Below are 57,671 nucleotides of genomic sequence, written 5' to 3' on the forward strand. Positions count from 1 at the left end.
GACAGCGTAGGGGGGCGGTTCAGCGATATCAAGGGACACTGGGCTCAGGCAACGATTGCAAAAGCATATGAGAAAAAGTTGATTTCCGGCTATCAGGATGGCACATTCCGTCCGAACGCTAAGATCACTCGCGGGGAATATGCTGCAATACTAGCTCGCGCGACCAGAATCGAGAATGCTCGGGGGCAGGAACAGGCTTCCTTCTCTGATCTTCAAGGACACTGGTCTGAGATGGCTGTCCGCCAGTTGGTGGGACAGGGCTTTATTGACGCTGGTGATTATGCCAGCGGTTTTAAACCCAATACGGAACTGACGCGATATGAAATGATGAAGTGGATTGCGAACGGACTACGTAAGTCGGACAGCAGTTTTCAGAATGCTTTTAATGATACGAAAAACACTCTACTGCCTACACCCGAAGTAAATCGCGGAACGATCCGCGATGAGCAGATTCCGTACCTCGCCCTAGTGCGCGGAACAGGCATTGTCGGTGGATTTCAAGACGGTACGTTAAAACCGGCAGATACGACAACTCGGGCAGAGGTTTCCGCTATTCTGCTTCGCTACATGGACGTGGAGGGAACAGATGCTTCCAAGTACAGCGACCTGAACGAGATGCGGGAAGTAGGCACGACAGGTACGAATTTAACGACGATTAGTAATTATAAGTATGGATCTGGCTCTGTCATGATTTCAGATCTATCAGAAGCTGATATTAGCCTTAGTAACAAGTCTGGAGTATTACAAATTCATCGTTTTATCGTTGTGGATGCGACTCAAAGTAAACCAGAAGGAATTTATGCTAAGCTTTTTATGCCTGAAAAGTATGCAAGTGGTTCGTATAGGACTTTTGTAGATATTTCCTTCAAATCTAATTTAGAAAGTTCTAATTTGATCACATTCAATAGGGGGTTATCTGATTCACTAATACAGTTTAATCGTCTCAATTTGGATGTGGCTAAGAAACAAGGTATTAATACAATACCTATGGACTCGGGACAATTATTAAAGAAGGGTATTAAAAAAAGAATTTGGGTTACTTCAACTCTGAGAAACACATCGTGGTCTTATTCTCTGAAAACAGATCAGATAGGTGAATTTAGAATTCAAAGGTAGTTCAGTAGGATGGTGAGTAGGTTGTAATGAGAAAAGTAATATGTTCTTGTGTAGCTATATTATTTGGAGTGTTGACCTTACAACTCACAGCGTTAATATTGACGTCAAACATAGTAAACGCTGTTGTAAGTGAGTATGGCCCTAAAAAAATGAAGAGCCCTCAGTATGTAACCATACTAGCTACCCCTACGGTGGGAAATCCGGGAGTGTATTGGTACCAAGAGAATAGTGGGAAATTTAGAGCTGATCATTCAGGAGGACCAACCTATGCAAATAATGCAGGAAGTTGCTCAAATCCATTTCCTGCAGCTACAGAGGTTCCCGATAGTGTAGATTTTAGTAATTGGCCACCAACAGACTGGCCTGATTACAATTCTATAAGAATTGATACTAATAAAGTTAAAAACATACGTATTCATGATGTTAAATATCAAGGAAGAGCAGATCAAAATTCATATACTGGTATAGGTGATATTAGACCTCCGTTCACATCAACTATTGTTGCTATCAGGACAATCACTGGAGGATATCATGTACCAACGGAGCAAAAACCTTTTGATAATGGTGGTAGAACAACTGCTGGATGTCCGAAGTATAATGTTGCCTACTTCACCCCTATGGACATCATTTGGGAAGGTGATTTAGAAGAAGAAAAAGAAATTGACGTTACACCTGATACTAACCTCACCATTGGTCAAACCAAACAGATGGTAGCCAAAGTAAAGACCAAAGGCTATGGCTCCACAACGTGGAGTGAGGGGGTCGATGTATCTGGCAGAGAGACGGAGATTAAATGGTTTTCTTCGGACGAAGCGGTGGCGAGCATTGAACTAAAGACAGGTATGTTAAAAGCAGAAAGCCCTGGGACGGTTACGGTACGTGCAATCTGGAACAATGGTACATATCTTATTTCGGATACAGCTACCGTTACCGTAACGTCCGAACCGGGATTGGTCGTGAACCTGCCGAATGCCTGTAAATCTACGATAACACCACTGCAGGCGGAAGCGGTTCTTACCAAATCAGATCGAAGTATTCATAAATTGACGGTACATCCCAAATTGACGTGGAGCAGCTCGAACGCTGCTGTGGCGACAATCGGTGCCGATGGTAAAATTACAACAAAGGGCATTGTAGGTACTACGATCATAAAAGCTCATTTCCTGGATACCACCCAGCGTATAGATGAGCAGGCTGAACAAGAGCTTGAGGTCAAGGATTGCTCCAATGGCGAAGATGGAGGAGGCACGGGCGGTGAAGATCCAGGTAACGATCCTGCGAATGCCTGTCCGGTGAGCATCAGTCCACCAAGTCGAGGCGCAGTACTTGAAGCTAAAGTGATGGACCCTTCGGTTCAAGGGATGCTAAGAGCAGACATTCGTGGTGCCGAGAAGTTTGATGTCACGCGTGGAATCCCAACGTCGGAAGATCTTTATGCAAATGTTCTCGCCAAGGGGTATTTGTTCCAGCACCGATGGGTGAACATGACGGGCACAGTGACCTATGATGTTAAAGTCAAGAAGACGTATCATAAAACGTGGACAATACCAGGACGTCCTTCTCGCGGTGAGGGGGATCCAGGCACACAACCAGAGCTCAAAGAACGTGATGTGCCAGGTGATCGATCGATGCGAGTAACAAGGGGATATAGTTACTGGCAGATTGATAACCTGGAGGTCTACAAATTAAATGAAGCCAAAGTGGCTAACTATGCGCTTGGTGGTTACGGAGGTATGGTTACACTGACACCGAATTCGTACATACCTCCAACCTTACAATCCATCACGGATAATGCTGTGCAGAGCCATGTCAAACCCTCACCATGTCGTGAGATTGATCTGGGTACCCAAACTGTCGAGGGGGGGGCCACTGAACCGCCTATGCCGATGGAAACTTCACTTTTTCAAGCAGAAGCAGAAGCGGTGGTTCAGGAGAATACGGTTAACAATGACAAAGTGGTTTTTAATGGTGCGACTATTATGAATAATAGCCCAGCCCAGAAGGAAGCCCCCAGACCTGGCATGGTTCCGCAGCCTCATATGATCGGGGATGATGTGTTATATCAGAATAGATTAACCATCCAGAACACACTGATGAACAGAGCAGATCAGCCGAGTACGGGTGAAATATTCTACGGATTATTGCCTGAGAACGTAAACGGTGGACAAAATCAGCGGTTTTCAATTCCCGGAATCAATCCGGTCACGGTACATACACCAGTGGTCAACTATGCTTGGGTTTCGGATGATCAGCCCCATAATCAGAAAACGAAACCAGATCCTGTGCGGGCGGCGTTAATTCTGGAACGTCCGTTTATGGTTCGTATCCCTACGTCAGGACAACATCTAGATGAAGTACGTTATCCTGGTTACGGAAATCGCGATTACGGGAAGTATTTTCGCAGTAAACAGGTGCGTTTCCCGTTCGATGTTTACACGGATCGCAAAAGCAGCTTTATTCCAGCCAAAACCTGGGTAGATATTCCCGTTAATCAAATGGATACTGCCTTTGTGCTTCCTGTCTGGATTGATGAAGGCACGTATCAGATTGAGTTCCGCAACATTGCAGAGAATGCACCCATGCATTTCACAGAACAACCCGATGCGAATACGGACTTGGCACATCATGTCGCTGCGGATACGGTAGCTGTGGAGGTCATTGGGCGATTGTATGATTTTCGAATCACAGATGTCGCGGACTATCATTGGGAGAAGGTGTTTCGTCAACGACCAGGAAGTCCCGAGCCCACGGGAGTTAACTACTGGACAGGAACAAACGAAATTGATGGAGATCCAAGGGGCAACTTGGCTCCGTTTGTTTTGCCAATCCGCCCAGGCAGCCACCCTATGCAGGGATTTCGCAATGTTGCTGTGAAGACAGGCTATCACTTTAAGTTTGATGTGAAGACTAAAGGGAATATGTTTGGCAAACAGGATGGTATCCGAATCACACCAACCTTCTTTTATATCCCTAAAGACGGAAGCGAAAGGCAGGAAGTGGAGTTGTACTACCACCGGGGGCAGCAACAGCTTATCCGTATTGGATCTGTACAGGATGTTGAAAAGCGTTATGTTGTGCTGAATGCAAGGCTACGAAACGTGCCTGGAATGGAACTCGGTGATACAGCACGTTATGAGTACACCCATGAATGGACACCAGAAGATAGACAGTTGTATACGCTGGAACAGGCGATGGTTCGGTTCGTGACCCAGACGTCACATCGTCAAACTTGGACAGGCAGGTATGATTGGATGATTCTCCCTTCACAGATTCGTACACTCATAGGTCCCAAAACAGACCTTCCTTCCGGGGTAGATATAGATCGGGCGAATGCCGCCATACAGCGCTGGTACGGAGAATATAGTCTGCCAGCGGACGTATATGCTGTTCCCAAAGGCACGAATTTGGAGCGTCTGGCCCGAGAAAATTTGCTAGATGACAAGACTCCTATATTCCTGCAAGATGGATACATCGTAGTGAACTTTAATCTGGAAACGTTACAAAATGGCAATACACTCGCGCCTCATCTGCAATATATGCATGCCCCATTAATGAATCAATGGAAACTGGAAGGTTTTAACGGGAGTCCAGTGGATGAACAGGGGATAAGATGGCCGATGAGAGATGGAGATGTGGTGTGGTATCATGCAGATCAATCCAGCCGTGATGATTTTCAAGCTCAGGTACCTCATTAAAGAAAAGACGGGTTTGAGATAAAAGTGGAAGCTTTATATACGAAGTAGCCGTGATGTGAGTCTGCGTCACGGCTGCTTCTTTTTTGCATAAGCAGATTATGCTTGATCCCATGAACGGGTATAAAGAGTAAGGAGCACTTTCCTGTTATTCATTCCACACTTCGCTCTACATTCCGTATTACATGCCTAACATACTACGCTCACCGAGAGGGGAATTGATATGATTGACGATGTTCAGCAACAGCAAATCGCTCCGAAAACAGATATAGCTTTGATTACGAGTACATATGAAGGGGGGGATCTGGGTGTTACCATTCAACCGAATCTGTATTCTTTCAAGGTTTGGTCTCCAACTGCGGTTCAAATGGAACTTCTTCTGTACCCACCCCTCACAGGTGGAAACCCCGATGACATCCCGAGCGCGTTGAAGCAAAGCATTATGCCAATGCATTCCGGTGAACAGGATGTGTGGATTTTGAAAGTGGAAGGCAATTTACGAGGTTATCGCTATATGTTCAAACCAACGTTTGACGATGGAACTTCAACGATCGCGGTTGATCCTTACGCGCGAGCCGTAACCATGAACGGAGAAATGGGCGTTATTGTGGACATGCGGGAGACTCACCCTGAGGGCTGGGAGCAGGATGAACGTCCCGAATTGAATCACCCCACGGATGCTGTTCTGTATGAGTTACATGTTCGGGATTTCTCCATTCATGCTTCTTCCGGGATTGCGAACAAAGGAAAGTATCTGGCTTTCACGGAGACCGGGCTTCGAGATGAAGCAGGCAATACGCTTGGGATCGATCATTTGGTTGAGCTAGGGGTTACGCATGTACACCTATTGCCTGTATTTGATTTTGCTACGGTAGACGAGTCGAATGTAGATGATGATCTTAAGGATGCTTCTAACTATAATTGGGGTTACGATCCGCTGCATTACAATGTTCCGGAGGGCTCGTATGCATCACGCGCAGATGAACCTGAAACGCGAATTCGTGAATTCAAGTCCATGGTTCTTGCACTTCATCGTAAAGGGATAGGTGTCATTATGGATGTAGTGTACAACCACACGTTTGATACAGCGGAGAGTTCATTTGAAAAGCTGGTTCCCGGGTATTATTATCGTCAGAATGCCGATGGAACGTACAGTAACGGTTCAGGCACAGGCAATGAAGTGGCAACGGAACGAGCTATGGTTCGCAAATTTACCATCGATTCGGTGAGGTTCTGGGCAGAGGAATATCATGTGGACGGTTTTCGTTTTGATCTGATGGGGCTGATTGATGTTACGACGATGAAACAGCTCGCATCCGAGCTTCATACTGAGGTATCCCCTTCCATCTTGTTATACGGCGAACCTTGGGGAGCAATGGAATCCCCTTTAGGTGATGAGATGACCTTGAAGGGAACACAGCGCGAAGCAGGCTTTGCAGTGTTTAACGATAATTTTCGTGGTGTTATTAAAGGAGACAGTGATGGGGATGGCAAAGGTTTTGCAACAGGTGAAGAGGGAAAAGAAGCGGAGTTATGGACTGGTGTGCAAGGGTCTATTCATGATTTTACGCAAGGTCCCGCTGAGACCATTAATTATGTAACCGTGCATGACAATCTTAATCTGTGGGATAAGGTGGCGCGTACGCAAGGGTTACAAGATAAACTAGGCTTTCTGACGTATGATGAGGATGGGAGTATCCGGGGATTCAACAATGTAGAAGAGGCTGTGCGACAAGCAAATCCTTATCTTCAGATCGATCCAGCGCATGTGCTCGGAAACGAAACGGTTAGACGCTGCCTTCTTGCAAACGGTATTGTACTGACGTCACAAGGTGTTCCGCTGATTGCGGCAGGAGATGAATTGCTGCGAAGCAAATACGGAGATGCTAACAGCCATGAGACTGGAGACGTGGTCAACGCTATTCATTGGGATCAGAAGCAACGATTTAAGCCGGTATTTGACTATTACCGCGGTTTGATTCGCTTGCGGCGGGAGCATCCTGCTTTTCGCCTGCGTACAAGCGAAGCGATTGAGCAGCATGTTCGACTTTTACAAAAAGGAAAAGGGTTGTTGTCATTCGAGCTGCAGGGTGCGGCTGTGGGCGATTCATGGCATCGGATTATCGTGATCTATAATGCGACCAAAGAATCTCATAGGATCTCTATCCCTTCAGGAACATGGGGAGTGGTTGTTGAAGATGGACAGGCTGGTGTGAATACGCTTCGCACTATCGAGTTCACGGAGAAAATGGAGGGCAGCAATAACATCCACGATCAGAGCACTCAACATAGCAAGAAGAGCATCAAGAATGGCTCAGACTATCAAGAGAGTAGCAACAATCAAGAGAGTAACATAAATCAAGTACAGGTCAACATGTTATCCATGACCGTATTGTTTTCGCAGTCTTCTTGAAAAGAGTCAAGCTTGTACAACGATAATAAAATGCCTGCTTTTTTGTAACAACAGTGCGGGAGCCATAACGATATATTTCAGTTAAAAAGTAATATAGTAGAACACTCTCTTGATATCAAAAAGAGGGTGTTTTTTTTGATTTCACAGGTACATAAGCTGTCAACCATACCGCTTGTTTACATATGATAGATGAAAGCGATTGCTCATCAATTGTTTCGAACGAACCGATATGTTGAGTACAGACAACCCCGGGTTGACAAAAGGCGTCCCACTTCGTAACATCGGGACAATACGAAATTAAAGGATATAAAGGCGGTGAGAACGATGCCGGAATGGACTTCTTTTTGTTATGAAGGCAACGATCTTGGCTTAACTTATACCAGTGTTGCGAGTACGTTCAAAGTATGGGCGCCTACAGCACAGCTGGTCCATATATTAATTTTTGAAAATGAGGGAGAGTATAACGATCTTGGCGAGGTAACCTATCATGAGGATGGCCAGGCATTTGAGATGACACGTGACCCTGACGGGATCTGGGAGCTGAATCTTTCGGGCGACTGGGCAGGACACTTTTATATGTATCGCATCGTTCATCATGATCAACGGGTAGAAATAGCAGCGGACCCTTATGCCAGAGCTGTTACAGCCAATGGGCAGCGGACGGCGATCATTGATCTGAATTTGACTCATCCAGAGGGATGGGATCAAGATGTAAAGCCCGCCTTTGTGCACCCGGTTGATGCGATTATCTATGAACTGCACGTACGAGATTTCTCTTCCGATCCTCAGGTCGAACTTCCTTACAAAGGAAAGTATATGGCTTTTACGGCTACTGGGCTTACCGATGAGGCAGGCAACCGAATTGGCGTCGATCATTTGGTCGAACTGGGGATTACCCATGTACATCTGTTGCCCGTGGCCGATTACCAGACGGTAAATGAACTCGCCGCAGCGAACACCGATCCAATGGCCAAAGTACCCTATAACTGGGGCTATGATCCTCAACACTATAATGTACCAGAGGGTTCCTATTCGACGGATCCACGAGATCCTGCTGTTCGCATTCGGGAGTTTAAATCGATGATTCAGTCGCTACACCAGCAAGGTATCCGTGTTGTGCTTGATGTCGTCTACAATCATACGTACAGTGTGGAAAAAGGCCCTTTTGAGCGAATCGTGCCAGGTTACTTCTATCGTTATTATGAAGATGGTACACTCAGCAACGGTTCAGGTGTAGGGAATGAACTGGCAACAGAACGTCCTATGGTACGAAAATATATCCTGGATTCCTTACGCTATTGGGCAGAGGAATATCATATTGACGGATTCCGGTTTGATCTGATGGCACTGATTGATCTGGACACGATGAGCGAGCTTACCCGTCAGTTAAAAGAAGAGATAGATCCCACCTTTCTGATTTATGGAGAGCCGTGGATGGGAGGCGACTCGCCGCTGGGTCGTCAAACCCTTAAGGGAACACAGAGAGGCATAGGGTTTGCTGTATTCAATGATCATTTTCGCAGTGCGATTAAAGGGGACAGTGACGGTAGAAGTAGAGGATTCATCACGGGTGCCGGAGGCATGGAATATGAAATAGGCAAAGGTGTGGCCGGAGCACTGGATGACTTCACCTCTTCCCCTGCCGAAACCGTTAATTATGTGACCGCTCATGATAATCTGAATCTTTGGGATAAAATAGCTACCTCGCTCCAGCTTCGACATGATCTGGGCTTTCCTGTATGGAAAGACGGTCAGCCTGTCGAGGGGGGCAGTGCCGAGTCGGCGGTTAAGGCTTCAGATCCGTATCGATACGTCGATGAAGCAGATGTACTGCATAATGAAATGGTTCGCCGTTCCCTTCTTGCATCTGGCATCCTGCTTACTTCACAAGGGATACCATTTCTTCATGCCGGTGATGAGATGTTAAGATCCAAGGCTGGAGATCATAACAGTTATCGAAGCGGTGATGCGGTAAATACGATCACATGGGCCAATAAAGCCCGATTCAGACCTGTATTTGACTATTATCGTGGGCTGATTCACTTGCGGCGCACCCATCCGGCGTTCCGTATGAGTGAGGCTGAACAGGTTCGGAGACATCTTCGCTTCATTCGAAGGGATGGTAACGTTGTTGCGTATATGCTCGAACATGGAGCGAACGAAGATTCATGGCATCGGATTATGATTATTTATAACGGCTCGGATGAACCTCAGACCATACATTTAGATGAGGGTGAATGGAAGGTTGTTGTGAATCATCATACCGCTGGAACTGACGTGGTCGAGACTGTCACGAGCGAGGTTCAGGTGGAACGTTGGTCGCTTATGGTTCTGTACGACAAGGAGCTCACTACCCAGTCAGAACCGGCTGCACTGGAAATCGCTCTTCCGCGCAGGGTATTTGCTCCACAGGAAACTTCTCTGCTACGAGCAACGGTGAGGGATCATATCGGCAATGTATTGGAAAATGTACCTGTAGAATGGAACTCTTCTGATCCAGACACTGTTCGTATAGAAAAAGATGGCACTATTCGTACGTTGAGTCGAGGGGTAGTGTCAATTACAGCAAGCGTCGGTTCGATCGCAACGTCTTGTACCGTTCAGGTCGATATCCGCTACGCTGAACGAATCGAAATCATAGGTGAACCTGTGCTATATACAACTCGAATCAATCGCTTTCGTGCGCTGGTTCTGGATCAGTATGGGCAGCCCCTTACAGATGCTCATATCCGCTGGAGTTCCTCTCATTCGGATGTGGCTGCTGTAAGCCAAGCGGGAATTGTGAGGGCGCTGACTTCAGGGAAATCAATGATCATCGCAGAAGTAGGAACCATACGGGCGGCATATGCGGTTACGGTTCACAGATATCTGTCACGAACCGTGACCATCTGTTACGAGCGAGCTGATGGCTGTTATGATGGCTGGGATGTTTGGGTATGGGGAACGGGTATGGAGGACGGAGCCATCCGCTTGGAGCGGGCAGGCCATGTTGCAGAAGCTCGGTTCCGCGTAGCTCCTGGTCTGCATCATGTGGGTTTTGTCATCAGGCTGAATGAGTGGGAGGCCAAGGACACTTGCGGAGATCGCTATGTGGATATCATACCTGAGGATGGTGATGTGCAGATTATGGTGCAAAGTGGATCAGACGAAATGCAGATTGTGCGAGAAAATCCTGAAAAGGATGGTCTGAATAGCGCATGATGTTTGCTGTTCTGTACGTTTTGAACAGGAAATTCATTTCATCACTCCAAGTATCACTAATCTTACAGTCGGAAGCAATTCCGGCTGTTTTCTTATGCCCCAAAGTATATATAATTACAAAAAAAGGATAAAAATCTCCAGCTTTATGTTTTAGATACTGGATCATTGGGGTAAATATAGATATGGCCCAACATATGGCCTCAGAAAAAAGACCGTTTCGGTCTATGAGAGAAGCTGCAGAGCTTGCCAACAAAACCAAAGTAGGGATCCCTTGAAGGAGGATGTTCAACCATGAAATCCAACGGAAAAATGGCTCAACTTACAGCAACGCCAAGAACTGAAAAGAAAGGTGCAGCACTGCGCCTGTTAAGACAAGGTGGACGAGTTCCTGCCGTAGTATACGGACCGGGACAAGAAGGTGCCGCCATACATGTGGATGAAAAAGAAATGCTGAAAGTGGCTCGTACAGGCCGCTCAGAGATGTTTAACCTTAATGTGGAGGGCGGAAAAACCGTTCCAGTACTGATCAAGGATCAACAGGAACGTAATGGACGTCTGTTGCATGTTGACTTTTTGCAAATTTCGAAAAACAAACCGATTAGCGTTAGCGTATCGATTGACTTCCAAGGTACTGCCGCTGGTTCCAAAGCAGGCGGTGTATTCCAGACACAAGAAACGCAACTGGAGGTCGAAGGTTTGCCAGCAGATCTGCCGACTTCGATCGAAGTTGACGTCAGTGGTCTGGAAATTGGCGACCGCTTGACAGCAGGCGATATTAAACTGGATAAAGGTTTGACGCTCGTGACCTCACCAGATTCTATCGTTGCTTCGGTTATGCCACCGCAAGCTGTTGAGGAAGAACCAACCGCTTCTGCTGATGAAGCGGCACCAGAAGCAGAAGAAGGTCAATCTGCAGAAGAATAAGCAAACGCTGGAATTTAAAAAATTCCTCTTAAATGATTGATGTCCAAGCTCAGTTCACATCTTGTGGACTGGGCTTTTTCGTATGAAGATTTTATTCAAAGAAAAACATTCGGCTAGCTCATCATGGCAAGTCGATGATTGGAAATAACTGAACTATTGGATTTAAGGGTCGCGTTTGTGGTACAACGTGAAGATAGATGAAATCGAAAAGAAAGCAGGTTTGCCCTATGTTTGACCCCACTATATATGATAATTTAAAAGTAGCTTTCGAGAATTACCTCTATGACCTGGACAATCTGGATGAGAGCATTCACATTACCTATCGCAGGGATCAATTAGAAATGGCAAGCATGTCCCGGGAATTCACCTTGCAGTTCTGCCTGAGAGATCATACTGCTGTGACTGCTGAAGTGGTATTGAAAAGTTCGCTGCAGGCCATAGCCGCAGAGATTCTGGAGACCCCAGGCAGCCATCCCGGCTGTGAACTAGAGCTTCGCTTTGCGTGGGTAACCAAAGAACTGGAGCCACGTTGTCACGACGTCCAGTCGATCATGCAGGAAAATTGGCCCGATCAGCGGATAGTTCAGCATATCCACTATCTTTTTGGAGAAGCTCCGGTATCATTTAACGTTTCTGCCAATATATATTTCGGAAGGCATGTGGATGAGGAACAAATGCATGATATTCCAGTGTTATGTGATTGCATGGTTCACGTGCTGAACAAGTTAAAAGAAATAAACTAATAAAAATATGACAAATAGAACTTTTTGAAGCCTTGTCTCGTTTGGAGATCAGGGCTTTTTTTGTATTTTTTTTAGATATTTGTATAGGCTTTCAGGCTTAGGAAAATTAGATTTTGGGTTATTAATTTACGCAAGCAAGTAAGAGAATGTATATTTAGAGAGGGGAAAAGTGCAATTGGACTATAAATAAAAGGTGAAATTGCGAAAAATCAATTGGGACTAAAGATTTAGATATGAACTAAAGGAACTAGTTTTCCTTGCCGATAAAATATCGAAGGGGAGAAACTACATGACAGAGAAATTAATTCGTCTGCTGCGTATACTTCAGGCTATACAAGCTAATCCCGGAATCTCTGCAAAGGAATTGGCGCTGAAATGTGGTACAACGGTGCGCACAATCTACCGCGATCTCCGGATTTTGGACAGGGTTGCTCCCATAATGAACGAAGGATATGGAAAGGGTTATCGATTTATCGGTGAGTTTGCCATGTATCCTTTGGATTTTACCAAACAGGAAGCTATGCTTTTCTGTATGCTTCCGGCCTTAGTCGATACTACAAAATTACCTGCTGAATTTGACTCAGCATATGATAAGGTAATATCGGCACATACTAAACTAAAAACAAGGAACAGTGAAATTGTGGAAAATATTGCAGGAATTATTCGGATGGGGATACCTGCTTACCGTGAAGAGGGAAAGGATCCAAACTTGTTAATCCCCATTATCGAAGCGATTTTGGATGGACGGACGATTCAAGCGCAATATCATACGCTCACCAATAACGAGATTACGGTTAGGCAAATAGACCCTTATTATCTCGTACCGCGTGATCAGCGTTTTTATCTGATTGGGTACTGTCATCTACAGCAAAAAGTTCGATTGTTTCGCATTAGCCGCTTCCTGGATGTGATACGAACCAATGCTCCATTTGATATGGGCGACTTCAATATAACTCAGTATATGAAGAATACTTGGTCTGTTGACCGAGGGGACGAGCATATTCATTTTAAGGTAAGATTCTCCGAAAAGGTGGCCCCTTACATAAAAGAAGAAGAGATGTTTGTTCGTCCGCGAATGACAGATCTTATGGATGGTGGTTTGTTATTTGAAGTAACACTGAATAGCAGTCGTGAATTTTTGCAATGGTTATATCAGTTCGGTGCTGAGGCTGAAGTACTTGAACCTCGCGAGTACCGGAGAGAAATTCGCAAACAACTTTTGGAATGGTTGGAGCACTATAAAGATGAAGAGGCTTTATAGCCGTACGCCAAGGAATATCTGTAAAAAGGAGCAATCGTATGAGTAACAAAATTTTTGCCGCTTTGATGGGCATGGAAAACTATCATGGAGCAGAGGCTCTGCATGTGGGGGATACACTGTATCTTGTAAAGGACCCGGATAATCGCTTGGATCATCAAGCCATTAAAGTGGTTATCCCCCCAATAGGGGAAGTGGGTTATATCGTAAACCATGCTGCCACAGTACCTCATGGATGCTGGACTGGGGCGGGATTCTACGATGCCTTCTACCAACAAACTTGTGCAAAAGTGAGATTTATGATGAAGGATATGGTCATTATTGAACTGATCGAAATCATGTATGTACCTGTATCTCAGATGGACACTTTTATTACGGAATGGCAGTTCCGTGAGAAAGCTTGATCAAGAAAAAGGCTCATGAACGGATGAGCCTTGTGTAAGCTGCCTCCAAATAGAGAGCGGTTCTTGACCAATTAAAATGAGAAATTGCTGTTTCGCGGCCGCTTTTTCCCATGGATTGTACAAGATCAGGTCGGGTAGCCAGATGATGTAAGGATGAAGCGAACTGCTTAGGTTGCTTATACTCTGATATCAAGTATCCGTTCATTCCCGAATGGATAATCTCCCGGATACCCCCATTATCCGAAGCGATGACAGGAATGCCGGAGGCCATAGCTTCTACATTCACCAGGCCAAAGGCCTCGTGTTTCTGTGAAGGACAGACCAGGCAGTCGACACTTCGATAGAGCTGGTCAATCTGTTCATGATTCATCTGCCCCAAAAAGGCAGCCTGTACGTTATATTTTTGTGTCAGTTTACGTAATGAGCGCACATATTTTGGAGGACCCTTGCCTGCAACGACCAGCTGGATAGGTACTTGCTTTTGTGTTAGAGCAATAGCACGAATAAGAATATCGACTCCTTTGCCAGGGATGGCTCTGCCTGCATACAGGACTGTGAAACGTTCAGTGATTCCAAACTTTTCACGCAAGTGAAGCCGCTCTTCATTGCTCGCAACGGGGCGGAAGCGATCAAGATCTGTACCTAGTGGAACGACATTCAATCGTTTCGTTACGGCAGGGAAACGGCGGCTGATTCTACGCTTCAATGATTGGCTATTCACGGCAATACAATCCGCTTTTTTCAGCATAGACAGTTTCCTAGGTCCGGGCTCAGCGAAGGTAAGTGAGTGGAGATAGAGGACAACAGGTGTTTGCGGAAAGGCTTGTTTAATGGCAGCCATGCTGTAAGGTCTGTTATCCACTTGAATAACATCAACATCGAGTGTATGGAGTAAACGAATAACTGACCGGGTATAATCTACAACACTGGGTGCAGCGATTCGCTGAATCGTTATCTGCCCGATCTGCTGAAGCGACGGCAAACCTTTTATTTGACGGCTTATAACAATTACCTGATGACGGCGGGCAAGTTCATGTGCGATCCCTAATATACAGATTTCCACGGAACCATTCCCTGGCAGAGGTAACTTCTCTGGTGCAACCAGAACGATTTTCATGAATCCAATCCTCCTTGTCCGACATTGTTGATGACACATTTCATGCATTGTATGTGAGAGATGGATATTTGGCTCCTGTGAGACGTATATTGGATGATCACAAAGACAGGGAATATAATACAGCCTGGCTGGATGCAAATTGATACTGCTTTTGTGATATACTGTACAGGGTTCAACTAGCGTGTATTGCATAGAAGCAGGAGGAAGATGATGTTACGTTCAATGCTGGGTCGTTTCCGGCTAATGTTATGGTTACAGGGGATTTCATATGTTTTGCTATTGTTCGTTGCGTTTCCCCTTCGGGATGCAGGAGTTATGCCTCAAGCGGTGACTTGGTTCGGGAACTTGTATGGTTTTCTGTTTCTGATGCATCTCTTGTTCATGGTATCTTTATATACGACTCAGAAATGGCGTTTGCGCCGTCCCATTGCGCTATTCTTCATTTCGTTCATACCACTGGGCAATATGATTTATGATTTTTTTGTTTTTCGAAAATTGTCCCTTAACATCGAAAATAAAGCTTGACTTTATTTTATGTTATGAAATATGATGTAAACAGGTTATTCACCGGTTTCAACTAAAACTACATATTCCTGTTAAAGGGGAGTAGCTTTTACAGTAAAGTCGTCAATTCGGGATTACATCCCCGGCTTTATTGGCAGCAATTTGTTGTTAGCGAGACCTTTACCAAGTTTTTATGCTCGGTAAAGGTCTCTTTTTGTGGTTATAAAAGGATCTTTACCAGCAATGGTAAAGATCCTTTTTTTTGTACATCATAAGCATATTAAGGAGGAGTCAATGTTGGATGCAGCACTGTTATTAGAATACGGGTGGGTACTTTTAGTCCTTGTTGTCCTTGAAGGGTTACTGGCAGCAGACAATGCCCTGGTACTCGCAATTATGGTAAAACATTTACCTGAGGAAAAGCGTAAAAAAGCATTGTTTTATGGTTTGATGGGGGCTTTTGTTTTCCGTCTCGGGTCGTTATTCCTCATCTCATTCCTCGTGGATGTGTGGCAGGTTCAAGCGATCGGGGCATTGTACCTCCTGTACATTTCGATAAATCATATCGTTAAAAAGATATTGAGTGGTCGAAATAAAACAGACGAAGCAGCCGACGATGCACCAAAAAAACCAAAGAAACAATCCGGATTCTGGATGACCGTATTTAAGGTTGAAGTCGCAGATATTGCTTTTGCAGTAGATTCTATCCTAGCGGCTGTTGCTTTGGCGGTTGCATTGCCACCAAGCGGCTTGCCGCCAATTGGCGGCTTGGATGGTGGACAGTTCATTGTCATCTTCCTCGGCGGTTTTATCGGGCTTGTTATCATGCGTTTTGCAGCATCGTTTTTCGTGAAATTGCTTCATTCCCGTCCGGGTCTTGAAGTTGCTGCTTTTGTAATTGTAGGTTGGGTAGGGGTTAAACTGTCCGTAATTACACTGGCTCACCCTTCCTTGGGTGTACTGGATGAGCATTTCCCGGAAAATAAAATATGGAAAATCGGTTTTTATGTTGTGTTGATCACGATTGCGGTATGTGGATGGTTCCTTTCATCCAAAGTGCATGAGAAGGAAGATGAGAATCCTGTGGAAGAATTGCAAGAGCAGGCTAAACTCTAAGGTCATGAGAGTGTCGTTTGTCTGACGATATGACAGAAGCAGCGGTGAATAACCTAATAAAATGATAAAAAACAGGAGGCTGTCCCCGGACAACCCCCTGTTTTTTATCATTTGCTAGAACATAAGAGTGCATTTATTCCCAAGAAAAGGGTTGACATTTGAAAAGATGTGCCATTAATATATACATATCAATAATGAAGGGAGGCCGAGAGACATGACGTTAGGTTATGAATTGAATCAAGGACGCAGAAGCATGAACACAATTGTATATCCAGCTCATCGTCTTTTTGGCCTCATACGGTCGACATAAAACAACGGGCATATTGTTTATAGAGTACAGTGTGTAGTGCTATAGGCAATGTGTGTTCTTCGCGGTATCCAGCGATGGATGACAGGCGCAAATCCATTTGTGCTGTTATCCGTTATTGTCATGTAGTAGAAGCCATGGACGATCAGTCCATGGCTTTTTTATGTATTTTTTATAAAACAACACGCAGCAAACTACATTTGCTGAACGGAACAGGAAGGATTACACTTATTTATGAATAACGAAATGAACAATTTTGGAAATTTTAGTAACATGACCGAGAGTTATCGCCATCAATTGAAATTACCAGCGGGAGAGCTCACCGTATATGCGGCACAGCGATTATTCTCTTCTCTCGACTACAAAGTATTTGAGATGGCTAACAATAATTTGCAAATTCCAGACATTTCTTATATGGGTTATACCCCGGACGTGCATGTCGGTGTAGGAACATGTATTGGAACGACGGCAGTCTGGGAGGCACAGAGTGGATATGTATCACCTTCCATCGTGGGCAGTGATATCGGCTGTGGCATGCGAGTGCATCTGACCAATCTGCATAAAGATGATCTGAAAGAGGTAAAGCTGCGCCGAAAATTGGTTAAAGCGATCGAAAAGGTCTTGCCAATGGAAGCCAGCCAGCGAGGCCATTTCTCCGATATAAGGTTAGAGCACATTGTGAAAAAGGGACTACACGGACTGCCGAAAAAATATATTCCAGACAGCTATACACCGAAAAAATCGACCTCACTGACGCATGTGGAGAGCAGTAAATTTACGTATGACGAGAATGTGCTGAATCTTGTTCCAGATATGACTTGGCATCGTTCGCATCGTCAACTTGGTACGCTGGGTGGAGGGAATCATTTTGCCGAGATTCAGGCGATTGAGATTGCTGAGGAAAATCGCGAAGTGGCTGAGGCTTGGGGGCTTTATGATGGACAGATTGCTGTTATGATTCACTCTGGTTCCCGCGCTTGGGGCGGATATGTCAGTCAGACAAGTTCAGCAGCGATTGCCAAAGTCATGCAGCGGCTCGGCCTTGGAACTTCCGATCCCAGATTGGTATTTGCCCCGCTGGAGCATGCGGAAGGTCGGCATTACGTCAACATGATGTATTCCGCTTTGAATTATGCCGTAGTGAATCGCCACCTCATCGCTTATGCAATCCGGGAAGCATTCCGGGATGTATTTGGGTCAAAATGTGAATTTCGTACGCTGTATGACCTGATGCATAACTATGCTTGGGAGGAATCCCATGCAGAGCGTGGTTCGGTATTTGTACACCGGAAAGGGGCAACGCGGGCATTGCCTGCAGGCCACCAGGATAATCCAAAACCTTACATGGCTACAGGCCATCCGGCTCTGATTCCTGGCTCGATGGGGACGGCCTCATATATCATGGTCGGTCAGCCAGAAGGAGCAGACAACTATTATTCGATATGTCATGGTGCGGGCCGTGTACGGTCACGTACTGCAACGAAACGTTTGGTGACGGTTGAAGATTTTGCAACAGCTCTTGGTGTAGGAACGGCGGACGAAATCGTTGTAAACCAGCGATCCTTGGAATCCATTATTGATGAATCACCTCAGGCGTATAAAAACGTTGATGAAATTATAGATAGTGTTACCGGCGCCGGACTGGCTCAAGTGGTAGCCAAATGTAAACCGCTTGCCGCGGTAAAGGGAGCGAAATGATGAACGATAACGAGAAACAGACGAATCCAATGAACGAAACAAAAGCCATCTACTCCTACGACGAACAGCATGATACACGTATCCGCGTTGAAGGGTACGCGGTCTATTCGAGACTGATTCGCGGAATTGGTGAGGCGCTTCTGAAGCGTTACGGCGTTGAATACAAGTTGTATTCAAGTTCTGATCCGAACAACGAATATTGGGAACTGCTAAGGGAAGACTTGCAGAATGGAAGTGACGAGGTCGAACTTGTTGCTCGTATCTTTGAGGATCTGGAGCTCCAAACGCTACATTACGATGATGATGGAGATGTGCCAACATACGGTGTACACTATTCCATCCGCAACAATGTATTTGCCTATCCCAAATGGGGCGTAGCTTTGGTACGGGTGCCTTTTTTCCGGGAGAACGGGATCTACAGTGAAGATTTTGTGTTCGCTGTAGGGGATGAAGAGATGAAGCATTTCCTGGGAAGTGTAAGGGAACGCGAACGTCAGCAAAATATGAAAAAAGTAACGGTTTACACGGATGCCCGCAATGGCAGTGACCGTCATGTAGAGTCCATAACTCGTTCGGTGAGCCGAGAAGATGTGGTTCTCTCCGCACAGATCAAACAGGATATTTTCCGCTCGCTCGATCAGTTCTTTGAAGCGGATCGTTCCTTTTACCGGGACTATGATATCCCCTACAAACGCGGTATTCTGCTCTATGGGCATCCAGGGAACGGAAAAACAACGCTGGTAAAATCGATAGCGGGCAGTATTCCTGGCCCAGCTGCGTACTGGCAAATTACCGAATATACGAATAGCGAGTCTGTGCGTGAAGTGTTTGATGCAGCCAAACGACTGGCACCGATGGTGCTGATCATTGAAGATATCGACTCAATGCCGGATGAAGTTCGTTCCTTTTTCCTGAATACGCTGGATGGTGCGACGTCCAAAGAAGGGATCTTTTTGATCGGCACGACAAATTATCCGGAAAAAATCGATCCAGGTCTCATGAACCGAGCCGGACGATTCGACCGGGCCTATGAGATTCCGCTGCCTGATGAAGCTTTGCGCCTGCAATATTTGCGGCAACGCGGATTTAGCGTGTTTGCAGGTGAAGAAGGAACGATCGAAGCGGCACGTTTGACCGATACGTTCTCGCTTGCACAACTCGGCGAATTGTATGTCAGTGCTGCGCTGGAATGGCATCAAAACGGGCAAACCGATATTGTTCAGGTCATTCAGTCCATGCGGGGAGAACTGGACAAAAGTCACAAACATAACTGGCTTGCACAACCGGGCAAAGGTCGGGCTGGATTTTTTTGATCTGGTTGATGTATTCTGATTTTTTGATCTCATACGCTGACAGGATAACATTCTGATGAACTGTAAAGTTCAAAGCATTTATGGTTCTGAGCCATAAATATAAATTCACCTTCACTGGGTATACTAACCTTGTCTCTGGTAACATACAATGACTTTCGGGAGGTACATATCGCAGCCATGTGCTGATGAGATGCCGGAAACGGAACACGGCCTGTTTGTCACCCTTAGGGAGCGCCTGTTAGCAGAGAAGGAAGCATTCTGGACAATGGTAATATGCAACAATTTTTATGCCAGTTGTTTAAATGTCTTCGGAGCGGTTAATAGTAGTCAGACGCAACAAAAACTTTAAAATAGAGGTGAATGATATGGGTTGGTTATGGTCATTAATTATCGGTGGTATCATTGGTTGGCTGGCAGGTCTGATTGTTGGTCGTGACATCCCAGGTGGTATTATCGGTAATATCGTTGCTGGTTTTATCGGTGGATGGTTAGGCGGAGTCATTCTTGGAGACATGGGTCCTGAGATGGGCGGATTCCACATTGTACCGGCATTGATTGGTGCGATTGTGCTTGTAGCGATTGTCAGCTTGATCTTCCGTTCGATGGGACGCAGCCGCGGGTAAACTAGAGCGAGCGATGTTCCTGGTTAAGAAGTTATGGTGTAGCTGAAAGCTGTATGATGAACCATATGGATATGAATGCTTCCAAGCGAAGCTGAATGAAGAGGTTGATGAAGAGCCATTGCGGTGGCTTTCCATCAACCTCTTGTTGTTTTACAATGTAGGAATGAATGCATGTCTGAGTTAATGCGTTCAAGTTATTGTTTTGAATCTGAGGAGTTGAATGGAATGGAAAAAGCAACGTTTGCTGGCGGATGTTTCTGGTGTATGGTTACCCCGTTTGAGGAACAACCAGGCATCCACGGTATCGTATCAGGTTATACAGGTGGTCATGTCGAAAATCCGACCTATGAGCAGGTGAAGACAGGGGAGACAGGGCACGTGGAAGTCGTGGAGATTACATTTGATCCCGATGTATTCCCTTACGAGCGCTTATTAGAATTATACTGGCCTCAGATTGATCCCACGGATGACGGAGGACAGTTCCAGGATCGAGGATCGCAGTATCGTACCGCCATCTTTGTACACAATGAACGCCAGCGGCAGCTTGCCGAGCAATCCAAACAGGAACTTGCGGCCAGCGGACGATTCAATCAGCCCATCGTGACCGAGATTCGGGATGCTGTAATCTTTTACCCTGCAGAGGACTATCATCAGGACTATCACAAGAAAAACGAAAAACATTACAAGGAAGACCGCGCGCTGTCCGGAAGGGACGAATTCATTAACGAGAACTGGAAATAAAAGAAGCCGGAAAGCACCGCGAGGAGCTGTTCCGGCTTTTTTTGACTAAAGCCATGTCAGGTAAGGGTTACAGTAATTATTTAGCTGACGACGACTTAAGCGTATATTTGGAGAGGACTTCGCCCTTCATTGAATAGATCACATCATTCATATAAGTGGAGATACTTTCTAATGAAGGAACAGCAGTACTAACGGTGTACACATGCACATCTTCCAATGTCTGTGGATCCAGAATATATCCTGTTTTAGCAAAATCAAGCTGGTATTGCCCGTCTTGTGTTCGGTCAACATGCATGAGCACAGGCTGAGCATCCTTGAACATACGCTCCGTCACTTTGCCTTTCATCGTGTATAGCTCAAGCTTTGAGCCAGTGAGCAAGGTGTACCCATTACCCGCTGTTTGAATATATGCATCTCCAGCGATTGCACGCCCCCATGCAAGCTTGCCATCCGAACCAAATCCCATCAAGCGATTGCCGGTGGTTTCGAAGTTGGCACGCATCAGAACAGAACCATCATCCAGAATGGCCAGCGCTTCACCGCCGCCATCCCCTTGTGTATTGGCATCAGCCGGGAATTGATAGAAGGACAGCCGGTTTAACGAGGTGTCGTAGATTTCAATTTTGGGATTGGCAGCCGGTTGCCAGAAGTTACCCGACTTGACCTGTTTGCTCGCATCGACGACAATTCTTCCCTGAGCTGCTTTGAGCACAGTGCCTGCAATTGTTTTTTCGTTCAACAGCTTCCCTTTTTTGTCATAAAGAGAGAGGGTAGAACGCACAGAGCCATTGGCTTGTACCCCTTGGCTTGCAGCGACCAGTAGATTATCGTTATCCATGAGTGAGATCGTTGCTGACGAATTTACGTTTTTAACCCAGTTGGTCTTGCCGGATGTATTAAACGAATATAATTTCTTGCTTATATCCGAATACTCCATATACACGTAAGCTGTACCGTTGCTTGCATATACCGAGTTGGAGTAAGTTGTATAAGGGCCGCTTTTCTCATGGAAAATAGTGCTCCACTTGAGCTGTCCTGTTTTGGCATCCAGTGCTTGAAGTGAATCGAGCTGCCAGTCCAGCGTTGTTTTGCTGCTTGTTTTGGTTACGGGCTGAGAAGTGTGTACATATACCAAATTTTTGGAAGGTACAGCGTAAATGTTCTTGATCATGACGTCTTTCTCCGTATTAGCCTCATTTAACATGAGAGAGGAGGAAGTCCATGACGGTTTAGGCAAGGATTCCGTGGACGCTGCCGCGTATCCTGCAGTTGTATTCATGTTCAAGAGAAGCATTCCACTGAGCAAAAGAACAGCCCAGGTTGTAGACTTGCGTTTACGATTCGTATAAGTAGTATGCAAGGGATAAACCACCTTTCGTATGCGGTCAAATTAACACCGATTGTAGAATTCTACCATTGATTTCTAGTGGAATTCAACCGAACACGCTGTAACCTTTTTTCACCATGAATGTGATAACGCGATGTTAAAAGAGGTCAAACAGTTACAGGGAATTCATCTTCTTTAGATGATCATTGAAGTTTGATATATTTAGGGCTGTGACAAGAGAAATACGAAGTAACGACGACGAGGAGTAATGAAATGAATTGGAGTGAAAACATCACCTTATGGGTTATCACGGGCATTGTCCTGTTGTTGTTGCTAACCTGGATGACTCGGCGGATCATTTATCGTGGGCAACGAATACGAAGTGAGGCGAATCCCCAGAAAATCACGATCAAGGATATCGATAAAATGGAGGATGGATCAGAGTTTGAGTTATATCTCTACAATTTGTTCGAGCGCCTCGGTTATGAGGAGGTTCACAAAACGACGAGCAGCCGGGATTTCGGTGCAGACCTCGTGTTTGTGGACAGGCTGGGCAGACGCACGGTGGTACAGGCCAAACGTTACGGTGCCAATCATCCTGTTGGTCTTAGCGCGGTGCAAGAGATTTATACCTCCATTCGTTATTACGAGGCGGATCGATCCATTGTACTGACTTCTGCCCGATACACGGAGGCTTGCCGCACGCTGGCTGCGGTGAATGAGGTGAAATTGCTGGATCGAGAGGATTTGATCGAGCTGATTGCCCTGTTTAAGTCGCGAAGGCTGGACGAAGCGATGGAACTGATCGAAGAGCATGACCACGAACCCATTGAGACATGGCAGTCTCGGCGCAAGCGTAGTTGATGTCAGACGAGCCGGAGGAACTTGAGGGCAAGGATGGAGACAGCATATATAGCAGTAGACAATCCCCGGATTGGAAGAAGGTGATAAACTGGTCTTCTACAAATGTCTACATTGTTGGATATAGGAAATGTACGTAATAACAACGAAGATCTGATAAGGCGTGTAAATTAATTTTGGAAAATGGAAAGGCGATACCTTAAAAGGTGTCGCTTATTTGGATTTGTAACTAAATTTACATTCTCTCTTATGTATAGGTAAAAAATGTGAATATCTAACAACCATAAAATTAAATTTGTTTAATGTCAGAAGGTGTTTACCATAAAAATCTATCTATAATATTGAAAAATATGGTATTGTTGTACTAGAAATTAGAAGGGGAGTAGACCTAATGAACTATATCGTTTTTTTGTTGATTATATTTGCAATTATTGTGTTGTCTTTAGCGATACTCATCTTGTGGAGAAAACAGAATCCTCCGATTAAATTGGACACAGAGCATTACGATCTACGAGATATTACAATAGATGATATTGATAGGATGGAAGACGGGTCCGGTTTCGAAATGTACTTATATAGATTATTAATTGAGCTAGGTTATTCTGGAGTCTACAAGACTATGGGGAGTCGTGACTTTGGAGCTGACGTCGTATTTACTGATTCGGATGGAGTTAGAAATGTTATTCAAGCTAAAAGATACGCGATAGAAAATCCGGTAGGGATCAGTGCTGTTCAAGAAGTCTTCTCTTGTATGAGATACTACAAGGCTAAAAAAGCGGTGGTCATTGCAACTACCAGATTTACAGATTCATGTGAGACGCTTGCTGGTATCAATTACGTGAAATTGATTGATCGAACAGACTTAGTCAGCATAATTGAGGCCTTCAGAGCCGGTGATATATTTGCGGCTCGGAAAATAATCGAAACGGAACCCAGAAGGATACTTGAATCTTGGTCAGAGGCAAATTCAACTGAGCTGCATGAGGTTCGTAAAGATTACAGGGCAGAGAAGTATGTAAAGAAAGTAATGAGTAAATGAGATTGTATTTTTTGAAAAGAAGAGGAGGAAGGAAGTTGGGGAGATTTATTCTATCTAGAAACCAGAGTACATAACAACATGCTATTACATAATCACGATAAGTGAGGGATCTATTGTATTAAACTAATAGACTGGGAATGTTAGACCCCGACTTGTCCTAAGCTTTTAGCTAAGGCGGGAATCCTGAGAGGGGAAGAACGAGCGCTCTATAATCGCAAATCATTTAGCAAGCTGCAAAAAAGATGAAGATGAGGGGAAAAACACAATGAGATTAAGCCAACGCAACAAGAAAAATAGGTCTAATCAAGGGATCAACCGGAGAGCGGGACGCAGGCGGGTAGCCTGTCTGCTCGCTACAGTTCTGGCTCTAACGATCGTTGTTCCGACTTATCCAGCAGAACACGCATCGGCGGCCACAACTACGATGGTCTCACAAGGAGGCTTTACGCAGGATCAACTCGACGGATTGGCGTATCTGAACGAGATTCGGGCGAAGGTAGGCGTAGGCCCTTTGGAGCTTGACGCAAGATTGTCTCAGGCGTCTCAAGCACACGCAGCGTATTACAATACCACTCAGTTCAAAGGAAGGACGGCTCATGAGGAGGGGCCTGGCACACCAGGATTTACCGGAGTGAGAGCAGGAGACCGGGGGAAGGCAGCTGGATGGCCAAATACAATGGTTGCTGAAGTCATGGCTTTTAATATGGCAACAACACGTCAAGCGATTGATGGCTGGCTAAGCACCGCGTATCATCGCCAGATTATATTGGATGAGGAGTACACATCGGTCGGCATTGGATTACAGAATGGTACTGCTGTCATGAATCCAGCCTCTATGAAGTTACAGAGGGATAGTACGGAAGCCAGAGTATATCCGTACAACGGAATGAAAGGAGCGGACGTTGGTTTCTACGGATTTGAGAATCCGAATCCTCTTGTTGCCTTCGGTGTTGAACACTCGGGGGGCATCATCTCTGCTTCAGCTGGCTTTGCCATCGATTCGTTCGAGGCCAGCATCTTGGATGCGCAAGGAAAGGATGTTCCATATTACAGCGAACTGCATGGTAATACGGTGTTCTTGTATCCCAAGGATGTGCTGGACGGGTACAGCGTCTATACAGTGAAGTTTGATTATACGCTGTATAAGGAGTCGCAGCGACGAAGCAAAACCTGGTCGTTTACGACGGGAAAAGGGAACACGATGAAGGGTTTATCTGCGCAGTACGACGAATTGGTGTTGAATTCAGGAAGTAAGTTGCCGATGCAGATCACGGCCTCTTACGACGATGGGACATTCGCAACGCCAAAAACGGCGATTACATACTCTAGCAGTTCCCCTACGGGTCTGAAAGTCTCGCCGGATGGTATTCTTGAAGGAATTAAGCCTGGCAGTTATAAAATAACGCTCAGCTCCGGTGAGGTGCAGGGAACGGTACCGGTACGGGTATTCGAACGCCTCAAGAGCAAGAGTTATCCATCAACTGATCCGGCGAAGATTAAAGATATCGCAGGACGTGCCGACCAATCAGCAATTGAGTGGGCCCTTCGTTCAGGTATCGTTGGAGCGGACGCAAACGGTAAATTCCGGCCAGAAGATTCTGTGAGTGAAGCGCAGTTCCTCATCATGTTGCTACGCACCTATAAAATTGATGACGAATCGTACGCTTCCAAGAAAAAGAAACACTGGGCGGAAGGTGCCTACAACGTGGCTAAGGCTCGCAACCTGTTGCTGTTTAGTTCAGGTCCGGGCAAAAGTGAATTTCGGGATAAGCCAATTAACCGTTATCGTGCAGCTGGTCTGATCGCATCAATGGACGGTGTGAATTTCGATTTTCCTTATGCAGTGAACTATGTACTGGCTCATAATTACATGCGCGGAACCCAAGGAAATCAGAGTAGTATGTTCGGTTCCAACGATATCGTGACTCGGGCCCAGGCAGCGGTGATCTTGATGCATTTGCAGTCCAATATGAAGCAATTGGTTGGCGCACCGAAGTTGGTGACTTCCGAGGAAAAGCAAGCTGAACATCTATTTCCGGAAGTGTATATTAAACCGGCACTTGGTAGCAAAACGTTGATTGTTGAATTCGGCACGGACGGCAGGCTCTTGGTGGAAGGGAAATTCACGGATCAGGCGAGCAAGCAATTGGAGATTCAGATCGATCAACATCTGGATAACGTGCAAACTGGGAAGTTGCTGGAGAAAATTCCAGTGCAGATGGATTCATCGGGTCACTTTTCTATTGCGTCCACGGGAATATATAGCGATGGTATCCTAAATGTATTTCTAAGGACACCAGAAGCAATTTATGCCATTAATGTAAAAAGAGGCTCAATGAACGCATCGGATTATTCAAGATAAGACCTAATGACGTCATGTTGTTGCTATTGATATCAGGCTGGAAAATTTTTTCCTAATGGTTTGCTCACTGCCCCCTCCCTGCTGGATATACGGTCGAAATGTTATCTAAAAATGGTGAGGGCCGCAAGACAATTATTGATGACTGCTAATGGGACAGCTATGTTACAAGCGAGAGAAGATATTAAGGCTCATATTTTACATGTTTGAAGATGCGCGTAAACAGGGAGCTCGTCTATAGCGGGCTCTTTTATTTGCCTAACTAAATTAACCCAATCAAACGTGAGATGATCTCATGGCTATGTTGCAACGGGTAAAGGGCTATCCTATAAATCATGTGCCACACAAGTTCCGGCGTTAGAACTTTTTTTGACTGGCTCAAAAATGTAGATAGCATTGCTCTGCAGTCTAATGTCCGAAATGTGGCAGACAGATTTGATCGCTTCTTCAAGAAAAAGAATAGGTTTCATCTTTCAAAATTCGTAAGAATCCAATTCAAAGCTAAACAACAAGGCATATCAACGAATCTTGTCATTGAAAGAAACGAAATCAAACTTCCTAGTACGGATGTATAAATGAGTTCAGACTGGCTGCACCTTCACTTGCATCGCTGCACATGATATATTGAACGTAGTTCAACTGAAGGAGTGTGTTCATGAATATGGCACGTACACAGACACAAAAAGCATTACGCAAAGCAGAACGGTCCGGACAATGGACTCCCGAGCAAAGCCGCAGAATGAATGGAGATTATGGGGCATTATCGCAGCATGTTCGCCTGACACCAACCAAGCAGGAAAAATTACAAAAGGTCAAACACAAGAAGCAGATCATCCAGGATGGTGGTGCTTCTTTTTATTTTGTCTTGAAGCAGAGTAGGTCAGGAAAACGTGATGAGTGAATGGATGAATGAATGCGTGCGTGGATGGATGACGTATGAAAAATAAAAAAGGAGAAGCAATGAAGCTCCTCCCTGAATGCAAAACAAGATTAAACTTTATGACTGAACGAGGTGGGGTACTTCCACGTTTGGATCCACATCGGCCTCATAATCCACGCCATCAGTTTCGAAACCAAACAGTTGGAAGAACTCGCGGCGGTAACCTTCAAGATCGGACAGGTCATAGATATTCTCGCTCGTAAGATCGTTCCAGATCTTCGCCACTTCCTCCTGCACGTCTGCTCTCATCTCCCAATCATCGATGCGAATGCGCCCTTGCTCATCTGTCGGCACTTCACCGCCAGCGTACAGACGATCCGCAAACAGCCGTTGCAACTGTTCGATACATCCTTCATGCAGTCCTTTTTCCTTCATCACTTTGTACAATGCGGAAATATACAGTGGCACGACTGGAATGGCCGAGCTGGATTGGGTAACCAGTGCTTTGGCTACAGTAACGTAAGCACGTCCACCTGTTGCGCTCAGACGCTCATGCATTTTGCGCGCTGTTGCTTCCAGATGATCTTTCGCTTGACCAATGGAGCCTTCACGATAAATGGCATGTGTTAGCTCAGGGCCGATGTAAGAGAAGGCAATCGTTGTTGCATTGTCTGCAAGTACGCCGCCTTGCTTTAGTGCATCCATCCACAGCTCCCAGTCTTCGCCGCCCATGACGTTAACCGTCTGACGAATCTCTTCTTCTGTCGCTGTTTCGAGAGTCACTGAAGTGATCTCTCCTGTGTGGAAATTGACGGTTTTGTTTGTGTAGGGCTGTCCGATCGGCTTCAGCACGGAGTTGAACACTTCGCCCGTATTTGGATCGGTACGGCGAGCCGAAGCAACGCTGTAAACGACCAAATCCACTTGACCCAATTCGCTGCGAATCAGCTCAACAGCTTTATCACGGGTTTCATTGGCAAAAGCGTCACCAGTGATGCTGTAGGATTTCAGGCCTGCGGCATCCGCAGCCTTCTCAAATGCCGCGGAGTTATACCATCCAGCAGAAGCGGTTCGTTTATCTGTTGCGCTGGAGGGGCGGTAAATACCAATTGTATTCGCGCCTGCTCCAAAAGCGGAAACGATGCGCGAAGCCAGTCCGTAACCTGTAGACGCGCCGATGACGAGCACGTTGCGGGGCCCCTGAATCTCTGGCTTAGATTTTACATAATTAATCTGCTCCTGCACTTGTGCCGCACAGCCGACAGGATGGGAAGTTGTACAAATAAAACCACGTGTTCTTGGTTTAATAATCATTATTGTGGCACCCTTTCGTGTTCAATTCAGTGTAATATTGGATCGATTCATCATGCTTTTTTCGTATATTGTACGTATACATCTCCCCTATTGTAAAACAATTACGTTCGAAACGGAAACCGTTTCGTCAATTTTACTCGAAGGAGAGAACGGGGTGGCCATTCGGCTTTCATTTTGGGATGATAAGTTTAATAAGCATGAGAATGATGTAGTGGATGAGGAAGGCCAGATTCTTTATAATCAGAAGTTAGGCTTGATCGCAAATGACGAATCGTACCAATGATATGATAGACTCGCTATAGAGAAAGAGTAGACCTTCATAATGAAAGGATAGACCTGTTATGCTGAAAGAACGGATCGAGTTTTTAAGCAAACGAAAACAAATCTCACGTAAAGACCTCGTAGAAGGTCTGGTTACGCAGGCACATTTCGCAAACATCCTTGCAGAGCGTTATCCACTGCCCGAAGATTTGGCCGAGAGTATTGCAGAGCGCTTGGGTGTAAGCTCCTCCTATCTATTGCGGACAGCAGTCCAGGATGAACAGACATTGGCACGAGCAGAAGCGATCTTTGTACAGATGTCGGTTCCAGCCTCGACGATCCCGGAGGAAACGGTACATGCTTTGGAGGATCGGGATGATTCGCTTACGGTGGAACTGACGACTGCTTTAATGAAGGCCGTCTACTATCAGCAGTTAAATGACGCCGCTGCGCATGAATACATACATACATCGTATCTGAATTTTTATTTGGAGAAGTATGGCCGCCCGGATGACGTGCAGCTACCTGGGCCGCTTACCAAAGCTTTGCTATTTTACAAAATCCAATATTATCGATCCAAGCAGGCGTTTGTGGACGTGCTCACTCATGTGACAAGACTGAGCGCCCTGACGGAGCCGGGAAGCGAGCTATGGCTGTCGATCCAGAATATTCAGATGGAGGCTTATATCCATACCCGGCATTACGAGGAGGCGAAGCGCACATTTGAGCAGACGATGAAACATGTGTATGATCAGCGGTTGTTTCATCGTTTGTCCAGTCTGTATGTAGCATACAGCGGGTATTGCTTTACGATGGGACTGTTGCAGGAAGCTTTGTCCGCATTGTCGATGGCTGAGGCGAATCTGGTCTACGCCGGGAATCATGGAGATTTGGTTACAGCCATTGCGAACAATCGAATTGTCATGTTGACGATGTCAGGAGAGTTAGATCAGGCACAGACTGAGATTGAGCGATTCGAAAACCTGCTCGAGGCAGAAACGAAGGAGACACGGCAGGCGATGAAGCCGTTGCTTTTGGTGTATCGCTGTGAGGTTGCCTCCGCCCGGAAAAGTTGGGGCATGCTGGCGCAAAGTGTGGATCAACTGTTAAGTTGTGCTGTCACAGAGGATCAGCGAATGAACGCGGTTTTTTATCAAAGTCAGCTGGCGCTGGCACACGGAGAACAGGACACATTTTTAACTCAAGCTCAGGCTTGTCTGCCATATTTTGAGTCTGTGCAACAGTCGCTACGTTTGGAATCCCTATATGAAGGCTTGGCTGTGGTGAGTGAGGATCAGCGGCGGTACAAAGAGGCGGCAGGTTATTATCGCAAGCTGGTGTATTTGCTACGGAGAACGAAGTAAAGGTTAGGTTTGGAAGGCTGCTGGGGCAAGGCAGGTTCATTTCTAACGATCACCAGCGACGTTATTTCGGCGAATTTCAACGTTTTTATTTTCTAGCGATCACAGGTGGAGCTTATTTGGTGAAATCACTGTCAAAATGGACGTTTATCTTGGTTTTTCAGTGAGATAAGCTCTCTGGTGATCGTTACAATTTCAGAAAGGACTATTTTGCTTAAATAAGCTTATCTGAGATCGTTAGAGCAAACACCTGTGTTGAAACACTTCAACTTATCAGGAAAAGTCTTAGGTGTGGAAGATATGTTGTAAGTGCGTCTTTTGCAGGGATGTGTGCTGTGAGTGCATCATGAATGTGCGATGTTTGCTACATAAGTATCTTTAATAAAGCTAAGCTACAAAGTGTGCATTTGTAAAAAAAGTAGGCATTTGACCAAATTTGACCACTCTGAGTAACTGTAATCAGAGCCAAGTAGCGGACAAATTCAACAAAAATAAATGGTTTAATCCTCATTGAGTTGGTTAGAACAACGTTTTTATTGGGAAAAAGCAAGCATAGCTACAAATAAATCGATGGAATCTCGTCTCTAGTAGGACATTTCCCCGGTTCTTTTGTATGTGTCCAGATCCGTATTCATACGGGCTATGTTGTGTTTATAATTAATCATACCCAATAAAAAACAAATGAGGTGTTCGATATGATGGGATGGTTTACACGTAAAAACAAACAGGAAGATGCTGTTGCCAAAGCAGATCGCGTAATGAACAAAGGGCTTACGGGCATGATGATGAAAGGATTCGTACCAAAGGAACATCGGGATGCCATCAACCAAAGTTTGGACTCGGCTAAGCAGGCACAATTGGCTGCAAGCGGATCGTTGCCTCTGACAGCAACTGGAACCGTGATCAGTATAACGGATACGGGAAAATTAATTAATTTTGATCCCATTGTGGTGCTCGTACTTGAAGTCAGTGAAACGGGTGGTCGCACGTACCAACGCACGATGGAAACACTTGTATCCAAGCTGCAGATTCCGCGTGTAGGTGATCGTGTCGGTTTGGGACAGCATCCGGCGAACCCTTCTGAACTGATTTATATGGGACTTCTTTCGGTTTAGGTGGATTCATAGCGATGTTAATGAAACTATTTTAAATTAGGGAATAATTCAATTATTAGTTTGTTTGTTACAGATAACAACGAAAAGGTAACATACAAACCAAAGATATAACAAAAGATATAACATAGTAAAAAGATTTATACAGCATAAATTAGATAGATAGGGTGATAGAGATGAGTCGTTTTTTTAGAGTAATTGGCTTACTGATGGTACTTGGGACAGGGTTTTCTCCAATCATAGCTCAGTGGCTGTGGGATGATCCGTTTATAGCGATGCAGTCGTGGTGGTTTAAACCGATACTTTTTGGTGGCATTGGTCTAATGGTTATTTCGTCGATCTTCGGTACGAGTCTGGGGCAACGTAAGATTAAAACAGGATTACCAGCAGTTGGTGTGATCCAAAGCATTCAGCAGACGGGCACCTATATTAATGAACAGCCGGAAGTGAAAATGATGCTGAAGGTGTCTCGTCAAGGCCGGGAAACGTATGATACAGAATTAAGAACCATTGTTCCTTTGACTTCGCTGTCCCAGTTTCAGCCGGGAGCAATCATTCCGCTTGTCGTATCCGAGAAAGATGAGCGCAAAGTCGGGCTGGATCACCATGGGATGGTGTCGCAAGAGCATATGCAGCAACTGTTGAATGAAAAGATGATGCAACAAGGTATAGCACCGGAGATGGTTGATATTGCGCGAACAGGAGAGAAGGGGCTGGCTAAAATTCTGGACGTTACCCCTATGGGAAGTGGACAGAATGGCAACATCAAGCTACAGCTTAAACTGAGTATTACGAAACCAAATGGTGAAACCTTTGAGGTGATTACGCAAAAAGAAATACTGCCCTCTGCGATGTCGCAGGTTCAGCAGGGACATATCATTAACGTATTTTATTCGCCGCAGGACCCTTCCAAGGTGGTTCTTGCTCTTCAGGTGCAGGAGCAGCAACTGAATCAACTCTTCTCGTCCTAAGCTTCACGCTAAGAAGCTATCAATAGGAAACGATAGCGGTTATCCGGTTCATAAAGAAGGGAATAGAGTTATATATTCAAGCGCCCTCCCCAAGTCAAAGTAGACGAAGAACGGGGAGGGTGTTTTTTATTTATATCCCTACAATTAAGTTAGGAACGAGTGCTTGAAGGAGAGCGCATCAGCATTTCTCGGAAAGATTGAAAAAGAGGCTGTGCGTGGTGTTCAATCTGCTCCCGGCTGGCCGGTCTATCTTCTGTTAATATATCATGATCGAACCATACGACAGCATAATCATTGTCATCATTTGGGTTACACGTCCTCGTATCCCAGCAGACAGGCCCTGCATGATCTTCATAGGAGGCAAATGGAATATATCCCGCCTTAATGAGTGATTCCCATGATGACCAGAGGTTACGTAATTCCCTTAGAGGATAGTCAGAAGGTAGATTCGGTAATTCGATCATAACCCCTTCATAACGAAGATAGACATCCAGAACGTATCGGCTACTTAGATAGGCCATATAGAGCGGAGGCAGAGAGAACGATGAGCTATACGTATCCGAACCAGGCCTAATATAACTAGCAATTAATTCATCAATCTGATCTACCGTAACCCCCGAGTCCAGCATTCTCCAGCGAACCCATCCTTCTTCATCAACCTCACCAACCTGCATATCCGAAGGCACGCCATAGTCTTCTTCTTCCATTTTGGCCGGATGAGACATTAGAATATCCCGGTGAGGAGAATCGAAATATGTGTCAAGCCAGCTTTTGATGAAATGTCGATCTCGTTCCAGCACTTCTTTGTTAATCAAAGTGGTCACAACCCTTCAAGATCAGTAATCCTTATATTTTTATATTCTTATATCCTGATATGTTTTTAATTTAAATAATGCCGATTCGCATGCGATAGGAGAACAGCACTTCTTTTGATTTTCCGTCAAAAACCAGTTCGGCCTGGCGTCTGAAGTCGTCTGCCATGTCATTCAATTCTGTGGCGCCCAGTTTCAGAGCTGTCTGGAGTCCGCCTTGGCTAAGAGCCAGGTTGGCATAACGCTCAGCTGTGAATGTCTCCTGATGATGGAACATAATTTCCCGGCTGTAACGGAACAGCCCGGATTGCTGGATCTGCTGTAAATGGCCTTCTTTGCTCCATTTATGTGCTTGTTGCTCTGTACTCGATAGACGTGAGGCGAGTTCATCCGCTGTACTCACCAGTTGCCGGTATGCTACTTCAAGTTGCCAGTCTAATACAGGCGGCCAGTCACAGTCGTAGGCAGCAAAAATACCGCCTGGACGCAGTACCCGTGCGAACTCGCGTAAGGTGGATTCCGGCTCCATCCAGTGAAACGACTGGGAGCAGGTTAAAATATCTACACTATCATCCGGCAGGCCGAGGTCATGGGACATTCCCGCCGCAAAGCGAAGCTGATCCGGTTTGCCTGCAGCTTCCCATTTCGCAATGCCAACGGAGCGCATATCCTCGCTAGGTTCCACGCCGATTACTCGCTCAGCATAATCCAGCCAGATCCAGGTGGATAAACCTGTACCACAACCGACATCAGCCACGAAGCGTGGTCTTTTGCCCAGATAATGAGTCAAAATATCGACGACTTCGCGGGGAGCAGCGGGTCTGTTTTGATCATACAGTGTGCCAAATCCTTTAAAGCGTTCTACGTTATTGTGTCTGATCTGCTGATTCATGTATGTCCTCCCAACATCGCTAAATTCCTGTCGATCCTAATTTAAAATGAAATGGTATAGATGCATACTATATTGTACCATCATCCTTGGTTTTGTGCCCATCATCTTCCAGTAAAAGCGCGACGGCCTCTTGATGTCTGCGAAGTAACTCTTTGCGTACCGTCAAAGGTGAGATCACCTTTATTTTTGAGCCAAAGGACAGTAAGAATGAATAAAGCTGTTCACCCTCATCAATTGGAATAGAAACCCTTAGTTTCCCATCCGCTTCTTGCTGAATAATGGCGGGATCCAGCAGATCGTAAACACGATAAGCGATCGTTTGTTCAAACAGAAGTTCGATCGGAGTCTGTTTCTCAGACGGTTGGTTAGACTGTATCTTGATGTCTTGGTTTTCTCCGTGATAAGGTTCTTCTTTAACTCGATCTCCCTCCCCTGTCGATGGCCGAGTATGCTCATATGCGCCGGGCACAAAGCGAAGTTTCGTGATCCGTTTGATTTTGTACGTGACGAAGGTGTCGGGCGAATTGGATGTCATAGGCTGGGGTTGCTTTAGACCCTTGAAGTACCATGTATTGTTTTTAAAAATAAGCTTCACCGGCAGCGCCGTTTCCTCACTCGCTTCTCCATTGGAATCAATATAGTGAAATGCGAGCAGTTGACTGGCGAATATCGCCTGTTTCACCTGATTAAACAGTTGCATTTCTTGCTCGGGAATACTACTCCACGGGGAGTACTCGAATTCAATCCAGTCCAGTTTATGATCAAAAAGGGTTGTTAACCTGCCCAGCATCCGGGCACTATTCAGATGTGGAATGGCGCTGACGCTGTACAAGCCCAGCAAAATTTCATTCTGTTCATCCTCGCTCAGCAGTGACTTGTCCATGACATAGTGATCCATCAGATGAATGCCGCCGTGTTTGCCCGTTGTTGTATAGACGGGGATACCTGCCGCACTCAGGCGGTCAATGTCCCGGTATACGGTGCGAACCGAGATTTCGAACAGGCGCGCAAGCTCCGGGGCGGTCGTTTTCTTTTTTTCCAGCAACAGCAACAACATTCGGAATAATCGGTTATGTTCCATGACCAAATTATATCATGACAACCCTTGTCAGGGTATAAGTGCTACACTTGGACTATAACGTTATAGTTCTCAGCGTATTTCAGTGGATTAAAGATCTCAGACGTGCTCTAGCAGCAGTCTACATTAGAGGAGGAACACATCATGAAAATGAAGGATGGATTCTTTTGGGGCGGCGCAACGGCTGCCAATCAGTTTGAAGGCGGATGGAACAAGGACGGCAAAGGGCCGAGCACATCGGATATGATGACAGGCGGAACGCATACCACGCCGCGCCGAATTACACCTGTACTTGAAGAAGGCACGTATTATCCGAGCCATGAAGCGGTTGATTTTTATGGACATTATAAAGAAGACATTGCGATGATGGCCGAGATGGGTTTCAAAATGTTCCGCATGTCGATCAACTGGTCTCGCATCTATCCGAACGGTGACGATCTGGAGCCAAACGAAGAAGGTTTGAAGTTCTACGATAACGTCTTTGCCGAGTTAAAAAAACATAACATTGAGCCTTTGGTGACGATCTCTCACTACGAGACACCGTTTGGCCTGACACAAAAATATAACGGCTGGGCTTCTCGCGAAGTGATCGAGTTTTACATCCGCTATTGTACAACCCTGTTCAACCGTTATAAGGATCAGGTAAAATACTGGCTGACCTTTAATGAAATTAACTGTCTGACGATGCCGCTTGGTGCCTATATGGCAGGCGGATTGTTGTTTGAAGGCAAAGAAACATTGACGGACGGAGTAGATCAGCCACAGACCCGTTTCCAGGCGCTTCACCATCAATTTGTGGCCAGTGCCAAAGCGGTGAAGCTGGGGCACGAGATCAACCCGGATTTCAAAATCGGCTGTATGGTTGCTTTCATGACAACATATCCGAATACGTGTAACCCTGACGATATTTTACTTGCGCAGAAGAAAGATCAGCTGTCCAACATGATCTGTGGGGACGTACAGGTTCGGGGAGCATACCCAGGATTTGCAAAACGCTTTTTCGCAGAAGAAGGCATCGAAATTCAAATGCAATCGGAAGATGAGCAGACGCTGCGCGAAGGCTGTGTAGATTTCTACTCCTTCAGTTATTACATGTCTCTCGTGGAAAGTGCAGATACATCACTGGATCGAGCAGAGGGTAATCTGCTTGGCGGGATCAAAAATCCATATCTTGAAGCCTCCGATTGGGGCTGGCAGATCGATCCAAAAGGACTGCGTTACACGCTGAACCATCTCTATGACCGTTATCAAATTCCTTTGATGGTTGTGGAAAACGGTCTCGGTGCTGTCGATGTCGTGGAAGAAGACGGTTCCATTCAGGATGACTACCGGATTGATTATCTGAAAGGTCACATTGAGCAGATGAAAGAAGCGGTTGCGGACGGCGTAGACCTGATTGCGTATACGATGTGGGGCTGTATTGACCTTGTAAGTGCTTCGACTGGTGAGATGAAAAAACGTTACGGTTTCATTCATGTCAACAAAGATAATGATGGCAACGGTGATTTGAGCCGCACACCGAAGAAAAGCTTCTACTGGTACAAAGATGTGATTGCTTCCAATGGAGAGAAATTGTAATCAAAAAGATAACAAAACCCCAACGATCTTTCGGTCGTTGGGGTTTTTGCGATGATGCATGTAAACATGCGATTAGGCGAAGCGTCTGGCCTGTAATTCAGACATCCGCTGCAAATAACGTCTATAGAACCAGATACAGGTGAATAACCAGCATCCGCTCAGAAAGTAACCGCCAACGACGTCACTAGGATAATGCACGCCCAGATAGATCCGGCTGATACCGATCATCAGGATAAATGCACCACTGGCTGCTATCATACATACACGCCCGGTAAAGGTCGGGATATGCTTCCAGATCAGAAAAGCAAGTCCGCCATAAAGGCTGAACGCCGCCATGGAATGTCCGCTGGGGAAGCTGTACCCGCTCACTTCGATAATGCGGTTAATGGTTGGGCGAGCGCGTTGAAAGATCAGCTTGATCACGGCATTCAGCAGAGTAGAGCCTGCAAGCACGATGGCAAGAAAGAGCAGTTCGCGTTTGTGGCGTAGGAAAACATAGAGGATCAGCATGACAATGACCGTAATGACAACGACCTGAAGCTCGCTGCCAATCCAAGTGAAAAATTGCATAAATCGGGTCATGCCAGGTGATTCCATGCCTTGGATCAAGTCGATAAGTACAGCATCAAAGCGATGAATCTGGTTATCGCTGATGGACAGTGCAATGCTGATAAAAGCGATCAGGCATAATGCTGCGACCAGCAGCGGAATGGATATTTTTTTCGTCAAATTGTGCATCAAATGTCGAGTTCCTCCGTGAATAAGTATATACATAACCTTTTTAACATAGTGTTAACATTCTACTATAAAACAAACAAAAACGAAAATGGAGACGTTCATAAGATAAGAGTGGCTTCAAGATAACTCAAAGGGGGTCTGTAAGGATGAGGAGAATGGTAGCGACCGTTTTAGTTCTATTGTTATTTGCAGCCAATGTGATCGTTTGGCCGGGGGAGCGGGCATACGCATGCAGCTGTGTGGAATCCAGTGTCAAGGAGAAACTGAAAACAAATGCCGCGGTATTTACGGGAAAAGTAGTCGAGATCGGAGGTGGCTCCATATTCAGCAGTGAGCGATATAAGAAGTACACGCTGGATGTGGACACGGCCTGGAAAGGCGTAGATGCAAAAAAGATGACGATTTTGATCAATGATTTGGGCGAGGAGTCCTGTGGAACAACATTAGTGAAGGAGCGATCCTATCTGATCTTTGCTAATCAGGATGATAAGGATGGCAAATTATACAGCAGTCTGTGCAGCGGCAATCTTCAGATTGAACAGGCTGGAGAGGCAATCAATATGTTGGGTAAGGGCACTCCTGCAAGCTCAGATGATTTCAGGAACGGTAGCGGTTATCGCGATCCGTGGATGATCTTCCTATATGGTGGAGGTGCAGTTGTGATACTTACGCTAGCGGGTGGTTGGCTGTGGAGAAGGAAACAGCGGAGAGCATAATATCTATGGTGGGATCGTCTGTATCGATATCATAGAAGAGTTGTATGTGATATATAGAAGGTGTGTATGAGAGCGGCCAAATGAAGGAACAAGAGCTACAGTGAACGCATCGTGCAGTGGAATTTATCTGACGAAACATCCCCTTATGGACGTGGGCATGCTCCTTAAGGGGATGTTGATTTTTTAGCAGTGTTTTTGATTTCGGTTGGTGATGAGCATCCAATCCGAGGTGCTGTAGCTCCATACTAACGCTGGAGCTGTAACATATAATCATGCGCAGTTACGCCAAAGACCCGTTTGAAATGTCTGTTCAGATGGGTCAGATCGACAAAGCCACAGTCAGCCACGGCGGTATAGATGTCTTTATGTTTTTCAAGCGATTGACGGGCATGCTCGACCTTGCAGTTCAGGAAAAATTGATAGGGTGAAATGCCGGCATGGGCTTTGAATTCACGGATAAATTGAAACTTCGACAAGCCAAATTCAGCCGATAGATCATCCAGTTTCAGTACGTCTGCGGTGCTGCAAAACATCATTTCTTTTGCTTTGCGAACAAGACTGTCCTGAGGTTTCCAGAGTCTTGCAGGCTGTTCCTCCTGAGCGAGCATATGCACCAGATCAAACAGCCGGGTGCTGCACTCGGCTTCGTCCTGTCTATGCTGCACGGCATCGTTCAGCATTAGAATGCTTCGGGCAAGCTTCGGATCATAGACGATGGGGCTGCTGAAGCGCAGTTCTTTTTTGCCCAAAATCTGCTCGACGAACTCGGGTTTCAGGTAAAGCATCACATAATCAATACCCTCTTTATCATAGGAGCTTCCATCATGTAATTGCTCGCGGTTAAACAGCATGACGCCGTTCGGATGTGAAGCCTGATAATGACCATCGAGATGATATTGCTGAATACCGCGCAGCGTTACGCCTACAGCATATTCCTCATGGCAATGCTTTTTATAAGTAAAATCGGTGAAGCTGGCGGATAGGGCCAGCACGTCTTCTGATCTTTTGTAGCTAAACTGTTCCATACCGCGCACCTCCGCAGATTAAGTAAGTCGTTAGATCAGACCTGACACAATAATGGCTGAGTATATCAGAAAAAGAGCCATCAGCATACTACATGTTCGCTGGTAACGATTCAGCAAGGATCGAAAGATCGTGCCGAACACCACCCAGCTGGAGTAAGCCAGAAAACCAATACACGTAATCAGCATAACATAGAAGAACGCAGACCATGATTCTGCAGCGACGTAAGGAAGTACATAAGCTGGAATGACGGTGAAGGTAAACAGCACCACCTTGGGATTCACAAATTGCATCATTACACCGTTCCAAAAGCCTAATATGGCCTGAGGAGCGGCTTCAGTAGAGCCCATTCGATAGACCTGATAAGCAAGGTATAGCATGTAAATGCCGCCGATGATCTGCATGACTTGCAAGATGCCTGGCAAGATGTCAGCGAGAAGCTGATTTAGAAAAGCAGACGCAGTCAGCAACAGACCGAAAGCTAAGGTAGCTCCCCAGACATAGGGCATGGTGCGGCGTGCGCCTACTTTTTGTGTGGAGGAGAGAATGACAATATTGCTGGGGCCAGGTGTAAATGTGACAACGATGCAGTAGATTAAAAAGGTTAGTATATTCATCTTGCGCTCCTTTTCGATGCTATCTAATTTGAACCAAAGATTTTACACAGTCCACTCCGATGACAGAATAACCTGGAGAATAGCGGTTATCCCCAGATTTTTTTGATACCCTTATACAAAGGGAAAAATCCGGTGATAAAGGCGAGGCATATGCCTCCGATGAAGCTTTCTTTCAGAAAGCTTTAAGCTCCGCTTTTCCAGGTTTTTTCTGTCCTCTCCGTTAATGTGTAAAAAAGTAGCTCAAATAAGATAGAGGATTATTGTCGTAATCATAAGGCGGAGCAGACCATAGCTATAGTACATTATTGCAGCAGAGCTGGAGGTCGTAATTAGGTAAGGTCTCTTGGAAAATGGTTATTCCAATAAGTCGAACTATTTTTTACACTTTAACAGAAAGGTTCCCTTTTTGAATGATTGCGTTTACAATCGATAACGGAGTGAGGGTGTACAAATAGACATAGACCACTTGAGGAAGTGAATACAATGAAGAAAATGCTACTGATCTACATTGTGCTGATAGCGGCGTTTGCCCTGTATGTATTGAGATTTGAATATACCAGTCAGGTGAACAACTCGTGGGAAAACCGCGGCCTGCGCGGTGATCTGGGTGAGACGTACATGATGATTACGTTCCAGTCGGGTCTGGAATATTGGAAGAGTCCGCTGAAAGGTTTTGAGGATGCCGCGGATGCGCTTGGCGTGACTGTCGAGTATCGCGGAGCTACACGGTATGATGCGAAGGAGCAGACGACCGTGATTGAGCAGGCCATTGCACGTAAACCTGCGGGCATTGCCATATCGGCGATTGATCCGAAATCATTAATACCAGCGATCAATAAAGCTGTGGAAGCGGATATTCCTGTAGTTCTGTTCGATGCAGATGCACCAGGGAGTCAGGCGTATTCTTTTTTGGGAACGGATAATTATAAGGCAGGCGTAACGGCAGCGGATAAAATGGCCGAGCTGCTCGGTCGTGAAGGAGAAGTCGCTGTATTAACGTCGCCGGGACAACAGAATCATGAGGAACGAACAAAAGGATTCAGCGAAACGATTCAGCAGCGATACCCCAATATGCAGGTCGTTGAAATCGCGGATGGACATGGAGATACGTTGAAATCCCGGGATGAAACGATCCGGATGATGAAGGCACATCCAAAGCTGGCGGGTATATTTGTCACCGAGGCAACGGGAGGCGCCGGAGCTGGGGAAGCGGTGCAAAATGCAAATCCAGGCAATGGTCAGAAGCTGCACATCATTTCTTTTGACACAAATAAAGCAACACTCGACCTGATTCAAAATGGCACAATATCCGCTACGATTGCACAAGGGACCTGGAACATGGGATATTGGTCGCTCCAATACCTGTTCCATCTGCACCATCACTTGACCGTGCCTGCACCTTCGCCTTCAGGGGAAAACGCACCGCTGCCTGTAACGGTAGATACGGGGATTTCGGTCGTGACACGTTTGAATGTGGATGATTATTATGCCAAATAAACAGAGAACATGGCGCTCTGAGCTTGTAAACGGTGTCCGCCGCCTGCGTCTGCGTAACATGCCGCTACGATACCAGTTGATGCTTCTATTTCTGCTTTTCGCCATCGTGCCGTCCGTCGGTTTGGGTCTGCTCGTGAATTGGACGGTAGAACGAGTAGTGGAGCGACAGGTAGAGGGGCATACGATGCAGCTGATTGGCAAGGTCAATGAAGCGTTGAATACCAAGATGGAGAACTTGCAAAATATGACCTATCTGATTGCGTTTGAACCAGACGTCAATGCTTTCATGGACGAGAAGGTCGGCGGGGACGGGAACACACGTGAACGTGAACGCGTCGAAAGACAAGCCAGCAAAGCGGATACGGAATCTGAGCAGAACCGCTTGTATGGCATCAAACAGACTTTGCAAGGATTCACAACGTTGTACCCGGAAATTGCGGGCATCGTGCTTGTGAACGGTAGCGGTGATTATATAAGCAATGAGATGTACCCTCGAACGGAGCAACGTCTGACCGAGGAGAATTGGTATCGGAAGGCTGCAATGCAACCAGGAATTTTCACGGTACTGGGTCAGCCGCGGGAGCGCAACATGACCACCCATGTCCGGTATAAGGATGATGAGATTGTATCGGTCGCCCGCTCTGTCACGGATGAAACGACCGGGCACGTAAAGGGAGCTGTACTAATTGACCTCAAGCTGAGGTCCGTTTCACAGGCGGCTCGTAATGTAACACTTGGAAAATCCGGGTATGTCATGGTCACCGATGTCGAAGGGCAAAGTGTGTACAAACCGGAGCATCCGCTCATTGAACATATTCCGGCGAGTTGGTTTGCTTCGGGAGAGGGCGGAACGTTTACGAAAGATGTGGATGGCGAAGCGTTATTATTCATGTATCAGTCATCTACCTTTACGGGCTGGAGAACAGTCGGGGTGTTCCCGACCAAAGAGTCGATCTCCGAGGTGAGACAGATTCAGTTTTATGTGGTCAGTTTTGTCTTTGTAGTGTGTTTGTTTGGTCTGAGTGCATCCTTGTGGTTCTCCCGTTCGATTGCCCAGCCGATATTCCGATTAATGTCTTATATGCGCAGAGCCGAAACGGGCAATCTCAATGCAGGCCGCTGGAGTGATCGTGCCGATGAGATCGGTATGCTGGGAAATAGTTTTAATCGAATGCTGAGTCAGATTCGTCAGCTGATTTCGCTGAATGAGCTGAGGGAGCGGCAGAAACGGGATGCGGAGATGCGCAGCTTGCAGGAGCATATCAAGCCTCATTTTTTATATAATACGCTGGATACGATTCACTGGATGGCTCGAAAAGAAGGTGCCGACGGTGTGTCCAATATGGTTGGGGCACTGTCCCGTCTGTTCCGAATCGGACTCAGTAAGGGACAAGATTATATCCCGCTGCACTCCGAGCTGGAGCATATTAGCAGTTACCTGCAGATTCAGCAGACCAGATATCGGGATCGTCTTGGTTACACCATCCATGTCCCGGAAGAATTGCAGAACTTGTATGTGCTGAAGCTGTTACTCCAGCCTTTGGTGGAAAATGCGATATACCATGGCATTAAGGGTAGACGTGGCCCAGGTCATATTGTCATAGAAGCGAATGTGGAGCAGGGGCGGCTACATCTGACAATTAAGGACGACGGAGCCGGAATGAGCGAAGAACGACTGGCGGAGATGCTGCAGCTGCTGGATATGCCGATGGAGAGTCTGGAATCGACTTCACCGGAGTGGACGGGTAAAAGTTACGGGATGCTGAACGTACAGGCACGATTAAGATTATCATTTGGCAGTGACTATGGGATTTTGCTGGACAGCAGACAGGGAGAGGGAACCCGCGTTACGCTTGTTCATCCACTGATGCGGGAACTGCCTGTAACAATACCTCCCCGGGTTGAGTACCGAGATAACCAAGATCGACAAGAGAAGGAGTGAAGAAGACTGTGGATTATACAGTGACACCGGTCAATGCCAATGCGGCGGATAACCTGTACCGAGTGCTGATTGCCGACGATGAACCGATTATTCGAGAAGGAATCCGGGAGGCCATGGATTGGGCTGCACTTGGCATGGAGGTTGTCGGTGAAGCCGAGGACGGTGAGGAAGCACTTGAACGGGCGGTTGAGTTAAATGTACATGTCGTGCTGGTCGATATGAATATGCCGTTTCTGAATGGCATTGGACTGATCCGTGCTTTACAGGAACAGTGTCCAGGAGTTCGTTATCTGATCATATCCGGGCATGATGAGTTCGCTTATGCCCAGGAAGCCGTTCGTCTCGGGGTCGAGGATTACATCCTGAAGCCTGTACAAGCAGACCAGTTGAGAGCTGCTCTGGAGCGGTTACGTCAACGGCTGGATGAGGAGCATCAGCGGACAGCATATGTCAGACAGGCGGCAGAGCAGATTGAACGAAATATTCCGCTGCTTCGCCAGCGATTTTGTCAGGAGTGGATGGAAGGACAGGCAGGTGGTAAAAGTCTGATGGAACAGCTTGCTTTTCTACATCTGCCGTCTGTATCTCCTGTGCAAGTTGGTGTGGTGCGCTGGCCTGCTGCCGAGGCGCGTCAGACTATACTGAGGGAGAATGATCGTCAACTGTTCCTGTTTGCCATGGAAAATATCATATCAGAACTGCTCGGAGATCATCCGCATGTGCTCTTCCGTGATGCCAGCAGCGTGATCGGGATTTGTCTGTGGCAGGAGACCCCTGAGGAGATTGCACTCCTGCTGGAGCAGCAGATTAGTGCTTGTCTGAACATCGCTGTTCATGCCCATGTCGAACCTCATAGGGGGACGCTGGAAGAGGTGCCGGGTACGTATCGGCATTGCCGTGAACAGGTATATGAAGAAGTGAAGCTCTCTCCGCTCGTTCGCAGGGCGCGACAATTAATTCAGGAGGAGTACGCAGAACGGGAGTTGACGCTGGAATCGCTGGCGTCCCGTTTGCAGGTGTCGGCAGTATATCTCAGTCGTGTGTTAAAAAAAGAGTTGAACGACTCGTTTGTTACTCTTGTCACTCATGCCCGTATTCGTAAAGCTGCACAGTTGCTGGACTCTACGTCGCTCCCGATCCATACAATCGCTGAACGCGTAGGGTATGATACACAGCACTATTTCAGCACAGCGTTCAAAAAAACGATGGGCATCTCACCTGCCCAATATCGCAAGAACGGCGGAACAGACAGTTCCACAGCAGGCTCTTTGTAGATTTCGAAGCATCATCGGATGTATGGATATCAGAGGTTACAAGCAAACCCACCGCGTAAAAGGTTAATCGCCTGTGGTGGGTTTTTCGTTGTGTGCTTCCATCAAAAGTTAAATTTTTATAAAAAAGGTTCAAAACGTGCAAAGACCTTGCTGGCTGTGAAATGCTACCATGAGATGCAGAGAAGGACGATAAGTTAGACGATACTCTAAGAGTTGTAAGCGTTATCTTAAGATTCCAACTGAACGCGATGACGTGAGGAAAGGGGAACTTCATATGAAAAAAGGAGCAATACTCATCTGGCTTCTGGTGATGTCCTTCATGCTCTCGGCCTGTAATCTGGCTGAAAGTGATGTGGGAAGCAAGGAGAAAGGATATGTCGGCATATCCATGCCTACCAAATCGTCGGAACGCTGGGTGGGAGACGGAGAGAACATGGTTCGTCTGTTTCAGGAGCAAGGTTACAAAACAGATCTTCAGTACGCCGAAGACGTGGTTGAGAATCAAATCTCCCAGATCGAGAACATGATTACCAAAGGCGTCGATGTCATGGTCATTGCATCTGTAGACGGAAATACGCTGACCGATGTCATCAAGAAGGCACATGATGAAGGCATTCAGGTCATCTCGTATGACCGGCTTATTCGTAACACGCCATATCTGACTTACTATGCTACGTTTGACAACTTTAAAGTCGGGGTGTTGCAAGCCTCCTATATTGAACAGAAGCTGGGGCTTAAGGATGGTAAGGGGCCGTTTAACATTGAGTTGTTTGGCGGATCACCGGATGACAACAATGCATACTTTTTCTTCGACGGTGCAATGTCCGTGCTCAAGCCGTATATCGATTCTGGCAAACTGGTCGTCCGCAGTAAACAGATGACGATGGCGCAAATTGCTACACTGCGCTGGGACGGGGCACTGGCACAAGCACGGATGGATAATCTGCTGAGTGCGTACTATTCAGGCGATAATCTGGATGCGGTGTTATCTCCGTATGACGGAATCAGTATCGGGATTATCTCATCTCTAAAAGGCATTGGCTACGGCAAGCCGAATAAACCGCTTCCGGTTATTACGGGGCAGGATGCGGAACTGGCATCGATCAAGTCCATTGTGGCTGGAGAACAGACACAGACGGTGTTCAAGGACACGCGTAAGCTCGCCGAGAAAACAGTGGAGATGGCCAACAGCATTTTGAAAGGAAAACAAGCAGAGGTGAATGACACGAAGTCGTATAACAACGGATTAATGGTTGTTCCTGCATATCTGCTCGACCCGATCTCTGTAGATCGTACTAACGTGGAAAAAGATATTGTGGGCAGCAAGTATTACACCAAAGAAGAAATAGGCCTGCCGTAAAGTGTGAACAAAGAGATAAAGCGCTCATAAATACGATGCAAAAGATCGGTTTGCCATATCGCATCATTCAAGGAAAGGAGCACATGCCATGACGGACATTATTCTTGAAATGAAGAACATTACCAAAACGTTTCCGGGAGTCAAAGCGCTGGAGAACGTCAACCTGAAAATCCGGGAAGGCGAAATTCATTCCATCTGCGGCGAGAATGGCGCAGGCAAGTCTACGCTGATGAAGGTGCTGAGCGGAGTATATCCGTATGGAAGTTATGAAGGGGATATTTTGTTCCGCGGTAAGACATGTGAGTTCAAAGATATCAAGCAGAGCGAGGATCTGGGCATTGTCATTATTCATCAGGAGCTGGCGCTGATCCCTTATCTCTCCATTGCGGAAAATATATATCTGGGCAATGAACGTGCCAGTAAAGGCATCGTGAATTGGAAGGAAACCTTTGTCGGGACACGTGAACTGCTCGGCAAAGTAGGTCTGAACGAAAATCCGAACACGCTGGTATCCAGCATCGGGGTAGGTAAGCAACAACTTGTTGAAATTGCGAAAGCGCTCTCCAAAAAAGTGCGTCTGCTTATTCTGGATGAGCCCACCGCAGCGTTGAATGAAGACGACAGTGAAAATCTGCTGCAGCTGATGCTCGAATTCAAAAAGCAGGGTATCGCCTGTATTCTCATCTCTCACAAGCTGAACGAGGTATCCAAGGTTTCGGATGCGGTGACGATTCTGAGGGACGGCAAAACGATTGAAACGCTGGATATGAAAAAAGACAACGTCACCGAGGATCGCATCATCAGCGGAATGGTTGGACGGGATCTGACGAGCCGCTACCCTGAACGTCATGCCACCATTGGTGACGTCGTGCTGGAAGTGAAAGACTGGACGGTGTATCACGAGCATCAGGCCGAGCGCAAGGTGCTCGATCAGATCAACATGAACATCAGACGTGGCGAGATCGTAGGGATCGCGGGACTGATGGGAGCAGGGCGTACAGAGCTTGCGATGAGTATTTTCGGCAAATCGTATGGTCGTAACATCTCGGGGCAACTGATCAAGGATGGCAAGCCGATTCAGAATAACAGTGTGACTGAGGCGATTCAGAATGGTTTTGCTTATGTGACGGAGGATCGCAAGGAATATGGCCTCATTTTGATGGATGATATCAAACGCAACATTTCACTCACCGGACTTGGCAAACTGACTCGTAATGCCGTTGTGAACGAGCAGGAGGAAGTGCTGGTTGCGGAAGAGATGAAGAAAAGCATGAACATCAAGGCACCGAACATCCTGCAGAAAACCGGGAATCTGAGCGGAGGTAACCAGCAGAAGGTGGTGCTGAGCAAATGGATTTTTGCCGGGCCGGATATTCTCATTCTGGATGAGCCGACACGCGGGATCGACGTAGGAGCCAAGTTCGAAATTTATACAATCATCCACCGGCTTGCTGCCGAAGGCAAGGGTGTGCTGGTGATTTCATCGGAGCTGCCGGAGGTTCTGGGTCTGTGTGACCGGATCTATGTGATGAATGCCGGACGAATCACGGGTGAAGTCAGCCGGGAACAGGCATCACAGGAAACACTGATGAGATATATGACCAAGTCTGGAGGCGGTAAGCATGGAAACGGTAACTAAACTGTTCAAAAATAATATACGTCAATATGGCATGATCATTGCCCTCGTTGTCATTATGCTTCTATTTGAGGTGTTAACTAGCGGGCTCTTGCTCAAGCCAATTAATATTACGAACCTGATTTTGCAAAATAGTTATATTCTAGTCCTCGCCATTGGGATGGTGCTGGTCATTATCACAGGGCATATCGACTTGTCCGTCGGTTCGATTGCGGCCTTTGTCGGTGCTGTAGCCGCCATCATGATGGTGGATTGGCAGCTTCCAGCTTGGCTCGCAGTCATTGCTTCCCTGCTGGTCGGTGCGCTGATTGGTGCATGGCAGGGCTTCTGGATTGCGTATGTGCGGATACCCGCCTTCATTGTTACGCTCGCCGGTATGTTGCTCTTCCGTGGTCTGACGATGATTGTATTGGAAGGGCAGTCGATATCTCCTTTCCCTGCTGGATTTCAAAAGATCAGCTCCGGTTTCCTGCCAGATGTACAATTTTCGGGCTTGGGTCTGGTGTCCATCATTGTGGGGATTGCGCTCACCATCTGGTACATTGTGAATGAACTGCGGGAACGAGCTTCCCAGCGCAAGTATGGATTTGAAGTAGTATCGCAAGGGCTGTTCCTGCTTAAGCTGATTGTCGTGGCAGCGGTAACGAACCTGTTTACTTTCGTGCTCGCAAGTTATGCGGGTATCCCGAACATTCTGGTGCTCCTGTTTGTGCTAATCGTGGTGTACTCCTTTGTCATGAATCGTACCGTGATGGGACGACATGTGTATGCTCTCGGGGGCAACGAGAAGGCGGCAGGACTGTCGGGGGTCAAAACGAAAAAAGTAACGTTCTGGGTGTTTGTGAACATGGGTACACTTGCAGCTGTATCCGGTCTGATCTTCGCCGCACGTCTGAATGCGGCTACGCCAAGAGCGGGTACGAACTTTGAACTGGATGCTATTGCAGCCTGCTTCATCGGTGGAGCGTCAGCATCAGGCGGAATCGGTACCGTATTTGGCGCGATCATCGGTGGGTTGGTTATGGGTGTGCTGAATAACGGGATGTCCCTCATTGGTCTAGGTATTGACTGGCAACAGGGAATCAAAGGATTGGTACTGCTGCTGGCAGTAGCATTTGATATCTATAACAAAAACAAAAGAGCGGCGTAAATATTGGCATCTGTGTCGTAGCTCACGCCAACAGGTTTATGAAATGCCGCGAATTTGGAATTTGGATTTAGTAAAAAGGCTTGGCGTGTGCCAAGCCTCTTTGTCTTTATTTTTTAACCGCAATCCATAACGTCCATGAGTCCTTCTCTATAATTGGATCAGCAGGGTTCTTTAGTTTGCAGTTAATAAACATAATCAACTCGCTAAGCTCACGGTCTGTTAATTCATGAAGAATCGACCGTCCAGTCCGCTGCGCCAAATCTCTATTTAATGCAGCTATATTCTGATGAACATATCTGGTTTCCCACAGCTGCAATGTTTTAAGGATCACGAATCCATTGGAATCAAGCGATCTCTGGACTTCATGGGCTTCGTGCCGACGGGAACGTTCCAGGCCAATCAATTCAGGATACTTTTCGAAGAAATAACCCCTAATATGATGTTCATCTCCCGGCAATAAGCAATCTTCCGGTGTTCTGTCTTGAATGATGAATACACCATTAGTCTTGAGGATACGCTTAGCTTCTTGAAAACAGCTGCCCAAATCATGCAAATGATGTATGAGCGCTCGTTCCAAAACGATATCAAAAGTGTTATCTGGAAGTCCCGAGTTGTAGGCATTCCCTTGTTGCAATGTGACATTGCTCAAATTCTCACAATGCCGCGCCGCGCCTTTTAGCATCTCATTTGAAAAGTCTACTCCAGTAACCTGTGCTGCCCCTGAGTGTGCTAAAGCTTTGGTGTAAATGCCTCCGCCGCAGCCGATGTCAACAATTTCCTTACCGGCTATGCCTGCATGCTCTTCAATCAAAGATAACCAAGATGCATCGGCAGTTCTGGTCGTGTACGTCATTCTGTTGCGTTTATCATGAAAATTAATGGGCACAAAACTACCTCTTGTTCCATTGTGTGAAACGTAGTTTCAATAAAAGATATATCTTTACGATACCATAATTATCTATATCGTCAAGAGGTGCCAGCTTACATAAATTTCTGAATTAGAGACGGTGTAGTTTAAACGAATCCCTGCACAGTAAGATTTACATCAACGCCCCAATAAAACGGGTGGCGATACCAAAATAGATAAACAGGGACAGAATATCATTTAACGTTGTAATCAACGGGCCGGATGCCACAGCGGGGTCAACTTTGAAACGGCTGAGCAAGAGCGGGATGCATGTGCCTGTCAGTGTACCGATGATTAGCGTGAGAAACAGGGATACACCGATAATCATCCCGAGCAACCAGTCTCCTTGCCAGAAATAAGCAATTACCGTAATTAGCAGACCACAGACAAGACCGATCATCGTACCAACTTTAATCTCTCGTCCAATCAGGGCGAGTACCGTTGACTTGTCCAGCTTGCGTCCGATAAGTCCGCGTACGACGACAGCAAGGGACTGGGTCCCTGTATTTCCCGTCATACCCGCAATCATAGGCATGAAGAACGCAAGAGCCACAACCTGATTCAGCGTATCTTCAAAAAAATCCACAATGCTTCCTGAGATCAAGCCGATCAATAACAGCAAAATAAGCCAAGGCAACCTGCGTCTGACCGCAACGAGCGGTTTGGTATCAAAATCAATATCTTTACCGCCGCCGCCCATTTTGGCGAGGTCTTCGCTGGCCTCATCCATAATGATGTCAATGACGTCATCCATTTGGATGATCCCGCACAGCCTGTTATTCTCATCTACGACCGGAAGTGCGATGAATTCGTAACGCTGGAGCAACTGGGCAGCCTCTTCCTGATCCATATCTACGGTGGCATGAATGACACGTCTGGTCATCAGTTGTTCAACTTTGGTTTTGTCATCGGCCAGAGCAAGCGAGCGATAACTAACGACACCAGCCAGCTTGCCTTCATCGTCAATGACATACAGGTAACTGGAAGGGGAGAGGTGCAGCGTACCCTGTGATTGCTTTAGTGCTTCCTTCGCTGTGTCGTGGGTGGACAACGTGCGATAGCGGTCGGTCATGATCCGTCCGGCAGTCTCTGGGGGATAGCTAAGTACAGAGCGAATGATAGCGGAGTGATCCAGGTTCATGCTGGACAACAATTCTTCCCTGCGTTTCGCGGGCAGATCGTGCATGAAGCGAATGAGATCACTTTTGTCCATCTGCTGCATGACTTCCAGTGTACGCTCTGGCCCGAGTCGTTCAAACAGTTCAGCCTGTTCGTGAAGCTTTAGGTTCTCGGCCAGATCGGCAAGTGTATCCGGTTTAAATAGAAGAAGAAAACGATTCTTCTCTTCTTCAGGGAATTTTTTATAGATGAGTGAAAGATCATAGGGGCGCAGTTCCTTCACGAGTTTGTAGAATTCCGGCAGATTCTGGGACTGTACATGCTGTGTCAGTTGCTGGGTAATCTCATCAACGGAGAGCTCTTTATTGGTTTGAGAATCGTTCATAATGACACTCCTTTCCTGAATGGTGCGCTTCATATTTTTAAACGGAATGCATTCGTTGTTAAACAATATTGAAATCTTGCTCAAACATTCGAGATGGGCTTACAAAAGAAAGCACTCAGGATATACTTGTTCTACAGTAATCAACGAGGAGGTCCAGTGCCCTTGGAAACCGATATTCGAACACAACTGCTCAGCTTGGCTGAGCCGGAATACCAGAAATTTGCGGCTTCCCTTATACCGAATATTTCAAACGTGATGGGGGTGCGCTTGCCTGCAATCCGCAAAATAGCCAAAAAGATTGCCGCTGGAGACTGGCGTACGTACCTGGATACGGCGGAAGATGAATATTTTGAACAAGTGATGCTGCAAGCGATGGTCATTGGTCATGTGCAAACAGATCTGGATGAGCTACTTACACGCATTGCAGCTTTTGTGCCCAAAATCGATAACTGGTCGGTATGTGACAGCTTCTGTGCCGGACTGAAATATACCAAAGTGCATAAGGAGGCGGTGTGGAACTTCATTCAGCCTTATTTGAAGTCAGATCAGGAATATGAAATTCGGTTTGGCGTGGTCATGTTGTTGAACTTTTATCTGGAGCTCCCTTATATTCATCAGGTGTTACCGTTACTTGATCAGATTAAACATGAGGCCTATTATGTGAAAATGGCGGTGGCTTGGGCAATTTCGATTGCGTATGTGAAGCATCCTGAGGTGACCATGCCGTATTTGCAGCACAATACACTTGACGATTTTACGTACAACAAAGCACTCCAGAAGATTACCGAATCCTATCGGGTTACACCGGAGGATAAGCAATTGATACGAAGCATGAAACGCAAGGCGAAAAAACAGGTGCAGACATTAAACAGATAACCTCCTGACTTGGAGCTGAGAGAAGAGAAGGTGAATACGTGATGAGGCAAAAGTTGATGTACACTACCATGCAGCTGCACGGCCAACCGTGGAGCCTGCTGGCAACTGAAAAAGGACTGTGCCGGGTGGTGATGCCCAATGAAACGATAGCGGACTGGCAAGGCTGGATTAGCAAAATTGCACCCGGTGTTGAGCTCGAAGAAAATGAGCAGGCGTTAAGACAGACAGGCATGATGGACTGGCTGGAGTCCTATTTTGCAGGGGAGAAGATAGCCTTCACCGAGGCAATTCCACTTGACCTGATCGGCACCCCATTTCAGCAGGAGGTATGGAAAGCGCTTGGGCAAGTGCCTTATGGTGAGATACGCACATATGGAGACATCGCTGCTGCCATCGGCAGACCTTCGGCTGTACGGGCTGTAGGTGCAGCGAACGGGGCGAATCCCATTCCAGTGTTGTTGCCGTGCCACCGGATTATTGGTGCTAATCGCAAGCTGACGGGTTTTCGTGGGGGGCTGGAGATGAAGCGCAGATTACTAGATCTGGAACGAATTGAAGGCGTGACGGATGGCGGACATGCACGGTTTAATTTTTAATTAAAGAGAATTGAGGGAAGAGGATGGAACAGCAACAGGCATACTGGCTTACCAATGTAAGACTGGAACGAGGATATATTCGTGAAGGAGCAGAGGTAACGGGCACACAAACGGGTCTTGCTCATCTACGGATTGAGAATGGAGTTATTGCTGCCATTGTGGACGCAAAGGAGCAATGGACAGAAGAGTTGCCGCGAGTGGATGGGAAAGGGCTGCTATTACTGCCTTCATTTGAAGAAGCACATATTCATCTGGATAAAACCTATTATGATGGGCCATGGAGAGCGGTTAGACGCAGTTCCAGCATCTTTGATCGGATTGAGGAAGAGAAGGTGCTATTGCCCAAGTTGCTACCTGATGCGAAACGGCAGGCGGAAAGCATCCTTGCACTAATACAGGGTTACGGCTCTACACACGTTCGTGCGCATTGTAACATTGAACCGGTAAGCGGGCTGAAACGTTTGGAAGCAACCAAGCTGGCCCTGGAGAGTTATACAGGTAAAATATCTTCAGAGATTGTCGCGTTCCCTCAGCATGGGCTGTTACGGTCCAACTCGGTCGAACTCATGGGACAAGCCATGTCAGAGGGTGCAACACATGTAGGCGGACTTGATCCGTATACCGTAGACGAAAACATCGAAAAATCGCTGCATACCATGATTGAACTGGCGGTCAAACATCAAGCAGGGATCGATATACATCTGCATGATGGCGGCGAAGCTGGCAAGCAAACGTTGCTGGAACTTGTGAGGCTGACAGAAGAAGCAGGGCTTCAGGGTCAGGTGACGGTCAGTCACGCGTTCTGGTTTGCAGGAGCAGAGAAGCAGGAGGCAGAAGAGATGGCGAGCCGCATGGCATCGCTGGGAATGAGTGTGGCTTCAACGGTGCCGATTGGCAGAACGATGATGCCACTTCCGATGTTGCAGCGTGTGGGTGTAAACGTAAAACTGGCGACAGACAGTCTGACGGATCACTGGTCTCCTTTTGGCAGTGGGGATATGCTTGAAAAGGCTGGCCGCTTCGCCGAACTGTATGGATATAGCGACGAGTTATCGTTGTCCCAGTCGCTGGCTGCGATTACGGGTGGAGTGACGCCACTGAATGCAGCAGGGGAGAACTTATGGCCGAAGGTCAACCATGCAGCCAGCTTTGTCCTGGTTCAAGCGAGTTGTGCAGCCGAAGCGGTGGCAAGGCGATCTGAAAGGATGGCTGTGTGGTATCAAGGACAATTGGTAAGTGGATCGCTAGCGTAACAGGCATCACCTTATGATGTAATGAACAGAATGAAGGTTAAAGATTAAGCCACGGATGCCGTGGCTTTTTTTGCATGAACAGGCATGAACCGTGTGGAAAAATTTTAGTTCAACATATATAGCCCATATGGAGGAAGAAATTATACGCATAACCCACATTCTGGGTTATGATAGATTATGATTTTACTAGTCCTATGAACATTACATATGCTTCGCAGGCAAACCATGCATACCTTCTGAACAAGACTGACAAAAGAAAATTGAAGTAGCCATAGACGAAGGAGAATGAGATATGCGTGATAACATGGGGAAACAAGTCACTTTGCAACCGATAACGCAGGAAAATGAAAGTGAGTGCATCCGTCTGCAACCGAGGGAAGATCAACTCACACTGGTAGCGAGCAATGCGGATTCCTTAATTCATGCGACCAAGGAAGTAACTTCAAAACCTCACGGGATCTATGCTGGGAATGAGATGGTTGGGTTTATTTTATTTGATAACGAGATTTATACGGATGGGTATTACTGGATTCTTCGTTGTATGATTGATGGGAAACATCAGGGGCAGGGTTATGGGAAACGTGCCATCCAGGAAGTGATTTACATGTTGCAGGAGCGAAGTGATTGTCGGCAAATCAGGGTATCTCATGTTCCGCATAATGTTGCGGCTAATGCACTGTACAAACATTGTGGGTTTCAGGAAACAGGTGAATTGGAGGATAACGGCGACATTATTTTAGGTTATCAAGTTAGAGGGTAGAGGTGGCAAAAAAATGATCAGAGAAGCCGAAGCCAGGGATGCAGCAACGATTGAAAAATTGTACAGAGAGCTGTTGCCTAACCACGCGGATACTGAGGTGCTGGCTGAACGAATTGAAGAGATCAGGCGTCACGAACACAGCTTCCTTTTCGTGTATGAAGTCCAGGAGCAGGTGGTAGGTACGGCACATTTACATATCTGCTTAGATGCTCTCGCAGGAAATCGACCGTTTGGTTTGGTTGAAAGGGTCATTATGTCTAGCGAGGTGCAGGGCAAGGGATACGGCACAGAATTAATGGAACATGTGGAAGAGGTATGTTTGCAGATGAATGCATCCAAGATCCTTCTCGCTAGTGGAGCTACTAGGCAAGGGGCCCATCAATTTTATCAAAAGCTAGGGTACGATGGCGAGTCCAGCAAAGCCTTTAAGAAATATCTATAATTTGATAGAAGAAGGACTAGTCCAACAAGATGAGAGATAAACATGATCGAATATTGAACAAAAGATTCATTGCATTAGCGTTCACACTGCTGTTGATGACGTTATGCTGTCTTGGCATTGCGGCATATCTGCGTGCAAAGTCAGGCTCGAATATGTATGCATTTCTAGACTGGGACATGTTTCTGGCATGGGTTCCGTTTCTCATTTCAACGATGATTGCTCTTAACTTTCGACGTAAGGCTGTGAGACCCGGATGGATGGGCATGATGTGGATAGGTTTGCTCGGTTTGATCTGGCTTTTCTTTTTGCCTAACGCAGCCTATCTGTTTACAGAAATGTTGCATGCATTCCGGTATTTTATTGCTCAGCCGGAGAGTGTTTTTTGGTTCGAGATGGATTTTTGGTACAGTCTGACCCTTACGTTTGGTGTAGCCATTGTAGGGTTAATGCTCTCCATATGTTCTATAAGGCAAATAGAACATGTGCTGCAACGATTCGTACACAGGTTTGTTTGCTGGATCATTGTCGGATTCGTTCTACTTCTAAGCGGGGTGGGCGTATATATCGGGAGATTTAATCGCTGGAATTCATGGGATATCGTGTCCAGACCCGGGCAGATTGTTATCGATTTGATGAATGATTTTAGTTCAGCAAGCGGTCTTCTGGTGGAGTTTGTTGCGCTGATATTTGTGATTCAGGCATTTGCATATGTCATTATTTCATTGATAAAACTAGAGAGTTAGGAATCGGGAATATCCACACAACTGTTGGGGAGGTAAAACATGAAAGAGGCTTCTGATTTTATCAAGCAACTGCCCGGCATTTCTGAATGTCAGCGAATCTTCAAGGCAGCAGCGATGCTGGATGCGGTTCTAATGCCAGAATGGGAGTACAGGTACTATTCGTACAATGCACATTGGGATAAGAATGAACAGATGGCTTCGATGAGAGATGGGGAGGGAGATCACTATTTCGCGTTGTTTGATTCGAGCAACCGTTTAATCATCAAAGGTTACGACAAAGCTTATGCTTCCCTACATAAAGATCAACTCGGTGATGTATTGGAGGGTGTGCCGGCAGACTTCAAAAAGACGTTTCTGGACGAGCCTGCTTTTATGATGGATCGGACTACCTTCTGCATCTGGAACGAAGAGGAACAGAACGAGTGGACTTCGAGTCGGCAGCTCGCAGATGAAGCTTATGCTCTGCTGCAAGTTCTTGTGGGCGGTGCAGTGTATTATCATGCTTGGGCTCAGGAGTATTATGAGCTTGAACTGGATCTAGAGCCAATTCAGCATGTTTTTGACATGAAACCGTTGGATGAACAACTGCTGCAAGCATTAAACCCGGAGATCGAGTTAGACGAGTTGGAAGAGGACATTGCAGAAATTGGATACCCGGCTTAGGAGGAAGGACATATGCATTTAACAGAGTGGTCTGCAGATACACTTCAATATGATCTGTCGGATGAATACTCGATTCGCCTTGCGGATGTTACGGAGTGGGGGTTATTTTGCACCATTTATTATGATATGGGATACGTCGGATTTTTCAGGGAAGAAGAATTCAGTTCCTCAAGATGCAGTGCGTACTGGATTTATCGGGGAGAAAGCAAAATAGGCGGTGTACGAATGGAGCCTAACAAGATGTATCATTTGTTTCTCATCCCGCCATTCCAGCAAGGCTTTGAGGTCGTCAAACTTTTGAAAAAGAAATTAGTACAGTGGTCGGATCGCAGCAAACGTATTCTGACATTTGAGATTCTTCCAGGTCAAGTAGACTGGTTTGCGAGAGCGGGGTTCTGGCCAGCCGAGTTCAGATGCCGCTGGATGCAGCGGCCTACGGATCATTTTGATATCGATTGGGATAGTAGGATGACCGTGAAAAGTCCAGTGATTATTGAAAAAGGATCAGGCGGCTTCAAATATGTAAATGAAGAGGAAATCGCCCGGTGTGATCTGGAAAGTTTCGGCGGAAGTCTGGAAGCAACGCGCAGAAAACAGAGCTCTCTTGAAGATTTTACACCTGACGAAGATCCTAATTATACGAATGAAGTCCTGACTCAGGCATCTACATTGGTATATGATCGGGAAACGGGTGAGCTGGTCGCTAACTGCCGCTTGTGTTTACAGGACAATCAGGCTGCGGTGTACAGTATCGGTGTGATTCCTGCGTATAGAGGCAGAGGACTTGCTACCCAGATGTTACAGAGAGCATTAACAATGCTTAAGGGACACTATCCTTTTTTACGGCTGTATGTAATGGAAGGTAATGATGCGGAGTCGGTATATCTGAATCTGGGTTTTGTACAGGGTGTTCAAGAGATTCAGACGATGTATATACCAGAGGAGGAAGCGGAATGAAG

Annotated in this window: 49 protein-coding genes (1 of these 49 only partly in view); 38 read left to right on the top strand and 11 right to left on the bottom strand. The window is 46.3% G+C overall.

Annotation, left to right across the window (positions count from 1 at the left end):
- The 8 genes from ABIE27_RS00545 to ABIE27_RS00580 all read left to right on the top strand — a co-directional run.
- Positions 1-1,116, top strand: partial view of an S-layer homology domain-containing protein gene (locus ABIE27_RS00545; RefSeq protein ID WP_429349664.1) — the 3' portion only. The gene continues 162 nt to the left of window position 1, outside the view; only the last 1,116 of its 1,278 coding nucleotides appear in the window; its start codon lies beyond the left edge, outside the window; it ends in the stop codon at positions 1,114-1,116.
- 26 nt (positions 1,117-1,142) lie between these two features.
- The gene (locus tag ABIE27_RS00550; protein ID WP_429349665.1) at positions 1,143-4,811 is read left to right on the top strand and encodes a DUF5704 domain-containing protein; all 3,669 of its coding nucleotides are present in this window, start codon (positions 1,143-1,145) and stop codon (positions 4,809-4,811) included.
- A 220-nt stretch (positions 4,812-5,031) separates the two neighbouring features.
- A complete protein-coding gene (gene pulA, locus ABIE27_RS00555; protein ID WP_429349666.1) occupies positions 5,032-7,221 on the top strand; it encodes a type I pullulanase in 2,190 nt (729 codons plus the stop codon).
- A 324-nt stretch (positions 7,222-7,545) separates the two neighbouring features.
- A complete protein-coding gene (gene pulA / locus ABIE27_RS00560; protein ID WP_429349972.1) occupies positions 7,546-10,422 on the top strand; it encodes a type I pullulanase in 2,877 nt (958 codons plus the stop codon).
- A gap of 291 nt (positions 10,423-10,713) precedes the next feature.
- The gene (locus ABIE27_RS00565) at positions 10,714-11,346 is read left to right on the top strand and encodes a 50S ribosomal protein L25 (RefSeq protein WP_123066367.1); all 633 of its coding nucleotides are present in this window, start codon (positions 10,714-10,716) and stop codon (positions 11,344-11,346) included.
- Positions 11,347-11,573: 227 nt separating this feature from the next.
- Positions 11,574-12,089 (top strand): hypothetical protein, encoded by a 516-nt coding sequence (locus tag ABIE27_RS00570; protein ID WP_429349667.1) that lies wholly within the window; start codon positions 11,574-11,576, stop codon positions 12,087-12,089.
- Between the two features lie 289 nt (positions 12,090-12,378).
- Positions 12,379-13,350: a helix-turn-helix transcriptional regulator gene (locus ABIE27_RS00575; protein WP_123066369.1), complete on the top strand. Its 972-nt coding sequence runs from the start codon at positions 12,379-12,381 to the stop codon at positions 13,348-13,350.
- 38 nt (positions 13,351-13,388) lie between these two features.
- Positions 13,389-13,751, top strand: a complete 363-nt coding sequence (locus tag ABIE27_RS00580; RefSeq protein ID WP_429349668.1) for an HIRAN domain-containing protein — start codon at positions 13,389-13,391, stop codon at positions 13,749-13,751.
- 13 nt (positions 13,752-13,764) lie between these two features.
- On the opposite strand, the gene ABIE27_RS00585 is transcribed toward ABIE27_RS00580, so the two are convergent.
- A complete protein-coding gene (locus tag ABIE27_RS00585) occupies positions 13,765-14,868 on the bottom strand; it encodes a glycosyltransferase family 4 protein (RefSeq protein ID WP_429349669.1) in 1,104 nt (367 codons plus the stop codon).
- Between the two features lie 210 nt (positions 14,869-15,078).
- Here ABIE27_RS00585 and ABIE27_RS00590 point away from each other — a divergent pair, with 210 nt between their 5' ends.
- The 6 genes from ABIE27_RS00590 (at position 15,079) to msrA (ending at position 21,170) form a co-directional block, all read left to right on the top strand.
- Complete coding sequence (locus ABIE27_RS00590) at positions 15,079-15,393, top strand: DUF3817 domain-containing protein (protein ID WP_123066372.1); 315 nt, start codon at positions 15,079-15,081, stop codon at positions 15,391-15,393.
- 273 nt (positions 15,394-15,666) lie between these two features.
- Positions 15,667-16,488, top strand: coding sequence for a TerC family protein (locus tag ABIE27_RS00595; protein ID WP_429349670.1), 822 nt, complete (start codon positions 15,667-15,669; stop codon positions 16,486-16,488).
- 553 nt (positions 16,489-17,041) lie between these two features.
- The gene (locus tag ABIE27_RS00600) at positions 17,042-18,493 is read left to right on the top strand and encodes an RtcB family protein (RefSeq protein ID WP_429349671.1); all 1,452 of its coding nucleotides are present in this window, start codon (positions 17,042-17,044) and stop codon (positions 18,491-18,493) included.
- Positions 18,493-19,806, top strand: a complete 1,314-nt coding sequence (locus ABIE27_RS00605; protein WP_429349672.1) for an AAA family ATPase — start codon at positions 18,493-18,495, stop codon at positions 19,804-19,806. Before ABIE27_RS00600 ends, ABIE27_RS00605 begins: the two co-directional genes overlap by 1 nt.
- 365 nt (positions 19,807-20,171) lie before the next feature.
- Complete coding sequence (locus ABIE27_RS00610) at positions 20,172-20,429, top strand: GlsB/YeaQ/YmgE family stress response membrane protein (protein WP_090915436.1); 258 nt, start codon at positions 20,172-20,174, stop codon at positions 20,427-20,429.
- A 225-nt stretch (positions 20,430-20,654) separates the two neighbouring features.
- Positions 20,655-21,170, top strand: coding sequence for a peptide-methionine (S)-S-oxide reductase MsrA (gene msrA / locus ABIE27_RS00615; RefSeq protein ID WP_123066373.1), 516 nt, complete (start codon positions 20,655-20,657; stop codon positions 21,168-21,170).
- A 76-nt stretch (positions 21,171-21,246) separates the two neighbouring features.
- On the opposite strand, the gene ABIE27_RS00620 is transcribed toward msrA, so the two are convergent.
- Positions 21,247-22,530 carry a hypothetical protein gene (locus ABIE27_RS00620; protein ID WP_429349673.1) on the bottom strand — a complete coding sequence of 428 codons (1,284 nt, stop codon included), beginning with the start codon at positions 22,528-22,530 and terminating at the stop codon, positions 21,247-21,249.
- A gap of 240 nt (positions 22,531-22,770) precedes the next feature.
- Here ABIE27_RS00620 and ABIE27_RS00625 point away from each other — a divergent pair, with 240 nt between their 5' ends.
- From ABIE27_RS00625 to ABIE27_RS00640, 4 genes are all read left to right on the top strand, one after another.
- Entirely contained in the window at positions 22,771-23,361 is a 591-nt protein-coding gene (locus tag ABIE27_RS00625; RefSeq protein WP_123066375.1) for a restriction endonuclease, read from the top strand.
- Positions 23,362-23,749: 388 nt separating this feature from the next.
- Entirely contained in the window at positions 23,750-24,397 is a 648-nt protein-coding gene (locus ABIE27_RS00630) for a restriction endonuclease (RefSeq protein ID WP_429349674.1), read from the top strand.
- A 265-nt stretch (positions 24,398-24,662) separates the two neighbouring features.
- Entirely contained in the window at positions 24,663-26,759 is a 2,097-nt protein-coding gene (locus tag ABIE27_RS00635; protein WP_429349675.1) for a CAP domain-containing protein, read from the top strand.
- A gap of 652 nt (positions 26,760-27,411) precedes the next feature.
- Positions 27,412-27,657, top strand: a complete 246-nt coding sequence (locus tag ABIE27_RS00640) for a hypothetical protein (RefSeq protein WP_429349676.1) — start codon at positions 27,412-27,414, stop codon at positions 27,655-27,657.
- A 96-nt stretch (positions 27,658-27,753) separates the two neighbouring features.
- Here the strand turns inward: ABIE27_RS00640 and fabV are convergent, their stop codons facing one another.
- On the bottom strand, positions 27,754-28,950 hold the full coding sequence (gene fabV, locus ABIE27_RS00645; protein ID WP_123066378.1) for an enoyl-ACP reductase FabV: 1,197 nt from the start codon (positions 28,948-28,950) through the stop codon (positions 27,754-27,756).
- Between the two features lie 154 nt (positions 28,951-29,104).
- Here fabV and ABIE27_RS00650 point away from each other — a divergent pair, with 154 nt between their 5' ends.
- The 4 genes from ABIE27_RS00650 to ABIE27_RS00665 all read left to right on the top strand — a co-directional run bounded on the left by ABIE27_RS00650 (position 29,105) and on the right by ABIE27_RS00665 (position 32,655).
- Entirely contained in the window at positions 29,105-29,233 is a 129-nt protein-coding gene (locus ABIE27_RS00650) for a hypothetical protein (protein ID WP_275670049.1), read from the top strand.
- A gap of 58 nt (positions 29,234-29,291) precedes the next feature.
- Positions 29,292-30,575, top strand: a complete 1,284-nt coding sequence (locus ABIE27_RS00655) for an XRE family transcriptional regulator (RefSeq protein ID WP_123066379.1) — start codon at positions 29,292-29,294, stop codon at positions 30,573-30,575.
- Positions 30,576-31,267: 692 nt separating this feature from the next.
- Positions 31,268-31,687, top strand: a complete 420-nt coding sequence (locus ABIE27_RS00660) for a hypothetical protein (protein WP_192895147.1) — start codon at positions 31,268-31,270, stop codon at positions 31,685-31,687.
- A 173-nt stretch (positions 31,688-31,860) separates the two neighbouring features.
- Positions 31,861-32,655: a hypothetical protein gene (locus tag ABIE27_RS00665; RefSeq protein ID WP_123066380.1), complete on the top strand. Its 795-nt coding sequence runs from the start codon at positions 31,861-31,863 to the stop codon at positions 32,653-32,655.
- 149 nt (positions 32,656-32,804) lie between these two features.
- Here the strand turns inward: ABIE27_RS00665 and ABIE27_RS00670 are convergent, their stop codons facing one another.
- The 3 genes from ABIE27_RS00670 to ABIE27_RS00680 all read right to left on the bottom strand — a co-directional run bounded on the left by ABIE27_RS00670 (position 32,805) and on the right by ABIE27_RS00680 (position 35,440).
- Positions 32,805-33,479, bottom strand: a complete 675-nt coding sequence (locus tag ABIE27_RS00670) for a hypothetical protein (protein WP_429349677.1) — start codon at positions 33,477-33,479, stop codon at positions 32,805-32,807.
- Between the two features lie 61 nt (positions 33,480-33,540).
- A complete protein-coding gene (locus ABIE27_RS00675) occupies positions 33,541-34,359 on the bottom strand; it encodes a class I SAM-dependent methyltransferase (RefSeq protein WP_429349678.1) in 819 nt (272 codons plus the stop codon).
- A gap of 67 nt (positions 34,360-34,426) precedes the next feature.
- Positions 34,427-35,440: a helix-turn-helix transcriptional regulator gene (locus tag ABIE27_RS00680; protein ID WP_429349679.1), complete on the bottom strand. Its 1,014-nt coding sequence runs from the start codon at positions 35,438-35,440 to the stop codon at positions 34,427-34,429.
- Positions 35,441-35,581: 141 nt separating this feature from the next.
- Between ABIE27_RS00680 and ABIE27_RS00685 the strand changes: the two genes are divergently transcribed.
- Complete coding sequence (locus ABIE27_RS00685) at positions 35,582-37,015, top strand: glycoside hydrolase family 1 protein (RefSeq protein WP_429349680.1); 1,434 nt, start codon at positions 35,582-35,584, stop codon at positions 37,013-37,015.
- Between the two features lie 72 nt (positions 37,016-37,087).
- On the opposite strand, the gene ABIE27_RS00690 is transcribed toward ABIE27_RS00685, so the two are convergent.
- Positions 37,088-37,753 (bottom strand): phosphatase PAP2 family protein, encoded by a 666-nt coding sequence (locus tag ABIE27_RS00690; RefSeq protein WP_429349973.1) that lies wholly within the window; start codon positions 37,751-37,753, stop codon positions 37,088-37,090.
- 146 nt (positions 37,754-37,899) lie between these two features.
- Between ABIE27_RS00690 and ABIE27_RS00695 the strand changes: the two genes are divergently transcribed.
- Positions 37,900-38,469, top strand: coding sequence for a hypothetical protein (locus ABIE27_RS00695; protein ID WP_429349681.1), 570 nt, complete (start codon positions 37,900-37,902; stop codon positions 38,467-38,469).
- 245 nt (positions 38,470-38,714) lie between these two features.
- Here the strand turns inward: ABIE27_RS00695 and ABIE27_RS00700 are convergent, their stop codons facing one another.
- Positions 38,715-39,494, bottom strand: a complete 780-nt coding sequence (locus ABIE27_RS00700; protein ID WP_123066386.1) for an AraC family transcriptional regulator — start codon at positions 39,492-39,494, stop codon at positions 38,715-38,717.
- A gap of 30 nt (positions 39,495-39,524) precedes the next feature.
- Entirely contained in the window at positions 39,525-40,109 is a 585-nt protein-coding gene (locus ABIE27_RS00705; RefSeq protein WP_123066387.1) for a LysE family translocator, read from the bottom strand.
- A 483-nt stretch (positions 40,110-40,592) separates the two neighbouring features.
- Between ABIE27_RS00705 and ABIE27_RS00710 the strand changes: the two genes are divergently transcribed.
- From ABIE27_RS00710 to mmsB, 6 genes are all read left to right on the top strand, one after another.
- Complete coding sequence (locus ABIE27_RS00710) at positions 40,593-41,606, top strand: substrate-binding domain-containing protein (RefSeq protein WP_123066388.1); 1,014 nt, start codon at positions 40,593-40,595, stop codon at positions 41,604-41,606.
- Complete coding sequence (locus ABIE27_RS00715; protein WP_123066389.1) at positions 41,587-43,548, top strand: cache domain-containing sensor histidine kinase; 1,962 nt, start codon at positions 41,587-41,589, stop codon at positions 43,546-43,548. The genes ABIE27_RS00710 and ABIE27_RS00715 overlap by 20 nt, the downstream gene beginning before the upstream one ends.
- A gap of 8 nt (positions 43,549-43,556) precedes the next feature.
- Complete coding sequence (locus ABIE27_RS00720; protein ID WP_240037123.1) at positions 43,557-44,822, top strand: response regulator; 1,266 nt, start codon at positions 43,557-43,559, stop codon at positions 44,820-44,822.
- A 274-nt stretch (positions 44,823-45,096) separates the two neighbouring features.
- Positions 45,097-46,182 (top strand): multiple monosaccharide ABC transporter substrate-binding protein, encoded by a 1,086-nt coding sequence (gene chvE / locus ABIE27_RS00725; protein ID WP_429349682.1) that lies wholly within the window; start codon positions 45,097-45,099, stop codon positions 46,180-46,182.
- 88 nt (positions 46,183-46,270) lie between these two features.
- Positions 46,271-47,821: a multiple monosaccharide ABC transporter ATP-binding protein gene (mmsA, locus tag ABIE27_RS00730; protein ID WP_123062815.1), complete on the top strand. Its 1,551-nt coding sequence runs from the start codon at positions 46,271-46,273 to the stop codon at positions 47,819-47,821.
- Positions 47,805-48,968 carry a multiple monosaccharide ABC transporter permease gene (gene mmsB / locus ABIE27_RS00735; RefSeq protein WP_123062814.1) on the top strand — a complete coding sequence of 388 codons (1,164 nt, stop codon included), beginning with the start codon at positions 47,805-47,807 and terminating at the stop codon, positions 48,966-48,968. The genes mmsA and mmsB overlap by 17 nt, the downstream gene beginning before the upstream one ends.
- Positions 48,969-49,074: 106 nt before the next feature.
- Here mmsB and ABIE27_RS00740 read toward each other — a convergent pair whose 3' ends face one another.
- Together ABIE27_RS00740 and mgtE are read right to left on the bottom strand one after the other, a co-directional pair.
- Entirely contained in the window at positions 49,075-49,854 is a 780-nt protein-coding gene (locus ABIE27_RS00740) for a class I SAM-dependent methyltransferase (protein WP_123062813.1), read from the bottom strand.
- A gap of 154 nt (positions 49,855-50,008) precedes the next feature.
- On the bottom strand, positions 50,009-51,379 hold the full coding sequence (mgtE, locus tag ABIE27_RS00745; RefSeq protein ID WP_123062812.1) for a magnesium transporter: 1,371 nt from the start codon (positions 51,377-51,379) through the stop codon (positions 50,009-50,011).
- Between the two features lie 162 nt (positions 51,380-51,541).
- Here mgtE and ABIE27_RS00750 point away from each other — a divergent pair, with 162 nt between their 5' ends.
- The 8 genes from ABIE27_RS00750 (at position 51,542) to ABIE27_RS00785 (ending at position 57,669) form a co-directional block, all read left to right on the top strand.
- Entirely contained in the window at positions 51,542-52,255 is a 714-nt protein-coding gene (locus ABIE27_RS00750) for a DNA alkylation repair protein (RefSeq protein WP_429349683.1), read from the top strand.
- Positions 52,256-52,311: 56 nt separating this feature from the next.
- On the top strand, positions 52,312-52,851 hold the full coding sequence (locus tag ABIE27_RS00755) for a methylated-DNA--[protein]-cysteine S-methyltransferase (RefSeq protein ID WP_429349684.1): 540 nt from the start codon (positions 52,312-52,314) through the stop codon (positions 52,849-52,851).
- A 23-nt stretch (positions 52,852-52,874) separates the two neighbouring features.
- The gene (locus ABIE27_RS00760; RefSeq protein ID WP_429349685.1) at positions 52,875-54,104 is read left to right on the top strand and encodes an amidohydrolase; all 1,230 of its coding nucleotides are present in this window, start codon (positions 52,875-52,877) and stop codon (positions 54,102-54,104) included.
- 292 nt (positions 54,105-54,396) lie between these two features.
- Positions 54,397-54,864 (top strand): GNAT family N-acetyltransferase, encoded by a 468-nt coding sequence (locus ABIE27_RS00765; RefSeq protein ID WP_123062808.1) that lies wholly within the window; start codon positions 54,397-54,399, stop codon positions 54,862-54,864.
- A 13-nt stretch (positions 54,865-54,877) separates the two neighbouring features.
- The gene (locus tag ABIE27_RS00770) at positions 54,878-55,306 is read left to right on the top strand and encodes an N-acetyltransferase family protein (protein ID WP_429349686.1); all 429 of its coding nucleotides are present in this window, start codon (positions 54,878-54,880) and stop codon (positions 55,304-55,306) included.
- A 29-nt stretch (positions 55,307-55,335) separates the two neighbouring features.
- Positions 55,336-56,049: a DUF1361 domain-containing protein gene (locus ABIE27_RS00775; RefSeq protein WP_123062806.1), complete on the top strand. Its 714-nt coding sequence runs from the start codon at positions 55,336-55,338 to the stop codon at positions 56,047-56,049.
- 39 nt (positions 56,050-56,088) lie between these two features.
- Positions 56,089-56,712 (top strand): hypothetical protein, encoded by a 624-nt coding sequence (locus ABIE27_RS00780; RefSeq protein WP_123062805.1) that lies wholly within the window; start codon positions 56,089-56,091, stop codon positions 56,710-56,712.
- 12 nt (positions 56,713-56,724) lie between these two features.
- Entirely contained in the window at positions 56,725-57,669 is a 945-nt protein-coding gene (locus ABIE27_RS00785) for a GNAT family N-acetyltransferase (protein ID WP_429349687.1), read from the top strand.
- Positions 57,670-57,671 lie beyond the last annotated feature (2 nt).

The organism is Paenibacillus sp. 4624, from assembly GCF_050435065.1.
GTDB classification, from domain to species: Bacteria; Bacillota; Bacilli; order Paenibacillales; family Paenibacillaceae; genus Paenibacillus; species Paenibacillus amylolyticus_D.

Excerpts from the sequence above, each read along its gene's own strand:
- ABIE27_RS00640 (WP_429349676.1), top strand. The coding sequence starts at position 27,412 with ATGAATATGGCACGTACACAGACACAAAAAGCATTACGCAAAGCAGAA.
- ABIE27_RS00780 (WP_123062805.1), top strand. The coding sequence starts at position 56,089 with ATGAAAGAGGCTTCTGATTTTATCAAGCAACTGCCCGGCATTTCTGAA.
- ABIE27_RS00755 (WP_429349684.1), top strand. The coding sequence starts at position 52,312 with ATGTACACTACCATGCAGCTGCACGGCCAACCGTGGAGCCTGCTGGCA.
- msrA (WP_123066373.1), top strand. The coding sequence starts at position 20,655 with ATGGAAAAAGCAACGTTTGCTGGCGGATGTTTCTGGTGTATGGTTACC.
- ABIE27_RS00550 (WP_429349665.1), top strand. The coding sequence starts at position 1,143 with ATGAGAAAAGTAATATGTTCTTGTGTAGCTATATTATTTGGAGTGTTG.
- ABIE27_RS00765 (WP_123062808.1), top strand. The coding sequence starts at position 54,397 with ATGCGTGATAACATGGGGAAACAAGTCACTTTGCAACCGATAACGCAG.
- ABIE27_RS00570 (WP_429349667.1), top strand. The coding sequence starts at position 11,574 with ATGTTTGACCCCACTATATATGATAATTTAAAAGTAGCTTTCGAGAAT.
- mgtE (WP_123062812.1), bottom strand. The coding sequence starts at position 51,379 with ATGAACGATTCTCAAACCAATAAAGAGCTCTCCGTTGATGAGATTACC.
- ABIE27_RS00590 (WP_123066372.1), top strand. The coding sequence starts at position 15,079 with ATGTTACGTTCAATGCTGGGTCGTTTCCGGCTAATGTTATGGTTACAG.
- ABIE27_RS00700 (WP_123066386.1), bottom strand. The coding sequence starts at position 39,494 with ATGGAACAGTTTAGCTACAAAAGATCAGAAGACGTGCTGGCCCTATCC.
- ABIE27_RS00665 (WP_123066380.1), top strand. The coding sequence starts at position 31,861 with ATGAGTCGTTTTTTTAGAGTAATTGGCTTACTGATGGTACTTGGGACA.
- ABIE27_RS00625 (WP_123066375.1), top strand. The coding sequence starts at position 22,771 with ATGAATTGGAGTGAAAACATCACCTTATGGGTTATCACGGGCATTGTC.
- ABIE27_RS00705 (WP_123066387.1), bottom strand. The coding sequence starts at position 40,109 with ATGAATATACTAACCTTTTTAATCTACTGCATCGTTGTCACATTTACA.
- ABIE27_RS00685 (WP_429349680.1), top strand. The coding sequence starts at position 35,582 with ATGAAAATGAAGGATGGATTCTTTTGGGGCGGCGCAACGGCTGCCAAT.
- fabV (WP_123066378.1), bottom strand. The coding sequence starts at position 28,950 with ATGATTATTAAACCAAGAACACGTGGTTTTATTTGTACAACTTCCCAT.
- ABIE27_RS00680 (WP_429349679.1), bottom strand. The coding sequence starts at position 35,440 with ATGGAACATAACCGATTATTCCGAATGTTGTTGCTGTTGCTGGAAAAA.
- ABIE27_RS00575 (WP_123066369.1), top strand. The coding sequence starts at position 12,379 with ATGACAGAGAAATTAATTCGTCTGCTGCGTATACTTCAGGCTATACAA.
- mmsA (WP_123062815.1), top strand. The coding sequence starts at position 46,271 with ATGACGGACATTATTCTTGAAATGAAGAACATTACCAAAACGTTTCCG.
- ABIE27_RS00600 (WP_429349671.1), top strand. The coding sequence starts at position 17,042 with ATGAACAATTTTGGAAATTTTAGTAACATGACCGAGAGTTATCGCCAT.
- ABIE27_RS00605 (WP_429349672.1), top strand. The coding sequence starts at position 18,493 with ATGAACGATAACGAGAAACAGACGAATCCAATGAACGAAACAAAAGCC.
- ABIE27_RS00690 (WP_429349973.1), bottom strand. The coding sequence starts at position 37,753 with ATGCACAATTTGACGAAAAAAATATCCATTCCGCTGCTGGTCGCAGCA.
- ABIE27_RS00580 (WP_429349668.1), top strand. The coding sequence starts at position 13,389 with ATGAGTAACAAAATTTTTGCCGCTTTGATGGGCATGGAAAACTATCAT.
- pulA (WP_429349972.1), top strand. The coding sequence starts at position 7,546 with ATGCCGGAATGGACTTCTTTTTGTTATGAAGGCAACGATCTTGGCTTA.
- ABIE27_RS00660 (WP_192895147.1), top strand. The coding sequence starts at position 31,268 with ATGATGGGATGGTTTACACGTAAAAACAAACAGGAAGATGCTGTTGCC.
- chvE (WP_429349682.1), top strand. The coding sequence starts at position 45,097 with ATGAAAAAAGGAGCAATACTCATCTGGCTTCTGGTGATGTCCTTCATG.
- ABIE27_RS00610 (WP_090915436.1), top strand. The coding sequence starts at position 20,172 with ATGGGTTGGTTATGGTCATTAATTATCGGTGGTATCATTGGTTGGCTG.
- mmsB (WP_123062814.1), top strand. The coding sequence starts at position 47,805 with ATGGAAACGGTAACTAAACTGTTCAAAAATAATATACGTCAATATGGC.
- ABIE27_RS00675 (WP_429349678.1), bottom strand. The coding sequence starts at position 34,359 with ATGAATCAGCAGATCAGACACAATAACGTAGAACGCTTTAAAGGATTT.
- ABIE27_RS00585 (WP_429349669.1), bottom strand. The coding sequence starts at position 14,868 with ATGAAAATCGTTCTGGTTGCACCAGAGAAGTTACCTCTGCCAGGGAAT.
- ABIE27_RS00775 (WP_123062806.1), top strand. The coding sequence starts at position 55,336 with ATGAGAGATAAACATGATCGAATATTGAACAAAAGATTCATTGCATTA.
- ABIE27_RS00595 (WP_429349670.1), top strand. The coding sequence starts at position 15,667 with ATGTTGGATGCAGCACTGTTATTAGAATACGGGTGGGTACTTTTAGTC.
- ABIE27_RS00715 (WP_123066389.1), top strand. The coding sequence starts at position 41,587 with ATGATTATTATGCCAAATAAACAGAGAACATGGCGCTCTGAGCTTGTA.
- ABIE27_RS00710 (WP_123066388.1), top strand. The coding sequence starts at position 40,593 with ATGAAGAAAATGCTACTGATCTACATTGTGCTGATAGCGGCGTTTGCC.
- ABIE27_RS00630 (WP_429349674.1), top strand. The coding sequence starts at position 23,750 with ATGAACTATATCGTTTTTTTGTTGATTATATTTGCAATTATTGTGTTG.
- ABIE27_RS00655 (WP_123066379.1), top strand. The coding sequence starts at position 29,292 with ATGCTGAAAGAACGGATCGAGTTTTTAAGCAAACGAAAACAAATCTCA.
- ABIE27_RS00785 (WP_429349687.1), top strand. The coding sequence starts at position 56,725 with ATGCATTTAACAGAGTGGTCTGCAGATACACTTCAATATGATCTGTCG.
- ABIE27_RS00565 (WP_123066367.1), top strand. The coding sequence starts at position 10,714 with ATGAAATCCAACGGAAAAATGGCTCAACTTACAGCAACGCCAAGAACT.
- pulA (WP_429349666.1), top strand. The coding sequence starts at position 5,032 with ATGATTGACGATGTTCAGCAACAGCAAATCGCTCCGAAAACAGATATA.
- ABIE27_RS00635 (WP_429349675.1), top strand. The coding sequence starts at position 24,663 with ATGAGATTAAGCCAACGCAACAAGAAAAATAGGTCTAATCAAGGGATC.
- ABIE27_RS00770 (WP_429349686.1), top strand. The coding sequence starts at position 54,878 with ATGATCAGAGAAGCCGAAGCCAGGGATGCAGCAACGATTGAAAAATTG.
- ABIE27_RS00695 (WP_429349681.1), top strand. The coding sequence starts at position 37,900 with ATGAGGAGAATGGTAGCGACCGTTTTAGTTCTATTGTTATTTGCAGCC.
- ABIE27_RS00760 (WP_429349685.1), top strand. The coding sequence starts at position 52,875 with ATGGAACAGCAACAGGCATACTGGCTTACCAATGTAAGACTGGAACGA.